At 66.9% G+C, this 57,230-nt stretch carries 54 protein-coding genes and 2 pseudogenes; 18 read left to right on the top strand and 38 right to left on the bottom strand.

Going from position 1 to position 57,230, the window contains the following annotated elements; genetic code table 11:
* The first annotated feature begins 187 nt into the window (after positions 1 to 187).
* Both A5636_RS21580 and A5636_RS21575 read left to right on the top strand, forming a co-directional pair.
* Positions 188 to 1,036 (top strand): SDR family oxidoreductase, encoded by an 849-nt coding sequence (locus tag A5636_RS21580; protein ID WP_065160671.1) that lies wholly within the window; start codon positions 188 to 190, stop codon positions 1,034 to 1,036.
* A gap of 48 nt (positions 1,037 to 1,084) precedes the next feature.
* Positions 1,085 to 1,525, top strand: a complete 441-nt coding sequence (locus tag A5636_RS21575; RefSeq protein ID WP_367592797.1) for a YbaK/EbsC family protein — start codon at positions 1,085 to 1,087, stop codon at positions 1,523 to 1,525.
* On the opposite strand, the gene A5636_RS21570 is transcribed toward A5636_RS21575, so the two are convergent.
* From A5636_RS21570 to A5636_RS21560, 3 genes are all read right to left on the bottom strand, one after another.
* The gene (locus tag A5636_RS21570; protein ID WP_065160669.1) at positions 1,522 to 3,021 is read right to left on the bottom strand and encodes a long-chain-fatty-acid--CoA ligase; all 1,500 of its coding nucleotides are present in this window, start codon (positions 3,019 to 3,021) and stop codon (positions 1,522 to 1,524) included. The two genes, A5636_RS21575 and A5636_RS21570, sit on opposite strands and share 4 nt — an antisense overlap.
* A 31-nt stretch (positions 3,022 to 3,052) precedes the next feature.
* Positions 3,053 to 3,943: a 3-hydroxyacyl-CoA dehydrogenase family protein gene (locus A5636_RS21565; RefSeq protein ID WP_065160668.1), complete on the bottom strand. Its 891-nt coding sequence runs from the start codon at positions 3,941 to 3,943 to the stop codon at positions 3,053 to 3,055.
* Between the two features lie 153 nt (positions 3,944 to 4,096).
* Positions 4,097 to 4,861 (bottom strand): SOS response-associated peptidase, encoded by a 765-nt coding sequence (locus tag A5636_RS21560; RefSeq protein WP_065160667.1) that lies wholly within the window; start codon positions 4,859 to 4,861, stop codon positions 4,097 to 4,099.
* Between the two features lie 43 nt (positions 4,862 to 4,904).
* Here A5636_RS21560 and aroA point away from each other — a divergent pair, with 43 nt between their 5' ends.
* Together aroA and rsgA are read left to right on the top strand one after the other, a co-directional pair.
* A complete protein-coding gene (aroA, locus tag A5636_RS21555) occupies positions 4,905 to 6,188 on the top strand; it encodes a 3-phosphoshikimate 1-carboxyvinyltransferase (protein ID WP_155763940.1) in 1,284 nt (427 codons plus the stop codon).
* Positions 6,185 to 7,165, top strand: a complete 981-nt coding sequence (gene rsgA / locus A5636_RS21550; RefSeq protein WP_065160698.1) for a ribosome small subunit-dependent GTPase A — start codon at positions 6,185 to 6,187, stop codon at positions 7,163 to 7,165. The genes aroA and rsgA overlap by 4 nt, the downstream gene beginning before the upstream one ends.
* Positions 7,166 to 7,243: 78 nt before the next feature.
* On the opposite strand, the gene A5636_RS21545 is transcribed toward rsgA, so the two are convergent.
* Positions 7,244 to 7,714, bottom strand: a complete 471-nt coding sequence (locus A5636_RS21545; protein ID WP_065160665.1) for a winged helix-turn-helix transcriptional regulator — start codon at positions 7,712 to 7,714, stop codon at positions 7,244 to 7,246.
* 88 nt (positions 7,715 to 7,802) lie between these two features.
* On the opposite strand from A5636_RS21545, the gene A5636_RS21540 reads away from it, so the two are divergent.
* The 3 genes from A5636_RS21540 to A5636_RS21530 are packed head-to-tail and all read left to right on the top strand — an operon-like array spanning position 7,803 to position 10,444.
* Entirely contained in the window at positions 7,803 to 8,978 is a 1,176-nt protein-coding gene (locus A5636_RS21540; protein WP_065160664.1) for a thiolase family protein, read from the top strand.
* A gap of 13 nt (positions 8,979 to 8,991) precedes the next feature.
* Complete coding sequence (locus A5636_RS21535) at positions 8,992 to 9,954, top strand: carbon-nitrogen hydrolase family protein (protein ID WP_065160663.1); 963 nt, start codon at positions 8,992 to 8,994, stop codon at positions 9,952 to 9,954.
* Positions 9,941 to 10,444, top strand: coding sequence for a DUF302 domain-containing protein (locus A5636_RS21530; protein WP_065160662.1), 504 nt, complete (start codon positions 9,941 to 9,943; stop codon positions 10,442 to 10,444). The genes A5636_RS21535 and A5636_RS21530 overlap by 14 nt, the downstream gene beginning before the upstream one ends.
* 46 nt (positions 10,445 to 10,490) lie before the next feature.
* Here the strand turns inward: A5636_RS21530 and A5636_RS21525 are convergent, their stop codons facing one another.
* The 5 genes from A5636_RS21525 to A5636_RS21505 all read right to left on the bottom strand — a co-directional run bounded on the left by A5636_RS21525 (position 10,491) and on the right by A5636_RS21505 (position 16,293).
* The gene (locus tag A5636_RS21525; RefSeq protein WP_065160661.1) at positions 10,491 to 11,384 is read right to left on the bottom strand and encodes a 3-keto-5-aminohexanoate cleavage protein; all 894 of its coding nucleotides are present in this window, start codon (positions 11,382 to 11,384) and stop codon (positions 10,491 to 10,493) included.
* Positions 11,385 to 11,395: 11 nt separating this feature from the next.
* Positions 11,396 to 11,932, bottom strand: coding sequence for a hypothetical protein (locus tag A5636_RS21520; protein ID WP_065160660.1), 537 nt, complete (start codon positions 11,930 to 11,932; stop codon positions 11,396 to 11,398).
* Position 11,933: 1 nt separating this feature from the next.
* Positions 11,934 to 13,646, bottom strand: a complete 1,713-nt coding sequence (locus tag A5636_RS21515) for a GMC oxidoreductase (RefSeq protein ID WP_065160659.1) — start codon at positions 13,644 to 13,646, stop codon at positions 11,934 to 11,936.
* A complete protein-coding gene (locus tag A5636_RS21510; RefSeq protein ID WP_065160658.1) occupies positions 13,643 to 15,148 on the bottom strand; it encodes a flavin-containing monooxygenase in 1,506 nt (501 codons plus the stop codon). Before A5636_RS21510 ends, A5636_RS21515 begins: the two co-directional genes overlap by 4 nt.
* A gap of 80 nt (positions 15,149 to 15,228) precedes the next feature.
* On the bottom strand, positions 15,229 to 16,293 hold the full coding sequence (locus tag A5636_RS21505) for an AraC family transcriptional regulator (RefSeq protein ID WP_065160697.1): 1,065 nt from the start codon (positions 16,291 to 16,293) through the stop codon (positions 15,229 to 15,231).
* Between the two features lie 25 nt (positions 16,294 to 16,318).
* Here A5636_RS21505 and A5636_RS27450 point away from each other — a divergent pair.
* Positions 16,319 to 16,420: pseudogene (locus A5636_RS27450) on the top strand (DUF1330 domain-containing protein); the annotation flags it as partial.
* A 20-nt stretch (positions 16,421 to 16,440) separates the two neighbouring features.
* Here A5636_RS27450 and A5636_RS21500 read toward each other — a convergent pair.
* From A5636_RS21500 to A5636_RS26900, 5 genes are all read right to left on the bottom strand, one after another.
* The gene (locus tag A5636_RS21500) at positions 16,441 to 17,751 is read right to left on the bottom strand and encodes a fatty acid desaturase family protein (RefSeq protein ID WP_065160657.1); all 1,311 of its coding nucleotides are present in this window, start codon (positions 17,749 to 17,751) and stop codon (positions 16,441 to 16,443) included.
* An 88-nt stretch (positions 17,752 to 17,839) separates the two neighbouring features.
* A complete protein-coding gene (locus A5636_RS21495; RefSeq protein WP_065160656.1) occupies positions 17,840 to 18,988 on the bottom strand; it encodes a ferredoxin reductase in 1,149 nt (382 codons plus the stop codon).
* Between the two features lie 52 nt (positions 18,989 to 19,040).
* The gene (locus A5636_RS21490) at positions 19,041 to 19,550 is read right to left on the bottom strand and encodes a DUF6912 family protein (RefSeq protein ID WP_065160655.1); all 510 of its coding nucleotides are present in this window, start codon (positions 19,548 to 19,550) and stop codon (positions 19,041 to 19,043) included.
* Complete coding sequence (ppk2, locus tag A5636_RS21485; protein ID WP_065160654.1) at positions 19,547 to 20,371, bottom strand: polyphosphate kinase 2; 825 nt, start codon at positions 20,369 to 20,371, stop codon at positions 19,547 to 19,549. The genes A5636_RS21490 and ppk2 overlap by 4 nt, the downstream gene beginning before the upstream one ends.
* A gap of 2 nt (positions 20,372 to 20,373) precedes the next feature.
* Positions 20,374 to 21,792, bottom strand: a complete 1,419-nt coding sequence (locus A5636_RS26900; protein ID WP_065160653.1) for a WS/DGAT/MGAT family O-acyltransferase — start codon at positions 21,790 to 21,792, stop codon at positions 20,374 to 20,376.
* A 150-nt stretch (positions 21,793 to 21,942) separates the two neighbouring features.
* Here A5636_RS26900 and A5636_RS21475 point away from each other — a divergent pair, with 150 nt between their 5' ends.
* The gene (locus A5636_RS21475; protein ID WP_065160652.1) at positions 21,943 to 22,410 is read left to right on the top strand and encodes an Rv3235 family protein; all 468 of its coding nucleotides are present in this window, start codon (positions 21,943 to 21,945) and stop codon (positions 22,408 to 22,410) included.
* Between the two features lie 143 nt (positions 22,411 to 22,553).
* Here A5636_RS21475 and secA read toward each other — a convergent pair whose 3' ends face one another.
* The 3 genes from secA to A5636_RS21460 form a co-directional block, all read right to left on the bottom strand.
* Positions 22,554 to 25,448 carry a preprotein translocase subunit SecA gene (gene secA, locus A5636_RS21470; RefSeq protein ID WP_065160651.1) on the bottom strand — a complete coding sequence of 965 codons (2,895 nt, stop codon included), beginning with the start codon at positions 25,446 to 25,448 and terminating at the stop codon, positions 22,554 to 22,556.
* A 116-nt stretch (positions 25,449 to 25,564) separates the two neighbouring features.
* The gene (gene hpf / locus A5636_RS21465) at positions 25,565 to 26,233 is read right to left on the bottom strand and encodes a ribosome hibernation-promoting factor, HPF/YfiA family (RefSeq protein ID WP_437339855.1); all 669 of its coding nucleotides are present in this window, start codon (positions 26,231 to 26,233) and stop codon (positions 25,565 to 25,567) included.
* Between the two features lie 307 nt (positions 26,234 to 26,540).
* A complete protein-coding gene (locus tag A5636_RS21460) occupies positions 26,541 to 27,173 on the bottom strand; it encodes a ComF family protein (protein ID WP_065160649.1) in 633 nt (210 codons plus the stop codon).
* A gap of 180 nt (positions 27,174 to 27,353) precedes the next feature.
* On the opposite strand from A5636_RS21460, the gene A5636_RS21455 reads away from it, so the two are divergent.
* Entirely contained in the window at positions 27,354 to 28,244 is an 891-nt protein-coding gene (locus A5636_RS21455; RefSeq protein WP_081287919.1) for a L,D-transpeptidase, read from the top strand.
* A gap of 10 nt (positions 28,245 to 28,254) precedes the next feature.
* On the opposite strand, the gene A5636_RS21450 is transcribed toward A5636_RS21455, so the two are convergent.
* The 12 genes from A5636_RS21450 to A5636_RS21395 all read right to left on the bottom strand — a co-directional run bounded on the left by A5636_RS21450 (position 28,255) and on the right by A5636_RS21395 (position 40,268).
* Positions 28,255 to 28,827 carry a hypothetical protein gene (locus tag A5636_RS21450; RefSeq protein WP_216638859.1) on the bottom strand — a complete coding sequence of 191 codons (573 nt, stop codon included), beginning with the start codon at positions 28,825 to 28,827 and terminating at the stop codon, positions 28,255 to 28,257.
* Positions 28,828 to 28,953: 126 nt separating this feature from the next.
* Positions 28,954 to 29,796: a hypothetical protein gene (locus A5636_RS21445; protein WP_065160648.1), complete on the bottom strand. Its 843-nt coding sequence runs from the start codon at positions 29,794 to 29,796 to the stop codon at positions 28,954 to 28,956.
* A 9-nt stretch (positions 29,797 to 29,805) separates the two neighbouring features.
* Positions 29,806 to 31,560, bottom strand: coding sequence for an MtrAB system accessory lipoprotein LpqB (gene lpqB, locus A5636_RS21440; RefSeq protein ID WP_065160647.1), 1,755 nt, complete (start codon positions 31,558 to 31,560; stop codon positions 29,806 to 29,808).
* Complete coding sequence (gene mtrB / locus A5636_RS21435) at positions 31,560 to 33,254, bottom strand: MtrAB system histidine kinase MtrB (RefSeq protein WP_065160646.1); 1,695 nt, start codon at positions 33,252 to 33,254, stop codon at positions 31,560 to 31,562. Before mtrB ends, lpqB begins: the two co-directional genes overlap by 1 nt.
* A gap of 31 nt (positions 33,255 to 33,285) precedes the next feature.
* Positions 33,286 to 33,972, bottom strand: a complete 687-nt coding sequence (gene mtrA, locus A5636_RS21430; protein ID WP_065160645.1) for a two-component system response regulator MtrA — start codon at positions 33,970 to 33,972, stop codon at positions 33,286 to 33,288.
* 92 nt (positions 33,973 to 34,064) lie between these two features.
* Complete coding sequence (locus tag A5636_RS21425) at positions 34,065 to 34,697, bottom strand: dTMP kinase (RefSeq protein WP_065160644.1); 633 nt, start codon at positions 34,695 to 34,697, stop codon at positions 34,065 to 34,067.
* An 84-nt stretch (positions 34,698 to 34,781) separates the two neighbouring features.
* A complete protein-coding gene (gene ahcY / locus A5636_RS21420) occupies positions 34,782 to 36,260 on the bottom strand; it encodes an adenosylhomocysteinase (protein ID WP_065160643.1) in 1,479 nt (492 codons plus the stop codon).
* Positions 36,261 to 36,375: 115 nt separating this feature from the next.
* Entirely contained in the window at positions 36,376 to 36,981 is a 606-nt protein-coding gene (gene alkX, locus A5636_RS21415; protein ID WP_065160694.1) for a TetR family transcriptional regulator AlkX, read from the bottom strand.
* Between the two features lie 41 nt (positions 36,982 to 37,022).
* Positions 37,023 to 37,205 (bottom strand): rubredoxin, encoded by a 183-nt coding sequence (locus tag A5636_RS21410; protein WP_065160642.1) that lies wholly within the window; start codon positions 37,203 to 37,205, stop codon positions 37,023 to 37,025.
* Positions 37,206 to 37,215: 10 nt separating this feature from the next.
* Positions 37,216 to 37,389, bottom strand: a complete 174-nt coding sequence (locus A5636_RS21405; RefSeq protein WP_065160641.1) for a rubredoxin — start codon at positions 37,387 to 37,389, stop codon at positions 37,216 to 37,218.
* Entirely contained in the window at positions 37,386 to 38,648 is a 1,263-nt protein-coding gene (locus tag A5636_RS21400; RefSeq protein ID WP_065160640.1) for an alkane 1-monooxygenase, read from the bottom strand. Before A5636_RS21400 ends, A5636_RS21405 begins: the two co-directional genes overlap by 4 nt.
* A gap of 120 nt (positions 38,649 to 38,768) precedes the next feature.
* The gene (locus A5636_RS21395) at positions 38,769 to 40,268 is read right to left on the bottom strand and encodes an APC family permease (RefSeq protein ID WP_065160639.1); all 1,500 of its coding nucleotides are present in this window, start codon (positions 40,266 to 40,268) and stop codon (positions 38,769 to 38,771) included.
* Between the two features lie 60 nt (positions 40,269 to 40,328).
* Between A5636_RS21395 and A5636_RS21390 the strand changes: the two genes are divergently transcribed.
* Positions 40,329 to 41,744, top strand: coding sequence for an FAD-dependent oxidoreductase (locus tag A5636_RS21390; RefSeq protein ID WP_065160638.1), 1,416 nt, complete (start codon positions 40,329 to 40,331; stop codon positions 41,742 to 41,744).
* On the opposite strand, the gene manA is transcribed toward A5636_RS21390, so the two are convergent.
* The 4 genes from manA to A5636_RS21370 form a co-directional block, all read right to left on the bottom strand.
* Entirely contained in the window at positions 41,728 to 42,954 is a 1,227-nt protein-coding gene (gene manA / locus A5636_RS21385) for a mannose-6-phosphate isomerase, class I (protein ID WP_065160637.1), read from the bottom strand. The two genes, A5636_RS21390 and manA, sit on opposite strands and share 17 nt — an antisense overlap.
* A gap of 7 nt (positions 42,955 to 42,961) precedes the next feature.
* Entirely contained in the window at positions 42,962 to 44,029 is a 1,068-nt protein-coding gene (locus A5636_RS21380; RefSeq protein ID WP_065160636.1) for a TobH protein, read from the bottom strand.
* Positions 44,026 to 45,423, bottom strand: a complete 1,398-nt coding sequence (locus tag A5636_RS21375; RefSeq protein ID WP_065160635.1) for a phosphomannomutase/phosphoglucomutase — start codon at positions 45,421 to 45,423, stop codon at positions 44,026 to 44,028. Before A5636_RS21375 ends, A5636_RS21380 begins: the two co-directional genes overlap by 4 nt.
* 88 nt (positions 45,424 to 45,511) lie before the next feature.
* A complete protein-coding gene (locus tag A5636_RS21370; protein ID WP_216638858.1) occupies positions 45,512 to 45,991 on the bottom strand; it encodes a DUF3499 domain-containing protein in 480 nt (159 codons plus the stop codon).
* 170 nt (positions 45,992 to 46,161) lie between these two features.
* On the opposite strand from A5636_RS21370, the gene A5636_RS21365 reads away from it, so the two are divergent.
* On the top strand, positions 46,162 to 46,581 hold the full coding sequence (locus A5636_RS21365) for a metallopeptidase family protein (RefSeq protein ID WP_065160693.1): 420 nt from the start codon (positions 46,162 to 46,164) through the stop codon (positions 46,579 to 46,581).
* Positions 46,582 to 46,713: 132 nt separating this feature from the next.
* Here A5636_RS21365 and A5636_RS21360 read toward each other — a convergent pair whose 3' ends face one another.
* On the bottom strand, positions 46,714 to 47,067 hold the full coding sequence (locus A5636_RS21360; protein ID WP_065160633.1) for a WhiB family transcriptional regulator: 354 nt from the start codon (positions 47,065 to 47,067) through the stop codon (positions 46,714 to 46,716).
* A 348-nt stretch (positions 47,068 to 47,415) separates the two neighbouring features.
* Here A5636_RS21360 and cofD point away from each other — a divergent pair, with 348 nt between their 5' ends.
* Genes cofD through A5636_RS21340 form a run of 4 tightly spaced genes read left to right on the top strand, consistent with a single transcriptional unit; the run spans position 47,416 to position 51,882 of the window.
* On the top strand, positions 47,416 to 48,405 hold the full coding sequence (gene cofD / locus A5636_RS21355) for a 2-phospho-L-lactate transferase (RefSeq protein WP_065160632.1): 990 nt from the start codon (positions 47,416 to 47,418) through the stop codon (positions 48,403 to 48,405).
* The gene (locus tag A5636_RS21350; RefSeq protein WP_065160631.1) at positions 48,402 to 49,766 is read left to right on the top strand and encodes a coenzyme F420-0:L-glutamate ligase; all 1,365 of its coding nucleotides are present in this window, start codon (positions 48,402 to 48,404) and stop codon (positions 49,764 to 49,766) included. Before cofD ends, A5636_RS21350 begins: the two co-directional genes overlap by 4 nt.
* On the top strand, positions 49,763 to 51,337 hold the full coding sequence (locus A5636_RS21345) for a class I SAM-dependent methyltransferase (RefSeq protein WP_065160630.1): 1,575 nt from the start codon (positions 49,763 to 49,765) through the stop codon (positions 51,335 to 51,337). Before A5636_RS21350 ends, A5636_RS21345 begins: the two co-directional genes overlap by 4 nt.
* Positions 51,338 to 51,369: 32 nt before the next feature.
* The gene (locus A5636_RS21340) at positions 51,370 to 51,882 is read left to right on the top strand and encodes an NUDIX hydrolase (RefSeq protein ID WP_065160692.1); all 513 of its coding nucleotides are present in this window, start codon (positions 51,370 to 51,372) and stop codon (positions 51,880 to 51,882) included.
* Positions 51,883 to 51,985: 103 nt separating this feature from the next.
* On the opposite strand, the gene A5636_RS21335 is transcribed toward A5636_RS21340, so the two are convergent.
* From A5636_RS21335 to rfbD, 3 genes are read right to left on the bottom strand one after another with little or no spacing between them, the layout of a single operon-like run.
* Positions 51,986 to 53,065: a sugar phosphate nucleotidyltransferase gene (locus tag A5636_RS21335; protein ID WP_065160629.1), complete on the bottom strand. Its 1,080-nt coding sequence runs from the start codon at positions 53,063 to 53,065 to the stop codon at positions 51,986 to 51,988.
* 1 nt (position 53,066) lies between these two features.
* Positions 53,067 to 53,975: a glycosyltransferase family 2 protein gene (locus tag A5636_RS21330; RefSeq protein WP_065160628.1), complete on the bottom strand. Its 909-nt coding sequence runs from the start codon at positions 53,973 to 53,975 to the stop codon at positions 53,067 to 53,069.
* Complete coding sequence (gene rfbD / locus A5636_RS21325) at positions 53,968 to 54,861, bottom strand: dTDP-4-dehydrorhamnose reductase (RefSeq protein ID WP_065160627.1); 894 nt, start codon at positions 54,859 to 54,861, stop codon at positions 53,968 to 53,970. The genes A5636_RS21330 and rfbD overlap by 8 nt, the downstream gene beginning before the upstream one ends.
* Before the next feature lie 64 nt (positions 54,862 to 54,925).
* Between rfbD and A5636_RS21320 the strand changes: the two genes are divergently transcribed.
* Both A5636_RS21320 and A5636_RS21315 read left to right on the top strand, forming a co-directional pair.
* Positions 54,926 to 56,416, top strand: a complete 1,491-nt coding sequence (locus A5636_RS21320) for an LCP family protein (RefSeq protein WP_437339854.1) — start codon at positions 54,926 to 54,928, stop codon at positions 56,414 to 56,416.
* Between the two features lie 40 nt (positions 56,417 to 56,456).
* The gene (locus A5636_RS21315; RefSeq protein WP_065160691.1) at positions 56,457 to 57,131 is read left to right on the top strand and encodes a TIGR03089 family protein; all 675 of its coding nucleotides are present in this window, start codon (positions 56,457 to 56,459) and stop codon (positions 57,129 to 57,131) included.
* Between the two features lie 23 nt (positions 57,132 to 57,154).
* Here the strand turns inward: A5636_RS21315 and A5636_RS26280 are convergent.
* Positions 57,155 to 57,230 (bottom strand): annotated as a pseudogene (locus A5636_RS26280) (hypothetical protein); the annotation flags it as partial.

The raw sequence follows: 57,230 nt of genomic DNA, 5'->3' as shown, positions 1-57,230 counted from the left end.
CACCCAGCAGGCTCGTCGCAGTTGACACCGGGATTCCTCCTCACCAATCTAAGGCCCGCGGCTGACATGTGCAGGCACCGCCCACAGCAACGACAATTAGCCGTGCTCTATTTCCCGGCTGGCTCGCGGGTTGTCGGAGCGGCGCACCCATGGGTCCGCGGATTTCGCTGGGCGTTAGTGTGACGCCATGTCTCTTAACGGCAAGACCATGTTCATTTCCGGGGCCAGCCGGGGTATCGGGCTGGCGATCGCCAAACGCGCCGCTCAAGACGGCGCCAACATTGCGCTGATCGCGAAGACCGCCGAACCTCATCCGAAGCTTCCCGGCACCGTGTACACCGCTGCCAAGGAACTCGAGGAGGCGGGCGGACAGGCGTTGCCGATCGTCGGGGACGTCCGTGACCCGGAGTCGGTCGAGTCAGCGGTGGCCAAGACCGTGGAGCAGTTCGGCGGCATCGACATAGTCGTCAACAACGCGTCGGCCATCAATCTGGGATCGATCACCGATGTGCCCATGAAGCGTTTCGACCTGATGAACGGCATCCAGGTGCGCGGGACGTACGCGGTGTCGCAGGCTTGCATTCCCCACCTGAAGGGCCGGGAGAACCCGCACATCCTGACTTTGTCGCCACCGGTGCTGCTCGGCAAGGAATGGCTGAAGCCGACCGCATACATGATGGCCAAGTTCGGTATGACGTTGTGCGCGTTGGGAATCGCCGAGGAGATGCGCGAAGAGGGCATCGCCTCCAACACGCTGTGGCCGCGCACGCTGGTGGCCACCGCCGCGGTGCAGAACCTGCTGGGTGGCGACGAGGCCATGGGCCGCGCCCGCAAGCCCGAAGTCTATTCCGACGCGGCCTACGTCATCCTCAACAAGCCGTCGCGCGAGTACACCGGAAACACGCTGCTATGCGAGGACGTGCTGGTGGAATCCGGCGTCACCGATTTGTCGGTGTACAACTGCGTACCCGGTGGCGAACTCGGCGTCGACTTCTGGGTGGACGGAGTGAACCCGCCGGGATACTCCGGCCCCTAGCCCGTCGTGGCCGCGACACCGGCTTTGGCGGCACTGAGCAGAGCCGGTGTGCCTCATGAGGTGGTCAAGTACGACCACGACGCCCGCGAACGCTCATTTGGTGCTGAAGCGGTGAAGGCCCTCACCGAATCGCAAGGCATTGCGGCGGAACAGATCTACAAGACATTGGTCATCGAGGTGCCGGGTGGTCTGGCGGTAGCCGTCGTGCCGGCGGCCGCGAAGCTTTCCCTGAAAGCGGCGGCTGCGGCACTGGGCGCTTCCAAGGCCGTCATGGCAGACCCTGCGGCGGTGCAGCGCGCCACGGGTTACGTGTTGGGCGCCGTGTCACCAATCGGTCAGCGCCGGCAACTGCCCACCGTGGTGGACGACAGCGCGCTGGACTGGGAGCGGATCTTCTGCAGCGCCGGCCGCCGAGGCTGGGATGTCGCCCTGTCCCCGCTCGATTTGCTCCGGATGACCGGCGGGACAACCGCGAAGATCACCAGTTAACTTGGCGGAGCGTCGATTTCGCGCTTGAGCACCTTGCCGGTAGGCCCCTTAGGCAGCTCGTCGACGAGCCAGATGCGGCGCGGGTATTTGTAGGCGGCCACCCGGGCTTTGACGAACTCGCGAAGTTCGTCGGGGTCGACGTCGGTGTCTTTCTTGGGCGTGACCGCGGCGCCGACTTCCTCACCAAGCTCGTCATGTGGGACCCCGAGCACCGCGGCTTCGGCCACGGCCGGGTGCTCATAGAGCACTTCTTCGATTTCGCGGGGATACACGTTGTAACCGCCGCGAATGATCATGTCCTTGGTGCGGTCGACGATGTAAAAGTAGCCGTCTTCGTCAACGCGTCCTACGTCGCCGGTGGACAACCAACCGTCCTCGGAAATGGTGTCCTTGGTGGCGTCGGGCAGGTTCCAGTAGCCCTTCATGACGTTGTGTCCGCGGATCTGGATCTCCCCTGGCTCGCCCTGGGCCGCCTCGGCGCCCTCGGCGTCCACCACCCGCATCTGCACACCTTCCACCGGGGTGCCGATGGATCCGGGCTTGCGCGGCCGGTCGGGATGATTGAACGACGCCACCGGCGACGTCTCGGACAGGCCGTAACCCTCCAAAATCATGCAACCGAAGGCTTTCTCGAAGTCGGCGAGCACCTGCACCGGCAATGAGGCGCCGCCGGACACGCAGGTGCGCAGGCTCGCCGTGGATTGCGGTCCCGCTTCGTCGGCCAGGCTGAGCAGAGCCGCATACATGGTGGGCACGCCCTGGAACACCGTCACCGCGTCGCGCTGGATCACTTCCAGTGCCTTGCGCGGGTCGAAGCGAGGTATCAGCGTCAGCGTCGCACCGGCCAGGATCGCGGCGTTGAGCCCACAGGTCAGGCCGAAGACGTGGAACAGCGGCAGGCAGCCCATCACCACGTCGTCGGGCCCGATTTTGATCAGGGTGCGGACGGTCAGTGCGGCGTTGCGGCTCAACCCGCCCTGAGTGAGGGTGGCGCCCTTGGGTTTTCCGGTTGTTCCGGAGGTATGCAGGATGACCGCGACATCGTCGTCGGACCGCTCGACCGGTGCGTGCTGGGCGGGCAGGTCGGCGATCAGCTCGTCCAAGGCGGCGTCGTCCACCAGCCAGCACTGGACGTCCGCCTCGTCGGCCCCGGCATTGGCTTCGTCGGCGAACAGCGGGGTGGCGAACAGTGCTCTGGCGCCGCTGTTGGACAGGTAGTACGCCACCTCACGGCCCTTGAGCAGCGGATTCATCGGCACAGCGACAGCGCCGCGGTACAGGATGCCGTAGAAGATGACGGCGAATGCCGGGATGTTGGGCAGCATGATCCCGACCCGGTCCCCGGGCTGAACACCAGCGCGCTCCAGCAGCGTCGCTACCCGGGCCGCCGCGGCGTCGAGTTCGCTGTAGGTCATCTGCAGGTCGTCGCAGCGCAGCGCGATATGTTCGGGGTGGCAATCTTTCGACGCGACGAGGTTTGCGCTCAGAGCGGTCATGAGCGTGAGGCTACCCCCGCGCCGGGTCGCCTTATCGGTACGTCGGGTCGCCTTGACGGTACGTATAGAACCCCTCGCCCGTCTTGACACCGAGCTTGCCCGCGTCGACATAGGACTGCAGCAGGTCGCGTACACTCTCGGGCAGGTGCGGAAACTCTTGTGCATAGTGGTTTTCGATGTCGAGCACCACGTCGAGGCCCACGATGTCCATCATCTGGAACGGCCCGGCCGGTACTCCCCAGTTGACCTTGAACATGCCGTCGACGTCTTCCGGGCCGGCCACGCCTTCGGCGACGACGGCAAGCGACTCGCGCTTGATGGCGGCCCAGACCCGGTTGAAGATGAAACCGGTGCACTCCTTGCGGGCTTCGAAGGGATGCACCCCGAACTCGGGCAGGACCGCCAGCAGCGTGTCGAGCAGTCCACGATCGGTCTGGCCATCCGACATCAGATCCAGAGCGTTGAATTGCGGCGGCATGTAGAAGTGCGTGTTGCACAAACGCGTCTTGTCGCGAACCTCGTCGGCCATCAGCCGCGAGGGAATCGACGACGAGTTGGTGGCGAAGATGGTGCCTGCCGGTGCAGCCTGGTCGATCTGCCCCCACAGCGGGATCTTGATGTCGAGTCTTTCCGGCACCGATTCCACAGCCAGCCACGCTCCGTCCAGCGCTTCGTGCAGCGACCCAGTTCCGACCGCGACGCCGATCTCGCCAAAGCCTCTGTCCTGCAGCAGTTTCGGTAGATTGTCTGTCACGTACCGGACGGCTTCGGCCCGCTGTTCGGCGCGGCGGGCATAGATCCGGACGGTTCCGCCACGGCTGGCGAGCATCAGCGCGATCCGGGGTCCCAGCGTGCCCGCCCCGATCACCGCGACGGGCCGGTCCTGGATCTCTTCGAACGTGTGGGTGTACTTGCCGGTCACCCCTCGCATGCTAGGCGTTGTCGGCCTGCCCGGATCGCAGCCCGGATCGCGGCCCGAACCGCTGACGACACGTGGAGCGGCGCATCGAATCGTCGTCGACGTGCTCGACGCCGTGTTCGTTGCGCGTTGGACGGCGATCGGGTGCTGGTGCCGCTACAGCAGGGTGATCTGCTCAGGCTCGGCTTCGGCAGGCTCCAGCAACTCGGGCCCGTTGTTGCGGATGTTGTTGACCAGGGTCGAAACCTGACGCATCTCGATCCCGTGCACGTCGGGCGGGCGGGCCAAGATCTCGGGATCCAGCGGTGCGTCCGGATCGAGCCAGGCGTCCCACTCGTCCTCGGCCAGCATCAGCGGCATCCGGTCGTGGATTTCGGCCAACTCGCCCACCGCGTCGGTGGTGATGATGGTGCAGCTCAGCAACGGATGGGCTTCCTTGTCCGCCTTCCAGACCGACCACAGGCCCGCCATGCACACCAGCCCGCCATCCTCGCGGTGCATGAAAAACGGTGTCTTACCGCCCTTTTTGCCCTTCGGACCCTCCAGGCTGCCGCGCCATTCGTACCAACCGTCCATCGGCACCAGGCAGCGTTTGCTCTTGGCCGAGCCGCGGAAGGCCGGTGAGGTGGCCACCTTGTCGGCGCGGGCATTGATCAGCAAGGGTCCCTTGGTCTCCGGCGCGCCGTCCGGGCCCGCCTTCACCCATGGGGGAAGCAACCCCCAGCGCATCAGCCGGAGGCGGCGCGTGGCCTCGTCGTCCGGCTCGTCGTGCCGGGTCACCACAGTCGCGATGGGGGTGGTGGGAGCGACGTTGAAGTTGGGCGCCGGTGCTTCTTTGGAGGCGGCCGTGGCCTCGTCGATGGCCTTGATTTTTTCGGCCAGCAAGGCCGGATCGGTAGTGACCGCAAAACGCCCGCACATGTCTCCATGTTGCCTGACCGGGCTGACACGCAATGATGGACCAGTGAGCGCATGGCAGGCCCCGACCACACCGACACCGGTGCACGCGACCGTCACCGTGCCAGGCTCGAAGTCACAGACCAACCGCACCCTCGTGCTGGCCGCTTTGGCGGCGGCTCAGGGTCAGGGCAACTCCACGATCACCGGCGCGCTGCGCAGTCGCGACACCGACCTGATGATCGGGGCACTGCGCACGCTCGGTCTCGACGTAGACGGACCCGGCACCGATCTCACGGTCAGCGGCCGCATTGCGCCCAGTCCCGACGCTCGCATCGACTGCGGCCTGGCCGGCACCGTGCTGCGGTTCGTGCCACCGCTGGCCGCGCTCAGTGCCGTCCCGGTCATCTTCGACGGCGACGAGCAAGCCCGCTCCCGGCCGATCGCGCCGCTGTTGGACGCGTTGCGCGCCCTCGGTGTCCCAATCGACGGGACCGGCCTGCCATTCCAGGTACAAGGCAGCGGATCCGTTGCCGGTGGCACCGTCGCCATCGATGCCTCGGCGTCGTCACAGTTCGTCTCCGGGCTCCTGCTGGCCGGCGCATCGTTCACCGGCGGGCTCACCGTCCAGCACACCGGGGCCTCGCTGCCGTCGGCGCCGCACATCGCGATGACGGTGGCGATGCTGCGGCAGGCGGGTGTGGACGTCGACGACTCGGCCGCCAACACCTGGCGGGTGCGCCCCGGGGCCGTCGAGGCGCGGCACTGGGAAGTCGAACCCGACCTGACCAACGCCGTCGCGTTCCTGGCGGCCGCCGTCGTCACCGGGGGTGCGGTGCGGATCACCGGGTGGCCGGTGACCAGCGTGCAACCCGCCGAGCACATCCTGAACGTCCTGCAGAAGATGAATGCCGTTGTTACTCAATCTGATTCATTGCTGGACGTGCAAGGTTCGGAGGGGTACGACGGCTTCGACGTCGACCTGCGCGACGTCGGCGAACTCACCCCGTCGGTCGCCGCGCTAGCGGCGTTGGCCGCGCCAGGATCGGTGTCACACCTGGCCGGCATCGCCCACCTGCGCGGCCATGAAACCGATCGGCTCGCGGCGCTGAGCACCGAGATCAACCGCCTCGGTGGTGACTGCCGAGAGACCGACGATAGTCTGGTGATCACCGCGACCCCGCTGCGGCCGGGGCTTTGGCGCGCCTACGCCGATCACCGGATGGCGATGGCCGGCGCTATCGTCGGCCTGCGCGTCCCCGGAGTGGAGGTCGACGACATCGCGGCCACCACCAAGACGCTGCCGGAGTTCCCCACCCTGTGGGCCCAGATGGTCGGGTCCAGCGCTTGAGGACTGGCGACTACGACGAGTCCGACGTCAAGATCCGCGCCGGGAAACGGACGCGGCCCCGGACCAAGACCCGTCCGCAGCACGCCGACGCCGAAGCCGCCATGGTGGTCAGCGTCGACCGCGGCCGTTGGGGATGCGCACTGGGCGGTCGCCCCGACCGCCGTGTCACCGCGATGCGCGCACGTGAACTCGGCCGGACCCCCATCGTCGTCGGCGACGACGTCGACATCGTCGGCGATCTGTCCGGCCGCACCGACACGCTGGCCCGCATCGTGCGACGGGGGCCGCGGCGAACGTTGTTGCGGCGCACCGCCGACGACACCGACCCGACCGAGCGGGTGGTGGTGGCCAACGCCGATCAACTGCTGATGGTGGTGGCACTCGCTGATCCCCCGCCCCGCACCGGTCTGGTCGACCGGGCGCTGATCGCCGCGTACGCCGGTGGGCTGCGGCCGATTCTGTGCCTGACCAAGACTGACCTGGCCCCGCCCGGACCGTTCGCGGACCAGTTCGTCGACCTGGACCTCACGGTCGTCGCCGCGGGCGTCGACGACCCATTGCTTGCGGTGGCTGAGTTGCTACCCGGCAAGATCACCGTGCTGCTCGGACATTCCGGGGTGGGCAAGTCGACACTGGTGAATCGCCTGGTGCCAGACGCGGATCGGGCGGTGGGCGTGGTCACCGACATCGGCAGGGGCCGGCACACGTCGACCCAGTCGGTGGCGTTGCCGCTGGCGAACGGCGGCTGGGTGATCGACACCCCGGGCATCCGCTCGTTCGGACTGGCCCACATTCAGCCCGACGACGTGCTGATGGCGTTCTCTGATCTGGGAGCGGCCACCGAGAACTGCCCGCGCGGCTGCGGGCACATGGGACCTCCTGCTGATCCGGAGTGTGCGCTGGACGCGCTGACCGGCACAGCGGTACGTCGCGTCAGCGCGGCGCGGCGACTGCTGGCGCTGCTGCGGGAGGCGTGACCGTTCCGGCGCGAGCGCGCGTGTACGCACACCGACACGCCGGTGCGGCTGGCATTTAGCGGACGCTCGCGCGCAAAATCAGGCCCTGACCAACCGCATGCCGAGTTCCTCGGGTGCCACCAGATGTCCTTCGGTGCAACGTATTTCGACCTCGGCGTCGGCCCCGCAGCCCAGATGGGTCAACCGCAGCCGATGCCGGCCGGGCAGGTGGCGCTGCCCCCACTGGAACATCGACCAGACCACCGGCATGAACTCCACGCCGGCCTCGGTCAGGACATATTCGTCGCGGCTACGCTGGCCGGGCTCGCGATAGGGCCGGCGCGCCAGCAAACCCAGGTCGACGAGTTCGGCCAGTCGCGCCGCGGCGGCGGCTTTGGTTATCCCGACGCGACGGGCGAAGTCGTCGAACCTGGTGGTGCCGTAGTACGCCTCGCGCATGATCAGCATTGCCGACTTGGTGCCCACCACGGTCATGGTCTTCTCGATGGCGCACTCGCCGACCGCCGACCAGGAATCGCGGTCGGCCAACCGCCCCTGCAGCATTGTCATGCAAATCACTCCTCGATCTGGGTTGCTTTCACTATACCTAGGTGTTATAGCTGAGTATAGAGATATATACCCAGCTCAAGGAGGAGTCATGTCCCGCGACGCAGTTATCGTCAGCGCTGTCCGCACCCCCGTCGGCAAAGGCAAAGCGAATGGTGCGTTGCATGACGTGCTGCCCGCCGACCTGTTGGCCCACAGCCTGCGCGAGGTAGTGGCGCGCACCGGAATCGACCCGGTGTTGATCGACGACGTCATTGCCGGCGCCGTCACCCAGGTGGGCGACCAGGCGGTCAACATCGCCCGAAATGCGTTGCTGGGGGCGGGCTTTCCCGAGTCGGTGCCCGGCACCACCGTCGACCGGCAGTGCGGCAGCAGCCAGCAGGCCATCAGCTTCGCCGCCCAGGGCGTCATCGCCGGCGCCTACGACGTGGTGATCGCCGGTGGCGTGGAATCGATGAGCCGGGTCCCGATGGGCACATCGGTGTTGCCGGGCAGCAACCCGTTCGGTGTGGACATGGCCGGCCGCTATCCGGACGGCCTGGTGCCACAGGGCATCAGCGCCGAACTGATCGCCGCCAAGTGGGGCTTCTCCCGCGCCCAGCTGGACGAATTCTCCGCGGCCAGCCACGAAAAGGCCGCCCGGGCAACCAAGGAGGGGCTGTTCGACAACGAGCTCATCCCGGTCGCCGGCCTGTCCACCGACGAGATCATCCGGCCGGGAACCACAGTCGACACCCTGGCCGGGCTCAAACCGGCGTTCTACAGCGAAGCCATGGCCGCGCGGTTCCCGCAGATCAACTGGGAGATCACGCCGGGCAACTCGTCCCCGCTGTCTGACGGCAGTGCCGCGGTGCTGATCACCAGCGGCGAGTTCGCCCAGCAGCACGGCCTGCGCCCGCTGGCGCGCATCCACACCGCGACCGCGGTCGGCTCCGACCCGCTCTACATGCTGACCGGAGTTATCCCGGCCACCGAAAAGGTGTTGCGGCGCGCGGGTTTGACGCTCGCCGACATCGACCTGTTCGAAGTCAACGAGGCGTTCGCTCCGGTGGTACTGGCATGGGCGCACGACACCGGGGCGGATTTGGCCAAGACCAACGTCCACGGCGGGGCCATTGCGATCGGCCACCCTTTGGGTGCCAGCGGCGCCCGCATCATGACCACCCTGGTCAACGCGCTCGAGCAACGCGGCGGCCGGTACGGACTGCAGACGATGTGCGAGGGCGGCGGCATGGCCAACGCCACCATCATCGAACGTCTCACCTAGGAAGGAACAGGCGATGACTGTAATCCGCGCTGCCGCAGTGCAAATAAGCCCCGTGTTGTACAGCCGAGCAGGCACCGTGGAAAAGGTGATCGCCAAGATCGCAGAGCTGGGCGCGCGGGGCGTCCAGTTCGCGACCTTCCCCGAAACGGTAGTCCCCTACTACCCGTACTTCTCTTTCGTCATGCGGCCGTTCGAAATGCGTCCGGAGCACCTGCGGCTGATGGAGCAGGCGGTCACCATCCCGTCGCCGGAAGTCGACGCGATCGGTGCGGCAGCGCGGGCCGCTGACATGGTGGTCTCCATCGGAGTCACCGAACGCGACCGCGGTTCGCTGTACAACACCCAGCTGTTGTTCGACGCCGACGGAACCTTGCTTCAGCGCCGCCGCAAGATCAGCCCGACCTATCACGAAAAGGCGATCTGGGGACAGGGCGACGGTAGCGGATTACGGGCAGTCGACAGCGCGGTCGGTCGCATCGGACAGTTGGCGTGCTTTGAGCATTTCAACCCGCTCGCGCGGTACGCACTGATCGGCGACGGAGAGCAGATCCACTCGGCCATGTGGCCGGGTTCCTTCGGTGGCGACCTGTTCGCACAGCAGACCGAGATCAGCGTGCGCAACCACGCTCTCGAGTCGGGCGCGTTCGTGGTCAACGCGACCGGTTGGCTCGATGCCGATCAGCAGGCTCAGATCATGGCCGACACCGCCGCCCCGATTGGGCCGATCTCCGGTGGCAATTTCACGGCGATCATCTCGCCGCAGGGCGAATACCTCACAGAGCCGCTGCGCTCCGGCGAGGGCCAGGTCATCGCTGATCTCGACCTGTCGTTGATCGACATCCGCAAGGCCCTGATGGACGCCGCCGGGCACTATGGCAGGCCAGACCTGCTGAGCTTGATGGTGGATCGCACGCCACGCCCGCACGTGCACGAGCACATCGAACAAGTCGAGGTGGACAACCATGTCGGTGTCTGAAACCCGCTTTGACGGGGTGCGGGTGCGCTACCAAAGCACCAGGAGCTACGACGAATTGGTCGCCGCGCTGCTCGCCGACATCGGCGACAAGCCCGTTCCGATCGACGATTTCCCGAAGGCGTTCGCGAGCTGGGAGTCCTATGAGCAACAGGTTCAGACCTTTGCAGGGCCAAGCGGATTCATGCTGTTCGGCCTCTTCGACCACGGTGCATGGATCACGAAAGCCGGCATCGACCGAAAGGCGTTGCGCGTCATCCTCGGTAACCCGCTGATTGCGATCACCATGCTGCGCCACGATGTGACCGCGGGCCTGTTCGCTCCAGTGGAACTGCTGATCATCGACGAGCCCACCGGCAGCAGCCTGACCTACGTCAAGCCGTCATCGCTGATGGTAGTCGAAGAAAACACCGAATTGCTCTCCGCCGCAGCCCAACTCGAGGTAAAGCTAGCTGCACTGTGCGCCAAGGTCACACACAACGCTTCGTTGTGAGTCGCCGCCAAGTACCTTCTGGCATCATCCGCTCGTGCCTGCACCTTCACGCCGGGGCACCCGGGTTCGATGCTGGCGGCAGTCCGAGAATTTGCGCGGCCTCATCCGGCGTCGCAACGGCGTAACCAAGCTGTTGACAAAGATTCGCGGCCTCGGTCACCAACTCGACATTGGTCGGAGTGCGGACGCCGCGATAGAACTCGAGCCCCAAGTGCAGGTGCCCGCCACGTTCGAGTGCGAGTTTGGCCATCGGGTTGGCGCACAAGTCGCCGCCGACAACGGAGACGGCCCACGGAATGTCAGACCCGTCAAGCAATTCCAGGTACGCGTCAAGCGCGCGCTCGGTCGGAGGTAGCCCGAATGGCGCACCCAGGTAGCCATGTTCGGTGGAGAAGTAGAGCTTGATCATCGCTCCGCTGGGCAACCGGCCCGCTCGCCACCACGCGAGCGTGGTCCGTAGGAATCCAGGTTCATAGATGGCGAGGCTGGGACCCAGTTTCGCTTGGTGGCAAATGCCGAAGGCCCGGCTGATCGTTTGAAATGAGTTGCTGTAGACCAGATTTCCCGTGGGTATGCCGTCGGCATCAGTGCCACCGAGGTTGACCGATCCGGGGTCGGCCAGCCCGACGCGCAATCCGGCTGCGGCTAGCGGGATGAGGTGTTCGTAGGAAATCGAAAAGTTGTCACCGAAGTGGACCGTCGGGTACAGCAAAGCGTCCGGCCGGGCGGCGAGCACGGGGCGCCACGCTTGGAGGTAACGCTCGGCCGCTTGCTCCACGCTAACGCCGTAGAGGTCGATGTGGTTGTGGATTATCGCCGCACCTGCCGCCATACAGGCGAGGGCGTCGGCGGTGATCTCCGATGGTTCCACCGGCACATGGGGGTTGGTCGCCTTCGATGTGACGCCGTTGATGGCGCATTCAATGATGACGGGCCGCATGCGTTGAGAAGTCAGAGCCAGCCGGTGCGGGCGGCGGCGACCGGCTCGGCCGGCGCCGGGGCCAGTTCACCGTCCCGCACACCGTCGAGCATCCGCTTCACCGATGCGACGATCTCCGGTGCTGCAGCCGCAAGACCTTTGAGGTCGGCGTCGCTGACCTGGTCCGAATCGACGCCGGCGCGCTCCAGCACTGCGGCCGGGCTGGCCAGCTGCTCGGCCAGCCAGGACACCGGGTCCGCGGAAAGTTCCGGGACGAAGTGCCGCCGTCCCGGTTCCCAACCGTCGAACCGCGGATGGTGATGGGCCCGATCCAGCGTCCCGGGCGGGCTTTCGGTGGAACCGAACAGATCGACCCGCCAGACCGGGCGGGTGAACGCGATCGGGATGCCGGCGTAGATCGACCCCTGTGGCTCGTCCCGGTCGACCAGGCGAAGTTCCAGCCGAACTCCGCGTTCCGGAGTTTCCTGACCGGTCATCGGGGACGGATCGACGAAGTACATGTCTCCGACCACCACGCCCAGGGATTCGAAACCGAAAGCTGCGAGCACGTTATGAAGCGTAGTCCCGGTGGGCACGCAATGCCCCCGGTGCACTTGCCGGGACCGCCGGATTGTTCGGGGCCACCGGGGAGATGCGGGCATAGGACGAACCCAGCGGCGGGCGCGGGTCCGGCTCGCCCTTGTTCGGCCACAGCGAGGTCGCCCGCTCGGCCAGCGCGGTGATGGTCAAGGAAGGGTTCACGCCCAGATTCGCTGTGATCGTGGAGCCGTCGATCACGTGCAATCCCGGATGCCCGTGCATCCGGTGGTAGGGGTCCACCACGCCGTCGACCGGGGTTTCGCCGATCACGCAGCCGCCGATGAAATGTCCCGTCATCGGGATATCCGCCAGGTCCGCCCAGGCGCCGCCGGCGATCCCGTCGAGGTGCTCGGCGGCGCGCCGGGCTACCTCGTGGCCGACCGGGATCCAGGTCGGGTTCGGGTCGCCCACGCCCTGACGGGTCACCATCCGGCGCCCGAACAACCAGCGCCGGGTGTAAGTGGTCAGGGAGTTGTCGTGGGTCTGCATCACCAGCAGTGGGATGGTCTGTTCCGACCAGCGCTTCGGGTAGAGCAGCCGGCGCAGGTCGCGGCGCTGCCGAACCAGCTCTTTCAGGCCGGTCCGCCACCGTCTGCCACCGTCGAGCCCGTCAACCAGGACGGTGCCCATCAGCCCCATCAGATTGGAGTCATGACCATAGCGACAGGGCTCCACGTGGGTATGGCTGTCCGGGTGGATCGAGGACGTGATTGCCACGCCCTCGGAATAGTCGACGTCGTCGCGGCGGGCTCGCACGGCGAGGATGGCCTCGGAGTTGGTCCGGGACAATTCCCCGAGCTTGCGTGACACGTGCGGCAGGCTGCCCCCGTCGCGCAGCCGGTGCAGGAGGCGCTGGGTGCCCAGCGCCGCAGCCGAGAACACGACGTGCTCCGCGGTGAAAGTGCGGCGACGCCGACGCAGCTTACCCCCGGTACGGCGAGTGATGACGTCGTAACCGCCCCCGGGACGCGGGCGGACGTCGACCACCGTGGTCAGCGGATGGACCTGTGCGCCTAGCTTTTCGGCTAGGTACAGATAGTTTTTGACCAATGTGTTCTTGGCGTTGTGCCGGCAACCCGTCATGCATTCGCCGCAGTGCCGGCAGGCGTTGCGGTCCGGGCCCGCCCCGCCGAAGTAGGGGTCACCGACCGGCGCGCCGGGTGCGGCCTGGTTGCCTTCGACATCGCTGAAGCACACGCCGACGCGGGTGGCGTGAAAGGAATCCGCGACACCGAGGTCGGTGGCGATCTGCAGCATCACCTTGTCCGACGGCGTGGTACGTGGGTAGGTGGCGACGCCGAGCATCCGGGTGGCCTGGTCGTACCAGGGCGCCAGCTCCTCTTTCCAGTCGGTGATGCCGCTCCAGCGCGGATCGGCGTAGAACGGGTCGTCGGGTTCGTACAACGTGTTCGCGTAGACCAGTGAGCCGCCGCCCACCCCGGCGCCGCTGAGCACCACGGCGTCGGAGAGCACATCGATGCGCTGGATGCCGTAGCACCCGACCGACGGCCTGAACAGGTAATCGCGGACGTGCCAGCTGTTCTTGGCGAAGTCCTGATCGCGGAACCGCCGGCCAGCCTCCAGCACGCCGACCCGATAACCCTTCTCGCTCAGGCGAAGTGCGGTAACGCTGCCGCCGAAGCCGGATCCGATGACGAGCACGTCATAGTCGAAAGCGCTCACGCACCAACCTCCTGGGCTTCCTTGGCGGGCCGGACTTCGTGGAAGTCATCGAGTGCCGCGGTGCGGGTCCGATGCTGGTATTCGTGCACCAGCCCGGGCCAGTTCGTGGTGACCCGGCCCGACGCAGTGCGGTACCACGACTCGCAGGTGGTCCATACCCCGCTGTCCAGGCGGGACTGCACCGCAGCGTCGTAAGCTTCCTCGACGTCGCGGCGCACCTCGAATGCGCGGGTTACGCCCCCGCGGACCAGTGCCTCGGTGATCTGCCGGATGTAGCGGGCCTGCTGCTCCATCATCAAGATGATCGAGCTGCTGCCGAGGTTGGTGTTCGGGCCGTAGATCAGGAACATGTTCGGGAAGCCCGGCACTGCCATGCCAAGGTGGGCACGCGCACCCCCGGCCCACTCGGTGTGCATGTTGCGCCCCTCGCGGCCGGTGATGGTGATCGGCGCGAGGAACTCGGTGGCTTTGAAGCCGGTGCCGTAGATGATCACGTCCACTTCGTGCAAGACTTCGTGCCCCTGACCGTCGACGGTACGCACGCCCCTCGGGGTCACCTCGGTGATGGCGTCCGTCTCGACCGCGACGTTGTCCTGGGCCAGCGCGGGGTACCACTCGCTGCTGAACAGCACGCGCTTGCAGCCGATGGGATAGTCGGGGGTGAGCTTGGCCCGCAGCACCGGATCCTTGATGTGGCGCTTGAGGTTTCGCAACGCGAGACCGTGCAGCACCCGCGCCAGTGGCTTGGCTCTGGTCAGGGCAAAGCCCAGCAGTTCGGTCGTCTCCCAGATCGCGCCGCGCATGGCGGCGGCGAACCCGGGCACCTTCTGGAATGCGACGTGGTGCTTCTCGGTGTAGGCACGGTCCAACTTGGGCACGACGTAGGGCGCGGAGCGCTGGAACACGGTGACGTGCTGGGCGGTTTGGCGGATTCGCGGCACGAACTGGATCGCCGATGCGCCGGTGCCCAGCACCGCGACGCGCTTGCCGGCCAGGTCGACGTCGTGGCGCCACTCGGCCGAATGGAAGGAGGGACCGGCGAAGGTGTCGAGGCCGGGGATGTTCGGCAGCGCGGGGCGCGACAGCTGCCCGACCGCCGGCACGAGCACGTCGGCCTCATAGACTTCCCCGCCGGAAGTCGCCACCCGCCATGTCGCGGTGGCGTCGTCATATTCGGCCGAGGTGACCTCCACTCCGGTTCGCACCAGATCGCGCAAGCCGAACCGGTCGGCGGTGTCGTGGATATAGCCCAGGATGTCGGGTTGCTCGGCGTACCGGCGGCCCCAGTCGGTCTTGCGGGCAAAGGAGTAGGAGTACAGGTTCGACGGGACGTCGCATGCCGCCCCAGGATAGGTGTTGGCCCGCCACACGCCGCCGATGTCGTTCGCCTTTTCCAGCACAGTCACCTCGGCGAGACCGTCCCGGGATAGCTCGTAGGCGGCCGCGAGGCCCCCGAATCCGGCGCCGATCACCAGCACGCGAGGACGAAGAGTCGCTGTCATATCTCCATAGTGGTCAGCCGCGGGCGCCTGCTGTCAGCCGATTGCGGACGGCAAATCCATAATTGCGGCCACTCTGGTGCTCAGACGGCCACAATGCGTTCGCGCGGCGCCACCGAGCGCTGATAGCGGGCAGGGGTAGTGCCGGTCCACCGTTTGAAGGCGGCGATGAAACTTGTCGCCTCTGCATAACCCAACCGCAGCGCGACGTCCTCCACCGACAGGGCCCCGGTGGCCAACAACTCTTCGGCGAGCACCCGGTGCACTTCTTCGAGCAGGTCACGGAACGTCGTGTTCTCCTCGGTCAGCCGTCGTCGCAGCGTCCGTTCGCTCATCGCCAATTGGCGGGCGACGCTGGTGATGGTGTGGGGTTTGCCGTCGACCGATGCCAGCCGATCCCGGACGCGGCGTGCGACACCGGTGCGCTGGCGTCGGCGTTCCAGCAGCGCCTGGCATTGCTGCTCGCAGATCGCCACGCTCATCTCGCTGGCCTGAGGTAGCCGGTTCTCCAGCAGGGCGGCGGGCAAGGCGGCGACGTTGGCGGGCGCGTCGTAGCGCGGTGTCACACCGAACATCTCGCGGGCCGCGGCATCGCCCGATGATGGTGGGGGGCTGGCGAATTCGATGCGGGTGAACGGGACAGGACTACCCACCAGTTCGGCCATGACCTGCGCGATCGCGGCCATGTCACGCCGCACCAGGAAATCCGCCACCGGACCGGTGAGATCGGGCAGGTCCAAGTGCAACGTCGCGTCAGGGCCGTCCAGGGCCACACTGGGCAGACAGAAACCGTAGCTGAGCTCGTAGAACCGGGCAGCGAACCGCACCGCGTCGCCCAGCGTCGAACTGGTCAGGCAGGCGAACCCGAAGATGCCGAAGGATCCGACGTGATACGTACGGCCCACCCGGATCCCCAGGTTGGCCGCATCACCCAACAGGTCCACCAGATTGGTCGCGACGGCCAGTTCCTGGCGCCCCACGATCATCCGGTTGTGGTCGCGCAGGTCTGCCGCGGACAGGCCGGATCCTTCCAGCATGTCCGGCGCGGAAAGCCCTTTGCTGCAGCCGAATTCAGTCATCAGCGCGACGCTGGCCGTGGTCCGCGGGAAGTCCCAGTGGGACACCTGCTGCCCGGCGAAAACCTGCACGTGTTCCAGTATGGCGAATAACTCGCAACTCACGGACTTGCATCCACATCGGGAGCGGGGTTCGTCGAACTACCTCTGGCACCTGTTCGACCGACTCGATGACTTGCGTCCCGTTCTCACGGGCTGAAGCCGACTAGGTGTGCTGCCCTAGGCCGCTAGTCCGTCGCCGTCCCGCTTGGCCTGCTTGGCCTGCTTGGTCTGCTTAGCCTGCTTGGTCTGCTTGCTGCGCCGCCAGCCTCGCACCGTCGCGATGGCCGTTTTCAGACCGCGGCGCCGCCCCGTGGTGGGGTCGGTGCCCGCGAATCCCGGTTCCAGCTCAGCGAACATTCGCTCGCTACGGGTTTCGGGCGCATTGTCGGCGTCGTCGCGCAAGTACCCGTCGGGCAAGGACAGCTTGGCCAGCGTGCGCCAAGTCCGGCCGTACTGCATCAGGAAAGAGCCTGTGGTGTAAGGCAAGTCGTATTTGTCGCAGACGGCGCGCACCCGCACCGAAATCTCGTGCAGCCGGTTGCTGGGCAGGTCTGGATACAGGTGGTGCTCGATCTGGTGGCACAGGTTGCCGCTCATGAATCGCAGCACCGGGCCGGCCTCGAAGTTGGCGCTGCCCAGCATCTGTCGCAGATACCACTGGCCCTTGGTCTCACCGACCATGTCGGTCTTGGTGAATTTCTCTGCGCCGTCGGGGAAATGGCCGCAGAAGATCACCGCGTTGGCCCATATGTTGCGGAGCACGTTGGCCGTGGCATTGGCCGTCAGAGTGGACCGGTAGGTCGCACCTGGCGACAGCGAGGTGAGTGCCGGGAATGCCACGTAGTCCTTGACCACCTGGCGGCCCGCTTTGGCGAGAAACTCGTCGATGCGCTCGCGGGCTTCCTCGTTGTCCATCCGCTTCTTGGCGATTTTGCCGATCTCGACGTGCTGCAGGCCGACGCCCCACTCGAAGAGCAACGAGAGCAGCGTGTTGTACACCAGGTTCAGCACATTGAAGCGCTTCCAGCGCTGGTCGCGGGTGACGCGCAGCAGGCCGTAACCGACGTCGTCGTCCATGCCCAGGATGTTGGTGTACTTGTGGTGCACGAAGTTGTGGGTGTAGCGCCAATGCTTGGACGACCCGCTCATGTCCCATTCCCACGTGGAGGAGTGGATTTCCGGGTCGTTCATCCAGTCCCACTGGCCGTGCATCACGTTGTGGCCGATCTCCATGTTCTCGACGATCTTGGCCACGCCCAGGGTCGCGGTGCCCGCCCACCAAGCCGAGCGGCGGGAACTGGCGGCAAGAATGACCCGCCCGGCCACCTCGAGTGCGCGCTGGGCGGCGATGGTGCGGCGGATGTAGCGGGCGTCCCGTTCGCCGCGGGAATCCTCGATATCGCTACGGATGGAATCGAGTTCGTGGGCCAAACTCTCGATGTCGGCCTCTGCCAAGTGGGCGAATACGTCGACGTCTGTGATCGCCATGAATGCTCTCCCTACGTCGTCCGGTCTCCGGACTCGTTAGACCTACGTTATCGTAACCTACGTACCCGTAGGTTACCTGTGGGTAACCCTATATGTCGACGACGCAGTCGCCGGACGCGGCGGACACGCAGGTCTGCACTCGGGTTCCGGGATCGTGTTCCCGGCCGGTCCGCAGGTCACGGACGTGCCCGTCGACAAGTTCGACTACGCACGATTGGCAGATACCCATGCGGCAACCGAACGGCATCTGGACCCCTGCACTCTCGCCCGCGTCCATCACCGAGGTGGCGGCGTCGGCGATCACGCTCTTGCCGCTGCGCGCGAAGGTGACGGTGCCCCCCGCTCCTGCGGGAGCCGCCCTGGTTACCGCGAACCGCTCCAGGTGCAACCGTTCCGCAATGCCCTCGGCCGACCACACTTTCTCGGCCTCGTTGAGCATGCCCTCCGGTCCGCACGCCCAAACTTGGCGCTCTCGCCAGTCCGGCACTTCGCGATCGAGCTCGGACAGGTCGAGCCGGCCCTGCGTGCGCGTTGCGCGCACCGCGAGACGGTAGCCGGAATGGTCGGCGGCCAGCGCGGCCAACTCGGCACCGAACAGCACGTCGGATTCGGTGGGCGCCGAGTGCAGGTGCGCGATGTCGGTGATCTGGTTGCGGCGCGCCAGGGTTCGCAACATCGACATCACCGGCGTGATCCCGGATCCGGCGGTCAGGAACAGGATTGACGACGGCGCAGGGTCGGGCAGCACGAAGTTTCCCTGAGGCGCAGCCAGCCGCACGATGGTTCCCGGCTCCACACCGGCCACCAGGTGGGTGGACAAAAAGCCCTCAGGCATCGCCTTGACCGTGATTGTCACGGTGCGCGCGGAGACCGACTTGACCGAAGCGGGGCTCGAAGTCAGCGAATACGACCGCCAGCGCCAGCGACCGTCGACCAGCAAGCCGATTCCGATGTATTGCCCCGGTTGATAGTCGAAGCCGAACCCCCAGCCCGGCTTGATGACCAGCGTCGCCGAGTCTTCGGTCTCGCGGCGTACCTCCAGAATGCGACCCCGCAGCTCGCGCGCGGACCACAGCGGGTTGGCCAGCTGCAGGTAGTCGTCGGGCAGCAGCGGCGTGGTGATGCGTGCGGCCAGTTTGCGCAGGGCGTGCCAGCCGGGATGCCGGTCCGCCCCGACGACGGTCGGTTGCGCGGTGTCGGCCAGCTTGGCGGTGAGTGCCGAATTCTTAGTGCCCATGAATAAGGCTACGGTACCGTAAGTTACGGTTACAGGGCTAGCGTGACGCCGCTTACAGCAGCTCCAGCAGAAACGGAAGCTCTTGCGCGGCATACCAGGCCAGGTCATGGTCCTGGGCGTCGCCGACGACCAGATCCGCGTCCTCGTCGCCCAGATCGGCGGCATCGATCGCCTCGATCGCGGCTGTTACCGCCGGCTCGGCGGCAGCAGTGTCCACATACGCGGCGACCACCCGGTCCATGGCAACCGAACCTCCCAGCCGGACCACGGCGTCATCCAGGTCAGGGCGGTAGCTCATTCCCTCCGCTTCGGCGACTTCGGCTGCCAGCACCGCGCGCCGCGGCGGCAGCGTCTGGGCGTCGTCACCGGCAAGCAACCGCAACGACGCCAGTGCCGCCTCCCGCAACGCCACGTCGGCGAGTTCCTCGTCGTCGCCCTCGGCGTAGGACTCCCGCAGTTTGGGCGTCACCGCGAACGCGGTGCCGTTGACCGGGCGCAGCGAACCGTCGGCGACGAGTTGCTGGAGCATCGCCAGGGTCGCTGGAATGTAGACCTGAATCATGACTTGATCAGGGTGGCGACGTAGTCCTCGACGTACTTGGACAACTCGCGCGGCGGCCGCTGGTAACTACCGCTCACCACGGGGCGATCGGGCAGTTTGACTTCGGGTTTCTGCACTTCTGCATAGTCGATGGTCGAGAGCAGGTGGGCGATCATGTTCAGCCGCGCGTGCTTCTTGATGTCGGATTCCACCACGTACCAGGGGCTGGCCGGGGTGTCGGTGTGCACCATCATCTCGTCTTTGGCGCGCGAGTAATCCTCCCAGCGGTACACCGATTCCAGATCCATCGGACTGAGTTTCCACTGCCGGACCGGGTCGTGCAGCCTGGCCTTGAACCGGCGCAACTGCTCGGCCTCGGAGACCGAAAACCAGTACTTACGCAACAGGATTCCGTCGTCGAGCAGCATCTGCTCGAAGATCGGCGTCTGGCGCAGAAACAGCACATACTCCTGCGGCGTGCAGAATCCCATCACCTTTTCGATGCCGGCGCGGTTGTACCACGACCGGTCGAACAGCACGATCTCGCCCCTGGCCGGCAGGTGCGCGATATAACGCTGGTAGTACCACTGACCGCGTTCCCGATCGGTCGGGACCGGCAGCGCGGCCACGTGCGCGACCCGCGGACTGAGGTATTCGGTGATGCGTTTGATCGCGCCGCCCTTACCGGCCGCGTCCCGGCCCTCGAAGACCACCACCACCCGGGCGCCGGTATCGCGGACCCACTCCTGCAGTTTCACCAATTCCGTTTGCAGCCGGAACAATTCGGCCTCATAGAGGTCGTTCGAGATCTTCTTGCTGCCTGCGGCCTTTTTCTCACCCACGACTATCTCGACGCCTCCAGCAGGTCTTCCAACGACTGGCTCAGCAAACCGGGCAACACGTCGACGTCGCTCATCGCGTCACGGTCGGCATTGATCCCGAAATACAGCATCCCGTTGTAGGACGTGACGCTGATGGCCAGTGCCTGGTTGTGCAGCAACGGCGGTACGGCATACGTTTCCAGCATCTTGGTGCCGGCGATGTACATCTGTGATTGGGCGCCGGGCGCGTTGGTGATCAGCAGATTGAACGGTTGCCTGGACAGGGTGGGAAAGCTGGTGGCCACCCGGATCCCCATCGCGTGCAGCGTCGGCGGCGCAAATCCCGAAAGCGTGACGATGGTCCTGGCGTCGACCAGGCTGGCGGCACCGGGATTCGACTCGGTGGCGTGGGCGATCTGCGACAACCGCACCACGGCGTTGCCCTCCCCCACCGGCAGGTCGACCAGGAACGGCGTCACCTCGCTGATCGCCTGGCCCGGGCCGGTCGAGTCGAGCTGATCGTCGGCGTACACAGACAGCGGTGCCATGGCCCGCACCGTCGCGCTGGAAGCCACGGCTTCACCACGCGACATCAACCAGTTGCTGAGCGCACCCGTGATCACCGCAAGCACCACGTCGTTGACGTCGCAGTTGTACCGCGCCCGAACTGCGCGATAGTCGTCGAGCTTGCCCCGCGCGACGGTAAAGCGCCGATTGCGCGAGACCGGGGCGTTGAGCGGACTGCTCGGCGCGGTGCCGCGCGCCACCGCGCGCGCGACGTCGAAGATCCGGCGGCCCGCCTCGACGAGTTGCGCAGAGTTGGTCGCCAACCCCGCCACCGCGGAGCCGACGGCCTGCAGCTGCGCGCCCGGCCCCACGATCCAGTCACCGATGGCACCCAACACCAGCCGGGTGTTGCCGGGATCGCGTTCCGGTACCCAGATGTCTTCGGGGAAGGGCGGTGGCTTGCGGGTCCGGTCAGCGATCACGTGGTTGATCTCCAGCGCACTCATCCCGTTGATCAACGCCTGATGGGACTTGGTGTAGAGGGCAATGCGGTTCTTGGCCAGGCCTTCGACGAGGTACATCTCCCACAGCGGCCGCGACTTGTCCAGGGGTCGCGCGGCCAGCCGGGCGATCAGCTCATGCAGTTGCTCGTCACTACCGGGCGACGGCAGCGCCGAGCGCCGCACGTGATAGGTGATGTCGAAGTCGCGATCGTCGATCCACACCGGCCGGGCCATGCCGACGCTGACCTCGCGCACCTTCTGTCGGTATCGCGGAATTTGTGGCAACCGCTTTTCGACGGTGGCCAGCAGCGCCTCGTAGCTCAACCCAGACCGCGGCCGCCGCAAGATCGCCAGCGACCCGACGTACATCGGGGTGGCCGTGTTCTCCAGACGGTAGAAGGACGCATCCGCAGTGGACAACCGGGTCACCATTGCGGCCCTGTCCTCCTCGTCAAGTCATTCTCATTTCGTCAACGGCTCTGCCCTCGCCCACCGTACCTGTGGACCAAGGCGCACGACTGAATACCGCAGCACCCCATTGTCTGACAGTCTTCAGCACGCTGCCGCGCCCCCTGACTTCCCGTGGAGAATCCGTTGACCGTCACGCCGGTGATCGACTATGAACCCCCGACGCGCACCGTGCCCCGACGATCAGCGTCCGTGCCTACTCCACGTTCCCCGCGCGGCGGCCAGCCGAGCAGACCGGCGGACGCCGCTGCGGCGCCGCTTTCCCCGCGGATGCGCCAGGCAGCCATGTTCGCCGACGGTGCGCTGCGGCGCGTGCTGGAAGTCATCGACCGGCGCCGTCCGGCCACCCAGCTCCGTTCCGTGCTGGCGTCGGATCTGGTCGACTCGGTGCTCTCGGTCAGCCGGACGGTCGCCTCAACGAGGGGCGCCGCAGTGCTGCGCCGGATGCGGGTGCAACCGGCCGGGGATCGCGCGGCGGAGGTGTGCGGCACCTACCGCCGCGGGGACCGGGTGCACGCGATCGCGTGCCGGGTCGAGCGGTTACCCGATCGATGGTTAGTGGTCGCCCTGCACATCGGCTGATTTCGGTGGGACGCCAACGGAAGCAACATCGGCAGCCGGCGACGGTCTCCCATCTGCGCCGAGCGTGAAGTTAGCTTCACAGTCGAGCGCGAGCGTGAAGCTAGCGTCACGCTCGGCGGGGAGCGAGCTCGGGCTGGAGGTAGCTACCGCTTCTTGACCGATTTCGGCGGCTTGGCGCCGCGGCCCTGCCGACGGGCGGCCTCGCGCCGTTCGCGTCGGCTGCCGCCGCCCGGCACCCCGGCCGGCGTCTTGCCCGCCGAACCACCGTTGCGCTGCACCTGCGCCGACCCGTCCTCGGACGGTCCGCTGTAGGTGAGCGCTGGGGCGTCGTTGTCGATTCCCTTGGCGCGCAACGTGCTAACCGGCTCCTTGAGCGCCGGCTCGCGCATCGGCGGCGCCTCGGCGCCCCCGATGTTCTGGGCGTCCTCGATGTTCTGGGCATCCTGGGCATCTTCGGCGCCGCGTGCCGGAGCACCCAGTTCCGCCAAACCTTCCGGTGTCTCGATGGGTGCGAGGTCGACCTGCGGGGCTGGGACTGCTTCCACGCTGACGTTGAAAAGGAAGCCGACCGACTCCTCCTTCATGCCTTCGAGCATGGCGGTGAACATGTCGTAGCCCTCGCGCTGATACTCGACCAGCGGGTCACGCTGGGCCATTGCGCGCAACCCGATGCCCTCCTTGAGGTAGTCCATCTCGTAGAGGTGCTCGCGCCACTTTCGGTCGATGACGTTGAGCAGCACGTTGCGCTCGAGTTGCCGCATCGCGCCCTCGCCGGCGATCTGCTCCAACTCGGCTTCCCTTGCGGCATAGGCGCGGTCGGCGTCTTCGAGCAGCGCCTGCAGCAGTTCCTCGCGGGTCAGGTCGTCGCGCTCGGACTCCACGTCGGGGTTCATCAGCGACTCATGCGAGATGCCCACCGGGTACAGCGTCTTGAGCGCCGTCCACAACGAGTCCAGATCCCAGTCCTCGGCGTAGCCCTCGGCCGTCGCGCCGTTGACGTACGCGGTGATGACGTCGGTGAGCATTTCCTTGGCCTGTTCCTGCAGGTTCTCGCCCTCCAGGATGCGGCGACGTTCGGCGTAGATGACCTTGCGCTGCTGGTTCATCACCTCGTCGTACTTCAGGACGTTCTTGCGCATCTCGAAGTTCTGCTGCTCGACCTGAGTCTGGGCGCTCTTGATGGCCCGGGTGACCATCTTGGCTTCGATCGGCACGTCGTCGGGCAGATTCAGCCGGGTCAGCAGGCTTTCCAGCGCGGCCCCGTTGAAACGACGCATCAACTCGTCGCCGAGCGACAGATAGAAGCGCGACTCGCCGGGGTCGCCCTGCCGGCCAGACCGGCCGCGCAGCTGGTTGTCGATACGGCGCGACTCGTGCCGTTCGGTGCCCAGCACGTACAGGCCCCCGGCCTCGATGACCTCCTTGGCCTCCGCGCCCGCTTCCTCCTTGACCTTCGGCAGCTCCTCGTGCCAGGCCTGCTCGTATTCGTCCGGCGTCTCCACCGGGTCCAGGCCGCGCTCGCGCAGCCGCTTGTCGGTGAGGAAGTCGACGTTGCCGCCCAACACGATGTCGGTGCCACGGCCGGCCATGTTGGTGGCCACCGTGATGCCGCCGCGACGGCCCGCCTCAGCGATGATGCCGGCCTCTTGTTCGTGGTACTTGGCGTTGAGGACGTTGTGCGGGACGCGGCGCTTGGTGAACTGGCGCGACAGATACTCCGAGCGCTCCACGCTGGTGGTGCCGATCAGCACCGGCTGGCCCTTCTCGTAGCGCTCGACCACGTCGTCGACCACCGCGATGTACTTGGCCTCTTCGGTCTTGTAGATCAGATCGGACTGGTCCGCGCGGATCATCGGCTTGTTGGTGGGTATCGGCACCACGCCCAGCTTGTAGATCTCGTGCAGTTCGGCTGCCTCGGTCTGGGCGGTACCGGTCATGCCCGCCAGCTTCTCGTAGAGGCGGAAGTAGTTCTGCAGCGTGATGGTGGCCAGGGTCTGGTTTTCCGCCTTGATCTCGACGTGCTCCTTGGCTTCGATCGCCTGGTGCATGCCTTCGTTGTAGCGGCGGCCGATCAGCACGCGGCCGGTGAACTCGTCGACGATCAGCACCTCACCGTTGCGGACGATGTAGTCCTTGTCGCGGTTGAACAGCTCCTTGGCCTTCAGCGCGTTGTTGAGGTAGCTGACCAGCGGGGAGTTGGCGGCCTCGTACAGGTTGTCGATGCCCAGCTGGTCCTCGACGAACTCCACACCCTTCTCGTGCACGCCGACGGTGCGTTTGCGCAGGTCGACCTCGTAGTGGGTGTCCTTCTCCATCAACGGCGCCAACCGGGCGAACTCGGTGTACCAGTTGGAGGCGCCGTCGGCCGGGCCCGAGATGATCAGTGGGGTGCGGGCCTCGTCGATCAGGATGGAGTCCACCTCGTCGACGACGGCGAAGTTGTGGCCGCGCTGCACCAGATCGTCCAGCGAGTGCGCCATGTTGTCGCGCAGGTAGTCGAACCCGAACTCGTTGTTGGTGCCGTAGGTGATGTCGGCGTTGTAGGCCACGCGCCGCTCGTCGGGGGTCATCTGGGCGAGGATGACGCCGACCTCAAGACCGAGGAAGCGGTGCACCCGACCCATCCACTCGCTGTCGCGTTTGGCCAGGTAGTCGTTGACGGTGACGACGTGCACGCCCTTGCCCGACAGGGCGTTGAGGTAGGCCGGCAGCACACAGGTCAGGGTCTTGCCCTCACCGGTCTTCATCTCGGCGACGTTGCCCAGGTGCAGGGCGGCCGCACCCATCACCTGGACGTCGAACGGGCGCTGGTCGAGCACCCGCCAGGCGGCCTCGCGAGCCACCGCGAACGCCTCGGGCAGCAGGTCTTCGAGCGTCTCGCCGTCCGCGACGCGCTTTCTGAACTCGGCGGTCTTGGCCTTCAGCTCCGCGTCAGTGAGTTTTTCGACGTCGTCGGACAACGTGTTGACATAGTCGGCCACCTTCTTGAGGCGCTTGACCATGCGACCTTCACCAAGGCGCAGCAACTTCGACAGCACAGCTATGTCCCTCGCGGGTAGGAGTCTCGGGCGACCCCCATCCTAGGTGACGACCGGGTGAAGGCCGCTGATCGTCAGGCCAAGCGGATCAGGCCAGTCGGATCAGGCCAGTCGGATCAGGCCAGTCGGATCAGGCCGTAGTCGTAGCCGTGCCGGCGGTAGACCACGGACGCTTGATCGGTCTCCTTGTCCAGGAACAGGAAGAAGTCGTGTCCGACGAGTTCCATCTCGTAGAGCGCGTCGTCGACCGCCATGGGCTTGGCGGGGTGTTCCTTGACGCGGACGACCCGGCCCGGCTGGTGGTCCGCCACGTCGGCGTAGTGATCATGCGGCTCGGCGGGCGTCTCGCTGAACGCGTTGTCGGTGGGCACCAGGGCGGTGGCTTCGGCCAGCGACACCGGCGTCTTGTCGCCGTAGTGCACCTTGCGGCGGTCTTTGCTGCGACGCAGCCGGCTCTCCAGCTTGACCACAGCGGATTCCAGCGCGGCGTAGAAGCTGTCGGCGCAGGCCTCGCCGCGCACCACCGGTCCGCGACCGCGGGCGGTGATTTCGACACGTTGACAGGATTTGCGTTGGCGACGGTTGCGTTCATGGTCGAGTTCGACGTCGAACAGATAGATGGTTCGGTCAAACCGCTCCAGGCGGGCGAGCTTTTGCGAAACGTAGATGCGGTAGTGGTCGGGGATCTCGACGTTGCGGCCCTTGAAGACGATTTCGGCGTTGGCCAAGGGTTCTTCCTGGCCGTCGGTAGCCGACGTGCGGTCCAGAACCTCTTCGGAATCCACGGTAAGCCTTGACATTCGTGACAACTCGTTTCTTCTCTTCACGTCACACGCACCCTGCGTGCCCGGCATTCAGATACGCGCCGACGAGGGTGTAGCGGCCGGAAGAGATGGCCGTTGCAGGCTGCCCGCCGGAGCAAGAAGTCGAATACTCACCTCCCCCACTCCGGGTGCTGCTCAACTTGGCAATTTCGCGACCGTGAGTTGTTGAGTCTGATGTCGACGTTAGCCCGTGTTCGCCTTGCCGTGCCACCCAATTCGCGCACCTGTTGCGAGTTCTTCACGAACTCATGAGGATTGCGGATCTTCTTCATGCGCTTGCGATCGCCAGTACGGCCGCCACCCGCACCCCCGCGGCCTCGAGCACGCGGACCGATTCGCGCGCGGTGGCGCCGGTGGTCACGATGTCGTCGATGATCAGGACCTCGGTCAGCGGCCGCGGACCGCGCAGCAGGACCCGGCCCGCGACGTTGCGTTCCCGTGCCGAGATGTCCAAGCCGACCGAGTCACGCGCGAATGCCTTGAGGCGCAGCACGGCAGCGACGCTGATGTCCGGGTGTCGGGCGACCGCAGCCTGCGCCAGCCGGGTGACGGGATCGCCGCCGCGTCGGCGTGCTGACAACCGCCGCGTCGGCGCCGGCACCACCGTCAGCGGAGTATCGAGCATTCCCCAGGTCAGTAGCCGGTGGATGCCGGCGGCCAGCGGGGTGGCCAGCGGCGTGACGAGGTCCCTGCGGCCGCGTTCCTTCAGCGCCAGCAGGGCGTGGCGACGAGGGCCGGCGTAGCGCCCCAGCGCGAACACCGGCACCCTCGGGTCGACCCGCGGGCTCACCACGTGTGGCTCGTCGGCGCGCACGGCGAGGTCTTTCCGGCAGGAGGCGCACCATCGTGTCGCGGGCGCACCACAACCCCCGCACTGCAGCGGAAGAACCAGGTCAAGCACGGTGCCAGTGTGCCGCCAGGGGGTGACACCGCCTGTCGAAGGTCACGTCGAAGGTGATGTCGAAGGTGACCAACCTGTAACCGAACCCTGACCGAAACGCTCACTGTCGCTTGCATATTCGCAGGTTGTCGCGGCCCTACGATCGACGGCGTCAGGCTATTCGAAAGGTGTTGAAGAACGATGCGGGCGGCAATGCGGTCTGTTCTTGTGGTGCTCGGTATCGCCGCGACGGTGCTCGCCGGGCCGACCGGCGTGCGGATGACGAATGCGTCGCGGGGCTACTTCGACATCGCATCGATTGCGCCCCTGCGCGGCGCGGCGGTGGGCGTCGCCCATCCCGTTGTGGTGACTTTCCACAATCCCGTCGTCAATCGACAGGCGGTGGAGCGCGCCATCGCGGTCAAGTCGGTGCCCGCGATGACGGGCCGGTTCGAATGGATAGACGACAACGTCGTGCAATGGGTTCCGGACCGGTACTGGCCGGCGCACACCACTATCGCGCTCTCGGTGGGCGCCGTGCGCACCGAGTTCAAGACGGGTCCCAAAGTCGTCGGCGTCGCCAATATCGCCAACCACACTTTCACCGTCAGCATCGACGGGGCCGACCCGGAATCATCGCCTGCGCTACCGGCGCCGCACCACCGATCACACTTCGGTGAGACCGGGGTGTTGCCGGCAAGCATGGGCAGGCCGGAGTTCGCCACACCCGTCGGCAACTACACCGTGCTGGCCAAAGACCGCTCGGTGACAATGGATTCGAGCAGCGTGGGCATTCCGGTCGACGACCCGGACGGCTACCGGCTGGAGGTGGACTACGCGGTGCGCATCACCAACCACGGCCTGTACGTGCATTCGGCGCCGTGGGCGGTCTCCTCGATGGGGGTCGACAACGTCAGTCACGGCTGCATCAGCCTGACCCCAACCGACGCCGAGTGGTATTTCGACACGGTTCACATCGGCGACCCGGTGATTGTCGAGGAAGGTGTCCCGACGATCCGGAGCGACAAGGTAGCCGACCCGGCGGAGAAGGAGGCCGATCCGGCCAAACCAACCGTGCGACCCCCCTCGTAGCGGCCCGGCGCTATTGCGCCGGAGCCATGGTCGCTGCCCCGCAGGACGGCAGAGCCGCCGTCATCCCAGCCAGGAAGGCCGGAATCGGCGCGGGCGGCGGCACCTCCGCTGCCGCGGGTGTGGCCGGACCCGGCACCACCACCGGCGCGGGCGCCGGCCCGGCAACGCTGGGCGCACCCTTGCCGGTGCCCGCCATGGTGTTCAGCGGCGCAGTCGGCACACCGTCGGCCGGTACTCCAGCGCCGGCACCCGCCGGCACCACTGGAACGGGCGGAGGCACCACCGGAGGCACCACCGGCGGCACGACCGGCGGTACGACCGGCACGGGCGGCACGACGGGTGCCAGTGGCACCGCCCCGGCCACCGGGCCAGGCAGCACGACGGGTGCCGCCGCGATCCCGGACTGATGCTCAATGCAGTTCGCACCGCCGGTCGGGAACGGAGTCGCCTCCGCGCCCGGACTGAAGGCCAGAGCGGCCCCGCACAACCCCGCGCCGGCGGCAACCACTACGCAGAATCGATTCTTGATCGGCAACGCAAACTCCGTTTCGTTCTCCCCATTGCCCCCGCAATCAATCGACAATGGGGAACGGTATAGGTGCGCCGAATCCCTTGCCTAGAGCCGTGATTTCTTGGATGCCCAACCGATACCTCGCCCCCGCCGGGTCGTGATCACGGCTTTTCCAACCGGTTACCTGCGCGCCGAATATCAGTCCGAGCGCCACAGCAGCGACGGCCAGCTGAAGCTGAGCGCTCCCTGACTGAGCCGGGTGATCAGGTCTTCCAGCGCCCGCATCGGCAGCTCCATGCGCCACTCCGGGAGGAGGCCGGCAACGTGCAACGAGTCCTCGGCCAGCTCCACGCCGGTGATCATCAAACCGTGCGGCAACTCCGGCAACGCCACCTGATAGGCCGGGGTGCGCACCGGCAACTTCCACCGCCGCTGCCGGGTGATCAGCGCCCGCGGGCGCAGCCACAGCGTCGAGCCCGTCACGTCGGCATCGACTTCGAGTCCGCCCCAACCCGGTCGACGCGCCCAGCGCAACCGCGCGGACCCGTCCTCACCGAGCTCGCTGCGCAAATGCGGCGCGGCCTCCTCCAACACCCCGTCGAAGATCTCTTTGGGCAGCTCGGTGGTCAACTGCACCGGGGCAGCCACCACCAGCGGCGGCACGCCCGGCCGAATGTGCACGTTGCGCAGCACCGCGACCGCGCTCTGCAACCGTTGCCCGGAACCATCGTCGTCCCAACTGATGTCGCGGGCGGCCACCCGGACCTCCCCCAGCTGACCGACTGCCAGACCCTGGGGATCCAGGTCGGACTCCAACTCGGTGACGGTCAGTCGCACGTCGTGCTCGCCGATGCGCACCGTGACGTCCTTGCCGACGAGCAGTTGCTGCAACGTGGCGAACAGCGTCCGGTAGGGCACCGTCGCCGCCTGGGCAGCACCCGCGCTGACCGACGGCAATCCGGTCGACGACCACAGCGAGGCCAACGCATCCAGAGCGCGGAACGGATCGTCCCAGCGCAGGAAGGGAACCTTAGGCGACATCGATGGCGATTATCCCGGCAAAACCGGCGCCGCGCCGCCAATCATCAAGCCGGCTACCTCGGACCAACCCTGTTGGGTTTCGGCCGCCGATGCCGAATACATCAGAACTCCTTGCGGGCCGGCCACGTACACCGTCGACGGGTTCGCCGCGATCGCGAACAACGGAATCTGCAGGCCGCGGCTGGGGGCGTCGGAGTTCACCCCGTCGAGGTTCACATACGACACCGGGTGTGTGGCGTCGTTGCGCGTCACGACGATGTCGTCTCCGGTCCGCCAGTACAAGGAGACCACCGAGGTGCCCAGACCGAAACCCAGCCGTCGCGGGTAGGTGAGGGCGAACTGGCCGGCCTGGGTCTGTTCGACGCCGGCCAGAATGACCTGTCCGCCAATCACCATCGCGGCCCGGGTGCCGTCCCGGGACAGCTGCAGGTCGGTGATCGGCCCCGGGAACCGGCTCGACACCGCGGTGGAATCCACCGGAATCCGGGCGGGCTGACCCGATGCGGGCTCCTGAATCGCGCGCAGCACGTTGTTGGCGTCCACGACCACCCAGACCGCATCGTCCAGCGACCAACTCGGCCGGGACAGGTTGTGTCCGTCGGCGGACTGAACCGCTTCGCCGCCGAGATCACCGATCCACAGCGACGCCGCCATGTCCGGGGCGCCGCGACGCAGCGTCACCACCGACGCCACCTGCCGCCCGTTGCGCGACAGCGTGGCTCCGGTCTGGTCACCCATGTGGCCGAACGCGCCGGGAACGGTGTCCACGCGCTGGCCGTTCAACGCCACCAGCGAACCACCCACCAGCGCGTGCAGGCCGGCGCCGGCACCGTCGGCCACCCCCGGGTCGGTGGCGGCGACGTCAGATGTGTTCCAGCCCTGGGCGAATCGGTCATCGAGCGGCGCGCCGTCGGCGTTGATCACATACGGACCCCGGATGTCGGCGCGGGCCAGCGTCCAGATGATCTGGGCGGCGAGCAGCGCCCTGCTGTGCGGGTCGGTGGTGGCCAGCTTCTCCAGCTCGACCCGCGCGCCGCCGTACCCCTTTCCGACGCCGCTCTTGCCGCCGTCGGCCCGGGTGACCGGCCCGCGCAGCCGCAGCGGCGGGGCGAGCAGATTGCGCACCGTGTGCGCCATCTCCGGGCGCGGGCCGGCCAGCAGCTTGGAGATCAGTTCGGTGCCCAGCTGGTCATGGTCGGAAACCGCCACGTAGCGCGGGTCGGGGACCACGGTTTTGCCGGTGGGGTCGGCGAAGTACAGGGTGTTGCGTTTGTAGGTCGACTGGAATTGCTGCCAGTCCAGGAAGACCCCGTTGGGCAGCCGGTCGATGCGCCACCCGCCCGACGTCTTCACCAACTCGATCGGGCCGGGATCGGGCAGCTGGCCTTCTGCGGTCTCGAACACTCCGACGTCGGACAACGAGCCCAGGATGTCGGCCCGCATGTTGGCCGAAACCCGTTCGGCGCCACGGGTTTCCACGAACACCACGTGGTCGATCAACAGCGCGCTGCCGGCGTCGTCCCACGAATTGGACGCCGACTGGGTCAGGAACTGCCGCGCCGCCAGGTGTCGGTTGGCCGGGTCGGCGGTGGCCTTGAGAAATTCCCGCAGCAGCACGTCGGGATCCATGCCCGGGGTGGGTTTGGGCAGGTTCGACGGCGCCGGTCGCTCGACAGTGCCGATCGCCTGCGGCGCAGACGAGCTGGGCACGCTTGCACAACCGGCCAGCAGCAGCGCCATCAGCAGAACCAGAAACCGCCGCATTACCCGCTCCACTCGGCAGGCTCGCGCGGACGCTGCTGCTCGTTCGCCTGCTCGGGTGTGGCGGGTTGTCCGTTCTGCGGCGGAGTCGGCTGCGGGATCGGTTTCATGGGCAGCGGGCTGGTGGTGACCTTGTGGCCGCGGACCAGCGGCAGCGTCAGCCGGAAACAAGCACCCTGCCCGGGCTCGCCCCACGCTTCCAGCCGGCCCTGGTGCAGCCGGGCATCCTCGATGCTGATCGCCAGCCCCAGCCCGGTGCCACCGGAGCGGCGCACCCGTGACGGGTCCGAGCGCCAGAACCGGCTGAACACCAACTTCTCCTCCCCGGGCCGCAACCCGACGCCGTAGTCGCGGACGGTGACCGCGACGGTGTCGACGTCGGCGCCCATCCGGATCCGGACCGGCTTGTGCTCGGCATGGTCGATCGCGTTGGCGATCAGGTTGCGCAGGATCCGCTCCACCCGTCGGGCATCGACCTCGGCGATCACCTCGTCGGACGGCATGTCGACCAGCAGTTCGATGCCGGCCTCCTCGGCCAGGTGACCGACGTTGACCAACGCATTGTTGACGGTGGTGCGCAGGTCCACGGCCTCTACGGACAACTCGGCCACGCCGGCGTCGTGCCGGGAGATCTCCAAGAGGTCATTGAGCAACGTCTCGAAGCGGTCCAGCTCGTTGACCATCAATTCGGTGGATCGCCGCAGCGCCGGGTCGAGGTCGGCGCTGTGGTCATAGATCAGGTCGGCGGCCATCCGCACCGTCGTCAGCGGGGTCCGCAGTTCGTGGCTGACGTCGGAGGTGAAGCGCCGTTGCAGATTGCCGAACTCCTCGAGCTGAGTGATCTGCCGGGACAGACTCTCGGCCATGTCGTTGAACGACACCGCCAACCGGGCCATGTCGTCCTCACCGCGCACCGGCATGCGTTCGGAAAGGTGGCCCTCGGCGAAGCGTTCGGCGATCCGCGACGCCGACCGCACCGGGTTCACCACCTGGCGCGAGACCAACAACGCGATTCCGGCCAGCAGCACCAGCAGCACCAAGCCCCCGGTGGCCATGGTGCTGCGCACCAGCGTGATCGTGGCCTGCTCGTTGACCAGCGGGAAGATCAGATAGAGCTCCAGGTTCGCCACCCGCGAGGCCGTCGGCGTGCCGACGATCAGCGCGGGCCCGGAGAAACCCTCGGTGTGCACCGTGGCGTACTGGTAAGCCGCCTGGCCGGCTTTGATGAAGCCGCGCAACGCATTTGGCACCTGATCGACGGGTCCCGCCGTCGACGCGGCGCGAGGACCGTCGCCCGGAACCATCAGCACGGCGTCGAAGGCGCCGGCCAGACCGGCGCCGGAGGCGGGATCGGTCTTCGACGTCAAGGTGTTCCGCGCGAGCTGCAGGCTGCTGTCCAGTGAGCGGGTCTCCTCACCGTTGACGATCCCGATGACCGTGCCGCGGGCCCGCTCGATCTGGTCGATCGCGGCCTTGACCTTCACGTCGAGCACGCGGTTGGTGACCTGGCTGGTCAAGACGAAACCCAGCGCCAGAATCACCGCCAGGGAGAGCCCGAGCGTCAGCGCTACCACTCGCAATTGCAGGGACCGGCGCCACACCACGGCCACCGCCCGGCTCAGCGCGCTCATGCCACGCGCCACGGGGCCCGAGCGCCCCCACCGACCTCGACTACGTCGCGGCGAGCGCCATATCAACGCCGGCGCCGCTCTGGTCTGAGGCCGCGGATCACGGAGGTCCGGCCTTGTATCCCACTCCTCGAACGGTCAGAACCACGGTCGGGTTCTCAGGATCCTTCTCGACCTTGGCGCGCAGGCGCTGGACGTGCACGTTCACCAGGCGGGTGTCCGCCGGGTGCCGGTATCCCCATACCTGTTCGAGCAGCACATCACGAGTAAACACCTGGCGGGGTTTGCGCGCCAATGCGACCAATAGGTCGAATTCCAGCGGCGTGAGGGAGATCTGCTCGCCGTTGCGGGTCACCTTGTGCGCCGGCACGTCGATGTCCACGTCGGCGATGGAGAGCATCTCCGCGGGCTCGTCGTCGTTGCGGCGCAGCCGCGCCCGCACCCGCGCCACCAGTTCCTTGGGCTTGAAGGGCTTCATGATGTAGTCGTCGGCGCCGGATTCCAGGCCGAGCACCACGTCCACGGTGTCGGTCTTGGCCGTCAGCATGACGATCGGCACGCCCGAGTCGGCCCGCAACACCCGGCACACGTCGATGCCGTTCATGCCGGGCAGCATCAGGTCCAACAGCACCAGGTCGGGGCGCAGCTCGCGTACCGCGGTCAGAGCCTGCGTACCGTCGCCGATGACCGCAGTGTCGAAACCCTCCCCACGTAACACGATGGTGAGCATCTCGGCCAGCGAAGCGTCGTCGTCGACGACCAAAATCCTTTGCCTCATGGCCTCCATGGTGTCACCAGTTCAGGACAAAACTCCGATACCACACGGGCGTTTCTGGCTTTATAAGGGCAATTACATAACAAATCGGCTTCAACGCGGCTTTAGACACCCGTCAACTCGGTCGCGAGGCCGGCCGGATCCACTTCGGCGCCCACGGCGAGCCACCGCCCAGCCCAGTCCGCCGCGGCCAGTTCGGCGTACACCGCACCGGTGCGCCGCTGCAGGCCGTCGTCGCGTTCATAAGTGTCGCGGGCCCGGTCCGGATCGGTCTCGGCCCGGTTGCGGGCCCGCTGCCCGGCGAGTTCCGCCGTTACCGCGAGCAAAATCTGCCAGTCGGGTCTGGGCAACCCCAGCCGCTCGTATTCGAGCTGCCCTACCCATGCCACGGCCTCCCCGGAGGCATCCTGATGCAGGCGCGCGGCACTGTAGGCCGCGTTGGACGCGACGTAGCGGTCCAGGATCACCACATCGTGCTCGCCGGCCAGGCGCTGAATCCCCGCTGTGGCCGCCGCACGGTCCAGCGCGAACAGCGTCGCCATCGCATACACCGAATCCGCCAGGTCGCCGTGCCGGCCGCGCAGCGCCTCAGCGGCGAGGTCCGCCGTGATCGACCTGCCGTAGCGCGGGAATGCAAGGGTGGTCACCGACTTGCCGGCCGCCTCGAACGCCTTGCGCAGACCTTCGGTCAGGGTGCGCTTGCCCGAGCCGTCGACACCCTCGATCGCGATCAGCACGGCGCGAGCCTATCGCCCGCCGAACGTGAAGCTGGCTTCACGCTGGGCGTCGAACGTGAAGCTGGCTTCACGCTGGGCGTGAAATCAGTAGCGGTAGTGGTCCGGCTTGTACGGGCCCTCGACGTCGACACCGAGGTACTCGGCCTGTTCCTTGGTCAGCTTGGTCAGCTTCCCGCCGAGCGCCTCGACGTGGATTCGGGCCACCTTCTCATCGAGGTGCTTGGGCAGCCGGTACACCTCGTTGTCGTACTCGTCGTTCTTGGTCCACAGTTCGATCTGAGCGATCGTCTGGTTGGCGAAGCTGTTGCTCATCACGAACGACGGGTGTCCGGTGGCGTTGCCCAGGTTCAGCAGCCGGCCCTCGGACAGCACGATCACCGAACGGCCCGTCTCGCCGAACGTCCACAGGTCGACCTGCGGCTTGATGTTCTGCTTCGTGGCCCCCGAGCGCTCCAGGCCGGCCATGTCGATCTCGTTGTCGAAGTGGCCGATGTTGCCCAGGATGGAGTGGTCCTTCATCTGCTTGATGTGCTCGAGCATGATGATGTCTTTGTTGCCGGTCGAGGTGACGACGATATCGGCGTCGGCGATGGCGTCCTCGATGGTCACCACGTCGAAGCCCTCCATGAGCGCCTGCAGCGCGTTGATCGGGTCGATCTCGGTGACCTGGACGCGGGCGCCCTGCCCCTTCATCGCCTCCGCGCAGCCCTTGCCGACGTCGCCGTAGCCGGCGATCAGAACCTTCTTGCCGCCGATCAAGGCGTCTGTGCCGCGGTTGATGCCGTCGATCAGTGAGTGCCGGGTGCCGTACTTGTTGTCGAACTTGGACTTGGTGACCGAGTCGTTGACGTTGATCGCCGGGAACGCGAGGTCACCCGCGGCGGCGAACTGGTACAGCCGCAGCACACCGGTGGTGGTCTCCTCGGTGACACCCTTGACGGACTCGGCGATCTTGGTCCACTTGCCCTTGTCGGTCTCGAAGCGGGCGCGAAGCAGGTTCAGGAAGACCTTCCACTCCGCCGAGTCGTCTTCCTCAGCAGGCGGCACCACGCCGGCCTTCTCGTACTGCATGCCGCGCAGCACCAGCATGGTGGCGTCACCGCCGTCGTCCAGGATCATGTTCGCCGGCTTGTCCTCGTCCGGCCAGGTGAGCATCTGCTCGGCGGCCCACCAGTACTCCTCGAGCGTCTCGCCCTTCCACGCGAACACCGGAACACCCTTGGGCTCTTCGGGCGTGCCGTGCGGCCCCACCACGACGGCGGCCGCGGCATGGTCCTGAGTGGAGAAGATGTTGCACGACGCCCAACGGACCTCGGCGCCCAGCGCGGTAAGGGTCTCGATCAGCACCGCGGTCTGCACGGTCATGTGCAGCGAACCCGAAATACGGGCGCCCTTGAGGGGCTGCACGTCGGCGTACTCGCGACGCAGGGACATCAGGCCGGGCATCTCGTGCTCGGCGATCCGGAGTTCTTTGCGGCCGAAATCCGCGAGCGACAGGTCGGCAACCTTGAAGTCGATGCCGTTACGAACGTCGGCGGTCAGCGAATTTTCGAGCGTCGTCATTGCGTGTTTCATCCTTCTGAGGGTCCAACGGGAAAGCCGGGCGGCTACGCAGGCCTGGAACTCATTGCGTATGAGCTCTAGCCACTGTAGCCGCCCGGCGACAGGCCCCGGAGCGTCAGGGGACGTTAATAACTCCGTGACGCTCCGCGAACGGTGCCATCAACCTGGCCAAATCCGCCGCGACGTCGTGGTCGGCCTCCGGCGGCATGGACACATAACTCAGGCACAACCGCACGATCGCCCGGGACAGGACATTGGCGTCGTCGTCGCTGGTGGCCAGCCAGGTCTGGGTGAACGCCGTCGCCAGCCGTTCCGACGCCCGGGTGATGATCGGCGCGCTGTCGGTGGTGATGAGTTGCAGCAGATCGGGCTTGGCCACCCCGCTCAACAGTGAGATCACCAGCGGATCGGCCGCTGTCTCGGCGAAAAAGGACCGAAAGCCCTGCAGGAACGACTGGTAGATATCGCCGATGTTGGCGTCCAGCGCGGCCTTGACGGTGTCGACCAGACGGTCGGCCAGGCGCAGGGCGTAACCCTGGGCCAGACCCTGTCGCGAACCGAACTCGTTGTAGATGGTCTGCCGGCTGATCCCGGCGGCCCGGGCCACATCCGAGAGCGTGATGGCAGACCAGTCGCGGGTCAGCAGCAGATCGCGCATCGCGTCCAGAACCGAGTCACGCAGCAGGGCTCGTGATGCTTCGGCGTACGGGATCCGCTTCACAGGCGCGACGATAGCCGTTTTCGCGGCGATGTTGGTGCCGATCACGACCGAGCCACCTCAACCATCACGAAGTCCGACTTGGCCGCGCCGCAGTCCGGGCAGCTCCAGTCCTCGGGGATGTCGTCCCAGCGGGTGCCCGGCGCAATGCCGTCCTCCGGCCAGCCGAGTTCCTCGTCGTACTCAAAACCGCATTGAACGCATTGGTAGAGCTTGTAGTCATTCATGGTTTTGCCTCTAACCTTTCTGGACGGGTTCGAAATCGGGCTTCTCGCGGACGGCGCAGTCCGGACAGCACCAGTCATCGGGGACCTGATCCCAGCCGGTGCCGGCCGGAAAGCCCTCGCGGGCATCGCCTTTGGCCTCGTCGTAGGTGTAGTCGCAGACGGGGCACTTGTAGGCCGCCGTCACGCGGCGATCTCCTTCGGTGCGCCGTACTTGGCCAGCAGCTTCTCCCGCAGCCGCGGCTGCAGGTTGACCTTGGTGATGTCGCCGTCGTAGTGCTCGAGCACCCGGTGGTCCATCACCTTGCGCCACAGCGGCGGGAAGTAGGTCAGCGAGATCATCGACGCGTACCCGCTGGGCAGGTTGGGCGAGCCCTCCATGCTGCGCAGCGTCTGGTAGCGCCGGGTGGGGTTGGCGTGGTGGTCGCTGTGCCGCTGCAGGTGGTACAGGAACAGGTTGGTGACGATGTGGTCGGAGTTCCAGCTGTGCACCGGGGCGCACCGCTCATAGCGGCCGTTGGTCTTCTTCTCGCGCAGCAGCCCGTAGTGCTCGAGGTAGTTGACGGCTTCGAGCAGACTGAAGCCGAACACTGCCTGGATGATCACGAACGGGATGAGAGCGACGCCGAAGACGGCGATCAGCGCACCCCACAGCACCACCGACATCGCCCAGGCGTTCAACACGTCGTTGGACAGATAGGTGCGCGGGTCCCAGGGGCTCTTGCCCAGCCGGCGGATGCGCTGCGCCTCGAGGTGGACGGACGAGCGCGCGCTGCCGATGACACTGCGCGGCAGGAATTCCCAGAATGTTTCGCCGAAGCGGGCCGAGGCGGGGTCTTCGGGCGTGGAGACGCGGACGTGGTGGCCGCGGTTGTGCTCGATGTAGAAGTGGCCGTAGCAGGTCTGGGCCAGGGTGATCTTCGACAGCCAGCGTTCCAGTGAATCCTTCTTGTGCCCCATCTCGTGCGCGGTGTTGATGCCGACGCCGCCGAGCACGCCCACTGAGAGCGCCACGCCGATCTTGCCCAGCCAGCCCAGTCCGCTTCCGGAACCAGCGGGGAAACCAAGCCAGGTGAGGTTGGACGCCGTGAACAGGTAGGCGCCCAGGATCACGCTGGCGTACTGGAACGGAATGTAGATGTAGGTGCAGTAGCGGTAGTACTTGTCGTTTTCCAGTCGCTCCATCACCTCATCCGGCGGGTTCTGCCCGTCGGGACCGAAGCGCAGGTCGAGTACCGGCAGCAGGATGTAGACCAGGATCGGGCCTACCCAGAGCGGAACCTGCGCCGCGGTGTGCCAGCCGAGCTGGTTGATTCCCCAGATGATGGGCAGCATCACAAACAGCGCAGTCGGGGCGATCAGCCCCATCAGCCACAGGTAACGCTTCCTGTCGCGCCATTCGGATGCGACCACGCCCGTGTCGTCGGGACTGAGTTGGGTGGTCATACGCCGAACCTCCTTGTGTGAGTCTTACCACTTGAGGTTGGACAATACCGGCACATCCGTCTCGTGTCTAGACACACAGCGGTGTTTTGTAAACCAAGTATTCAATTGTTGGTGTTATGTCTACAGGGCGCGGACATCCCCTTCGGTTTCCTGCTCGGTGTCCTCACGCCGGCCCTGCACCGAGTGCCGGCGCCCGTAACCCACATAGATCGCGATCCCGACCAGCAGCCAGACACCGAACCGGACCCAGGTCAGAGCGGTCAGGTTGAGCATCAGCCACAGACAAGCCAGCACAGAGGCGATCGGAAGCAACGGCACCCACGGCGCTTTGAAGCCCCGCTCGAGGTCCGGGCGGGTTCTGCGCAGCACAATCACCCCGGCGGAGACCAGGACGAATGCGAACAAGGTGCCGACATTCACCATTTCTTCGAGCTTGGTGATCGGGAACACCGACGCGGTGGCAGCGATCACCACCGCGACGAGCACCGTGATCCGAACGGGCGTGCCGCGCGGACCGGTCTTGGCCAAGCTCCGGGGCAGCAACCCATCGCGCGCCATCGCGAACAGCACCCGGCACTGCCCCAGCATCAGCACCATCACCACGGTGGTCAGGCCGGCCAGCGCCCCGATGGAGATAATGCCGCTGGCCCAGTGAATCCCGTTCGCCTTGAACGCGGTGGCCAGATTCGCCTGACCACCACCGGGCGTGCTTTGCAACTGGGTGTAGGAGACCATTCCGGACAGCACCACCGCCACCGCCACATACAGCACGGTCACCACTCCGAGCGAGGCGAGGATGCCGCGCGGGACGTCACGCTGCGGATGCTTGGTTTCCTCGGCCATGGTCGCCACGATGTCGAAACCGATGAAGGCGAAGAACACGATCGAGGCCCCCGCCAGCACGCCGTACCAGCCGTAGTTACTGCCCCCGGCCCCGGTCAGCAGCGACAATACCGACTGGTCCAGGCCGCGGCCTTGATGTTCGGACTCAGGCTTGGGAATGAACGGCGAGTAGTTGGCGGCCTTGATGTAGAACGCGCCGACGACCACCACCAGCAGGACCACCGCCACCTTGATGGTGGTGACGATCGCGGAGAACCGCGAAGACAGCTTGGTGCCCAGCACCAGCAGGACGGCCACCAGCCCAACGATCAGCAGCGCGCCCCAGTCGAGGTTGATCGCGCCCAGGCGGGCGATCCCACCGCCGAAACCGAACACCGTGCCCAGGTAGCTGGACCAGCCTTTGGCGACGACGGCGGCACCGATGGCCAGTTCCAGGACCAGATTCCAACCGATGATCCAGGCCAGAAACTCGCCGAAGGTGGCGTAGGAGAAGGTGTACGCGCTGCCGGCCACCGGCAGGGTGGAGGCGAATTCCGCGTAACACAGGGCCGCGAGCGCGCAGGTGGCCGCGGCGATCAGGAACGAGATCCAGATTGCCGGTCCGGTGATGTCCCCGGTGGTGGAGGCGGTGACGGTGAAAATACCGGCGCCGATCACCACCGAGACGCCGAAGACAACCAGATCAAGCCAGGTGAGGTCCTTGCGGAGCCGGGTACCCGGCTCGTCGGTGTCTGCGATCGACTGTTCGACCGACTTCGTGCGCCATCGACCGGCCATCCACGTCCTATCCGTCGCGCCACTCGCTGTGAACCGCACAGTACTGGGTACCCTGCGAAAATGGTGGGGAGCGTAAGGAATAAGGATCACGCCGTTGTCATCGGCGCCAGCATTGCCGGTTTGTGCGCCGCGCGCGTGCTGTCGGATTTCTTCGGCCGGGTGACGGTCTACGAGCGCGACGACCTACCGGGTGAACCCGCCAACCGTGCGACGGTCCCGCAGGACCGGCATCTGCACATGCTGATGGCCCGCGGGGCCAACGAGTTCGAAAGCCACTTCCCCGGCCTGCTCGAAGACATGGTGGCCGCCGGTGTGCCCATGCTGGAAAACCGGCCGGACTGCATCCACCTGGGCGCCGCGGGCTACGTGCTGGGCACCGGTCACACCCTGCGCGACGAATTCACCGCCTATGTGCCCAGCCGTCCGCACCTGGAGTGGCAGATCCGGCGCCGAGTGCTCGGCATCGACAACGTGGAGATCGTGCAGCGTCTCGTCGCCGAGCCACGCTTCGAGCCGGCGCTGCAGCGGGTGACAGGCGTGCTGCTCGACCCGGGCAGCCCCGGGGCGGAGCCGGAGTTCGTTGCCGCCGACCTCGTGGTCGACGCGGCCGGCCGCGGCACCCGGCTGCCGGTGTGGCTGGAGCAATGGGGATACCAGCGCGCGCCGGAGGCGACCGTGGATATTGGTATCCACTACGCGACCCATCAGTTCCGCGTCCCGGAGGGGTTGATCCGGGAGAAGGTCGTGGTCGCGGGCGCCTCCCACGACAAGTCGCTGGGCTTGGGCATGCTGCATTACGAGGACCGCACCTGGGTGCTGACCACGTTCGGGGTCGCCAATGTCAAGCCGCCGCGGACGTTCCCCGAGATGCTCGAGTTGGTCGACGAACTGCTACCGCCGCACTTCCACGCGGCCTTGACGCAGGCAACACCCTTCGGTGAGCCGGCCTTTCACGCTTTCCCGGTGAGCAGGTGGCGGCGCTACCACAAGTTGGACCGATTCCCCGAGGGGATCGTCCCGTTCGGCGACGCGGTGGTCAGCTTCAACCCGACCTTCGGGCAGGGCATGACGATGACGTCGCTGCAAGCCGGACACTTGCGGCGGGCCCTCGAGACCGTCCAGGGCGACCCGGAACAGAATTTGGCCGCCGAACTCAATGCGCTGACCGCCAAAACCACGTTTCCGGTGTGGACGATGAACGCCATCGGCGACGTCACCTTCCACCACGCCACCGCCGACCCCGAACCCCGCTGGTGGAGGTCGGTGGGCGGGTTGTTCGAGCAATTCCTCGGCGCGGCGGAGACCGACCCCGTTCTCGCCGAATGGTTTTTGCGCCGCTTCTCGTTGCTGGACAGTCTGTACATGGTCCCGCCGGCGCGGATCTTCGGTCGTACCGTCGCCCATAACATGCGACTGTGGCTGGGCGAACAGAAAGAACGGCTGCAAGAACGGCGTGCCGTTACAAGCCGACGGTAGCCCGGAACAGCTTGGCCGGTTCCTGCGCAGAAAACCGGATCGGACCTTCGTCGGCGCCGACCCATGCGGCCGCGCCGCGGTTGAGGACCAGCGAACCCGATTTGCCGTGCACGGTCAGCGAACCCTCGGCGCACAACAGGATCTGTGGGCCGTCATGACGTGACGAGGCGTCGATCTCGTGACCGAGGTCGTCGCCAGTGAAAACCAGCACCGCGACCGCGAATTCGTCGGCCGGGGTGTCGTAGAGCAGTTCCAGCCCATCGCGATGCACCGGCGCGCGGAGTTGGGATTCCGGGGTGGGGGTGAAATCGAGCACCCGCAACAACTCCGGCACGTCGACGTGCTTCGGGGTGAGACCACCGCGTAACACGTTGTCGGAGTTGGCCATTACTTCCAGCGCGAACCCTCGCAGATAGGTGTGCAGGTTGCCGGCCGGCAGGAATATCGCCTCGCAGGGCGCCAGCGTGATGCGGTTGAGCAACAGCGCTGCCAGCACCCCGGCGTCGCCCGGATAGCGCTCACCGAGCTCCAGCACCGTCTTCACCTCGGCGGCGAATTCCGTTGCGCCGGAACTGATGTACTGGATGGCACCGTCGAGCACCGCCGGCACCAGCACGTCGATGTCCGGTTGCGGCGCGGTAATCCAGGTGGTGAAGAGTGCGCGCAGGCTGTCGGCGTCTGACTGGTCACTGAGTAAATCGATGAACGGGTCGAGGTCGGAAACGGCCAGCGCCTGCAGCAGCTCCCTGGTGCGGGCGGCCTGACGGAACCCGGCCAGTGCCTCGAAGGGTTGCAGTGCCACCAGCAGTTCCGGCTTGTGACTGGTGTCGCGGTAGTTACGGACCGGCGATGACACCGGAATGCCCAACCGCTCCTCACGCAGATAACCTTCAACAGCCTGTGCGGCGCTCGGGTGCGCCTGCAGGGACAGCGGTTCGTCGGCGGCCAGCACCTTGACCAAGAACGGCAACACGTCGCCGAACCGAGCGCGCGCCGCGGGACCGAGCTGCCCGTCGGGATCTTCGACGAGTGCGGCCAGCAACGAGGTCTCACCCTCCGGCGTCGTCAACCAGGCCGGATCGCCGGGGTGCGCCCCGAACCAGAGTTCGGCCTCCGGGTGGGCGGCCGGCACCGGGCGGCCGGTGAATTCGGCGATATCGGTGCGGGATCCCCAGGCGTACGTCCGTAACGCTCCGCGTAGAAGTTCCACTAGGTAGCTATCCCCGTGCCAGTCGCAGGTAAACCGCGGCCATCTCCAGCCGAACGGCCAATACTGCCAGTTGTTGCTCGGACCGTTGAATAGCGGTCGGCGCTGGGGCCTCCGGAACGTCCTCCGCCCCTACCAGATACACCTCGTCAAGTCCGGCCACTCGGGCCGCCACCACGGTCCGCTCGGCGGCCAGGGTTAGGGCCAGCACGCGGAGCCGGGGCGGCAGCGGTCCGTCGATCTGATCGTCATGGAACAGCGCTTTGGTGGGGTCGGAGAATCCGCGGGGCGCGTCGCGCAACGCTGCCACCGCATCGGCCAGTCCAGTCGCGGCCGTGGCGTGATGGGCGACCCGCAGCAGTACCGAGCTGCCGTGCCGGGCCAGCGCCAGAGTCGCGGCGTTGTCACCAGCTAACGCCACCTGGTTGTCCGACATCCTGGTGGCCAGGGTCTTGGCCGGGTTGGTGAACAGGTCGCGGGCGGCGCTGTTACGCAGCACCTCGGCATCCACCACATCGGCCAGCGCGGCCAGGTCGATGCCCAGCTTGGCATCCACACTCTGCAGAACCGCCAGCCCGGCGGCCAGATACCGGCACAGGCCGAACGCGTCGGGCCCCCACAGCCGTGGATTGAGCACGGCCACCCGACCGGCGGTGGAATCCCGCAGCGGGCCCTCGTAAGGTGCCACCACCACCACCCGCGCCCCGCGCCGCACACCGGTGGCGGCCGCCCCGACCAGCGCCGGGTCACCGGGGTCGTCGCCCGCGACAACCATCACGTCGAGCGGACCGACCCACGGCGGCGCCTCGGTGACCAGCGCGATCGGCTCGGACGCCATGGTGGCCAGCGTCGCCGCGAGCAGCATGCCCGCCGTCTCGGCGGCGCCCCGCGAGGCAACCCAGATCACGCTGCGCACCGGGCCCGCGCCGCGCAGCGATTCCAGTTCGCCTTCGTCGAGTGCGGCGGCCACGGTACGCACCTGCGAACCGGCCGTGGAGGCGGCACGCAGCAGGCCGTCCCGGTCGGCGGCGATCAGGCCGTCGGCGTCCTCGAGGTCGACCGCCCCGATGGCGCTCACGGTGCGCCTTCGCGGGCGGCCGCTTGCGCGGCGATCTCGGCGCTGACCTGCTCGACCACCGCGTCCACATCCTCGATGCTGCGCCCCTCCACGTTCAGCCGCAACAACGGCTCGGTATTGGAGCTGCGGAGGTTGAACCAGCTGTCGTCGCCCAGGTCGACCGTCACCCCGTCCAGGTGATCGATGGACTGGATCCGGTTGGCGAAGGTCTGCAACACCGCATCCACACAGGCCGGCGCGTCGGCGACGGTGAAGTTGATTTCGCCGGAGGACTCGTAGCGCTGGTAGTCCGCGGTCAGCTCCGACAGCGGCCGATGCTGCTCACCGAGCGCCGCCAGCACGTACAGCGCCGCCAGCATTCCGGAGTCCGCACCCCAAAAGTCGCGGAAGTAGTAGTGCGCTGAATGTTCCCCGCCGAATATCGCGCCGGTCTCGGCCATCAAGGCCTTGATATAGGAATGCCCGACGCGCGAACGCAGCGGCGTGCCGCCGCGCTCGGCGACCAACTCGGGCACCGCGCGGGAAGTGATCACGTTGTGGATGACGGTGGCGCCGATCTCGCGGCTGAGTTCGCGCGCGGCGACCAGGCCTGTCACCGTCGACGGCGAGACGGGCTCGCCGCGCTCGTCGACGACGAAGCACCGGTCCGCGTCACCGTCGAACGCGAGCCCGATATCGGCACCGGTCTGGCGTACGTAGTTCTGCAGGTCCACCAGGTTCGCCGGATCCAGCGGGTTGGCCTCGTGATTGGGGAACGACCCGTCCAGCTCGAAGTACAAGGGCAGCAGTGTGATCGAGTCGATGGCACCGAGCACGGCCGGCGCGGTGTGACCGGCCATGCCGTTGCCGGCGTCCACCGCCACCCGCAGCGGACGCAGGTCGCTGGTGGCCACCAGTGAGCGCAGGAACACCCCGTAGTCGTCCAGCACGTCTTTGTCGGTCGTGGTTCCGCGTGGCCCGGGATGACGTGGGACGCCGGTGATCAGATCGTCGCTGATCGTCGCCAACCCGGTGTCCTTGCCGACCGGCAACGCGTTGGCCCGACAGAGCTTGATGCCGTTGTAGGCCGCCGGGTTGTGGCTGGCGGTGAACATCGCTCCCGGACACCCCAGCAGTCCCGAGGCGAAGTACAACTGATCGGTGGACGCCAGACCGATGCGCACCACATCCAACCCCTGGGCGGTGACACCGTCGGCGAACGCCGCGGCCAGCGCCGGCGAACTGTCACGCATGTCGTGACCGATCGTCACCTGGCTAGCGCCCTCGTCGCGCATCAACCGCGCAAAGGCGGCCCCGACGTCGGCGACGAAGGTCTCGTTGATCTGTTCACCGACCAGCCCGCGCACGTCGTAGGCCTTGATGACACTGTGCACAGCCTCGGCGGGCCACGACATTCTCCGGTGCTCCTGACGCCCTGGACATCTTCGACTCTTCGCCGTCAGCCTATCGGCCCGGCAAGGTCGCAGACCTAAACGGTGGGAACTAGCCAGGGGGGTCGGGCAATACCCGTAGGTGCCCGCGCCGGCGTCCGGAGCGGTGCTCGGGCGGCGCGAGCAGGCCGCCGCTGGGTGCGGTGGCGTGGGATGCGGCACCGTGCAGATGAGTATCGACGACGGCGCCCGCGCGCGTCAGGTCGTCGTAGCCGTCATAGGCGGTGAAGCCGTTGACGGCCGCCCCGGTGCGCGGCGAACCGGCAGCGCCTTCGCGCACCGCGTCGGCCAACGCCACCAGTTCGTCGTCTTCGTCCGGATGGGTGGGCAGCGGTCCGGCATGGCGCACCAGCTCCCAGCCACGCGGCGCGGTGATGCGGCCGGCATGGTTGACACACAGATCCCACGAATGAGGTTCCCGCGCGGTGGCGAGGGGGCCGACCACCGCCGTCGAGTCCGAATAGACGAACGTCAACGTTGCCACTGCATAGTGCGGACACCCGGGCCGGCAGCAGCGACGGGGTACGTTCACGCTCGAAAGGCTATCGCGCGCAAACGCTGCGCAAGCGCCGGACACGCGCATCGGCGGACGCGATGTGTAACCGTTACCATCGGCGCGTGAGCGATTCCCGCGGCCTCCCGCAACAGGGCCGGCCAGGGGGCAAACCGGTGTCTCGTCGAGGACGGCGACGCGGTCGCGACCTGCGCGGTCCGTTGCTTCCGCCGACCGTGCCGGGCTGGCGTAGCCGGGCCGAGCGGTTCGACATGGCGGTCCTGGAGGCTTACGAGCCCATTGAGCGGCGCTGGCAGGAGCGGGTCACCGAACTCGATGTCGCGGTCGACGAGATCCCGCGCATCGCGGCCAGGGATCCGCAGAATGTGCAGTGGCCGCCCGAAGTCATCGCCGACGGACCGATCGCGCTCGCCCGACTGATCCCGGCCGGAGTCGACGTCCGCGGTAACGCGACGCGAGCGCGAATCGTGTTGTTCCGCAAGCCAATCGAGCGCAGGGCTAAAGACACTGTCGAACTCGGCGACTTGCTGCACGAAATCCTGGTGGCCCAGGTAGCCATCTATCTGGACGTGGAGCCCTCGGTCATCGACCCCACGATCGACGACTGAGTCGCCACTATGTGACCGTGGCGATCGCAAGCGCGGCGCAGCCGGGCGCGGCGGGTCGCCACCATGTGACCGTGGCGATCGCAAGCGCGGCGCAGCCGGGCGCGGCGGGTCGCCACCATATTTGGATGCGGCTCAGATGACGCCGCGCTTGAGGCGGCGCCGCTCCCGCTCGGAGAGACCGCCCCAGATGCCGAAGCGCTCGTCGTGTGCCAGCGCGTACTCCAGGCACTCGTGGCGGACCTCGCAACCCAGGCAGATCTTCTTGGCCTCGCGGGTGGAGCCGCCCTTCTCCGGGAAGAAAGCTTCGGGGTCGGTCTGGGCGCAAAGCGCCTTGTCCTGCCACTGGTCGGCAGGAACTTCCGGGAGCGGTTCGGGCTCGAATGCGACGGGCGCATCGGGAACCACGCTCAAATGAGGACGCACATGTGCCGCTGGCTTCAGCACCGATGTGACAGAAGAGTCGAGAGTGGTCGGTGTGCTTCCCATTACGCCTTGAAGGTACTCATAGGACATGCCTCCGCCTCCTCACTTATAGAGTGAAATGGTTTCCCACTGTTTTGATGTACAGATACCCAATTCGAACAAGTGATCGAATCTCGGTCTGCGACACCGGAACCGGCCGGCCAACCGGGAAATGACACTGATGTGATTAGACACGGGTTACTGACCTTGGTCAAGCACTTCGGCGCATTTCCATACCATCTCGTAATCAACTTTCGGCAATTCTGTTGCGGTTGGGTTCTGGCGTGTCGAGCACAAATTGATCACAAGTCCCTTGCGCCACAGTGGTTACCGCGATCAGCCTGCCACAGGTCGCGGGGTACTGTCCTGCGAATGGCAAGGATCACCGTTCTCGTGGGCGGCGTGGGGGGCGCGCGATTCCTACTCGGGGTCCAGGAGTTACTCGGTCTGGGCCAGTTTGCTCAGACCGAGGATCACAACCATGTTCTCGACGCCGTCGTCAACATCGGCGACGATGCATGGATCCACGGCGTGCGGGTCTGCCCGGATCTGGACACCTGCATGTACACCCTGGGCGGCGGCGTAGACCCGGAGCGCGGCTGGGGTCACCGTGACGAAACCTGGCATGCCAAAGAGGAACTGGCGCGCTACGGGGTGCAGCCCGACTGGTTCGGCCTCGGCGACCGCGATCTGGCCACCCACCTGGTGCGCACCCAAATGCTCAACGCCGGCTACCCGCTGACCCAGATCACCGCCGCTCTATGCGATCGTTGGGAGCCCGGCGCACAGTTGCTGCCGGCCAGTGACGACCGTTGCGAGACCCATGTGGTGATCAGCGACGAGGCCGACGGAACCCGGCGCGCAATTCACTTCCAGGAGTGGTGGGTACGCTACCGGGCCCAAGTGCCGACGCACAGCTTCGCTTTCGTCGGCGCCGAAAAGGCCCGGGCCACAACCGAAGCGGTGGCCGCCATCGCCGACGCGGACGTCGTCATGCTGGCACCGTCGAACCCGGTGGTCAGCGTCGGTGCTATCTTGGCCGTGCCCGGCATTCGTGCCGCGTTGCGGGCCACCTCCGCCCCGGTCGTCGGCTACTCCCCCATCATCGGGGGAAAGCCGTTGCGCGGCATGGCCGATGCATGCCTGTCGGTGATCGGCGTGGATTCCACCGCGCAGGCCGTCGGCCGGCATTACGGCGCCCGTAGCGGCACCGGAATACTCGACTGCTGGTTGGTGCACGACGGTGACGACGCCGACATCGAGGGGGTTGCGGTGCGGTCCATACCGTTACTGATGACCGACCCGAAAGCCACGGCGGAGATGGTTCGCGCTGGGCTGGACCTTGCGGGCGTACCGATGTGACCGGCCCCCACCTCCCCCCCACCGGTGAGCACGGCAGCGCGGCGGCAGTCGAAATCCTCCCCGTCGCAGCACTTCCCGAGTTCCGCCCCGGTGACAACCTCGCCGCGGCCCTCAGTACCGCTGCGCCGTGGTTGCGCGACGGCGACGTGGTGGTGGTGACTTCCAAGGTGGTCTCCAAGTGCGAGGGCAGGCTGGTGACTGCGCCCGAAGACGAGGAGGAACGAGACCGGTTGCGGCGCAAGCTGGTCGAGGACGAGGCGGTGCGCGTGCTGGCGCGCAAAGAGCGGACCTTGATCACCGAGAACCGGCTGGGGCTGGTCCAGGCCGCGGCCGGAGTCGACGGATCCAACGTCGGCCGTGCCGAGTTGGCGCTGCTGCCGGTCGACCCGGACGCCAGTGCCGCTGCACTGCGCGCCGGGATCCGCGAGCGACTCGGTGTCACCGTAGCGGTGGTCATCACCGACACCATGGGCCGCGCCTGGCGTAACGGCCAGATCGATGCAGCCATCGGCACCGCGGGATTGACTGTGCTGCATAACTATTCGGGTGCCGTCGACCAGCACGGCAATCCTCTGGTGGTCACTGAGATCGCCGTGGCCGACGAAATCGCCGCCGCGGCGGACCTGGTCAAAGGCAAGCTGACGGCGGTGCCGGTGGCGGTGGTACGCGGGCTCGACCCTGTCGACGACGGCTCGACGGCCCGGCAATTGGTGCGGGCCGGTGAAGAGGACCTGTTCTGGCTCGGCACCGCCGAAGCCCTGGACCTGGGTCGGCGGCAGGCCCAGCTGTTGCGTCGATCGGTCCGCCGGTTCAGCGACGAGCCAGTGCCGCCGGGGCTCGTCGAGGACGCCGTCGCCGAAGCGCTGACGGCTCCGGCGCCCCACCACACCCGCCCGGTGCGGTTCGTCTGGCTACAGACCGTCGAACTGCGCACCCGGCTGCTGGACCGCATGAAAGACAAGTGGCGGTCCGACCTGCGCGGCGACGGCAGACCCGCCGACGCCGTCGAGCGCAGGGTCGCGCGCGGCCAGATCCTCTACGACGCAACTGAAGTCATCATTCCGATGCTGGTGCCGGACGGCGTTCACAGCTACCCCGACGTCGCCCGCACCGAAGCCGAGCACACGATGTTCACCGTCGCGGTCGGCGCGGCCGTCCAAGCGCTGTTGGTCGCCCTCGCGGTCCGTGGCGTGGGCAGTTGCTGGATCGGGTCGACGATCTTCGCCGCCGACCTGGTTCGCCAGGAACTCGGCCTGCCGGCCGACTGGCAACCACTGGGTGCCATCGCCATCGGATACGCGGCGGAACCCACCGGGTTGCGCGACCCAGTCCCCGTCGAGGACCTCTTGATCCGCAGATGAGCACCTTCGCGGGCAAGGCCGAAGCATCGCCGGACAAGATCCGCGGCGGTTACTACACCCCTGCCCCGATCGCCCGCTTCCTGGCCGATTGGGTAACCCAGGCCGGACCGAAGATCCTGGAACCGTCGTGCGGCGACGGCAGCATCCTGCGCGAACTCGCCGTCCGCACCGACCAGGCGCACGGCGTCGAACTCGTCGCCGCCGAAGCCGTGAAAGCCCGCCAGTACGCACCCGTCGACACCGCCAGCCTGTTCGCCTGGCCGGGCGAACCGGGCTGGGACGGCGTCGCAGGCAACCCGCCGTACATCCGGTTCGGCAACTGGCCGGCCGATCAGCGCGATCCGGCGCTGGCGCTGTTGCGACGGGAAGGACTGCGCCCCTCCAAACTCACCAACGCCTGGGTCCCGTTCGTCGTCGCGAGCACCACCCTGGTTCGCGACGGCGGTCGGGTGGGTCTGGTGCTGCCCGCCGAATTGCTGCAGGTCTGCTACGCGGCGCAACTGCGGGACTTCCTGGTGTCCCGCTTCCGGGAAATCACCGTGGTCAGCTTCCGTCGGCTGGTGTTCGGCGGCGTGCTGCAAGAGGTGGTGCTGTTCTGCGGCATCGTCGGCAGTAGTGGTCAGCCGGCACGCATCCGCACGGTGCAGCTCGAGGACGCCGCCGCTCTCGCCGAGGCGGACCTGGACGTGCCGTCGGCACCGGCGATGCCGCATCTGCGGGAGAAATGGACCACGTACTTTCTCGAGCCAGACCAGATCCAGACCCTGCGCGCCGTCGAGGAGGCGGGAGCGATGACCGCGATGGGTCGGCTGGCCGCCGTGGACGTCGGCATCGTCACAGGGCGCAACAGCTTCTTCACGTTCACCGACGCTCAGGTGCACGACCTGGAACTGACACCGCACTGCGTCCCGCTGGTTTCGCGCAGCGCCCAGTTGTCCGGACTGTGCTACGACCCGGATTGCCGCGCAGGCGATATCGCCGCCGGGCACCGCACCTGGCTGCTCGCCGCCCCGGCGCATCCGGGCGATCCCGCACTTCGGGCGCACATCGCCGATGGTGAAGCGGCCGGTGTGCACCGCGGTTATAAATGCTCGCTGCGCAAGCCGTGGTGGATTACGCCGTCGCTGTGGGTGCCGGACCTGTTCATGCTGCGCCAGATCCACCTCGCACCACGGCTGACCGTCAACGCCGCCGGGGCGACGAGCACCGACACCGTGCACCGGGTGCGGGTCGGGCCCCACACCGATCCGACCGCCCTGGCGGCGGTGTTTCACAACAGCGCCACGTTCGCGTTCGCCGAGATCATGGGCCGCAGCTATGGCGGCGGCATCTTGGAGCTGGAACCCGCCGAAGCCGAGCAGTTGCCCATCCCCCCGCTGGAACACGCCGACCCCGACCTGGCCACCGACGTCGATCTGTTGTTGCGGGCCAACGAGATCGAGAAAGCACTCGACGTGGTGGATCGAAGGGTGTTGATCGACGGGCTGGGCTGGCCCGCGCACACCGTGGCGCAATGCCGAGCGGCGTGGATCGCGTTGCGGGATCGCCGGACGAGGAGGCGATCGCAGTGAGCACCGAAGACGTGCGGGACTCGGTGATCGCGATGCTCTCGCAGTGGCCGGCACCTGACCCGGGCCAGGATTCGCTGCGGCATGCCGTCCTGACGTTCGTGCTCGCCCGCGACGACGCCTGCCTGCGCGACTGCGTACCCGGCCACATCACCGCGTCCACGTTGGTGCTCGACCACAGCGGCACCCGAGTGCTGCTGACCCTGCACCCCCGCCTGGGTCGCTGGGTGCAACTCGGTGGGCATTGTGAGGCCGAAGACGAGGATATTCTCGCCGCCGCCCTCCGCGAAGCGACTGAGGAATCCGGCATCACCGGGCTGCGTATCTCGCCGGAACTCGTTGCGCTGCATGTGCATCCGGTGACCTGCTCGTTGGGTGTGCCGACCCGTCACCTGGATATGCAGTTCGTCGCGCAGGCGCCGCCCGAGGCGCAGATTGTGCTCAGCGACGAATCCGACGATCTGCGTTGGTGGCCCGCTGACGACCTGCCGCCGGGCACTGATCACGCGCTGGCGCACTTGGTGCGGTGCGCGATCAGCACCCCTTAGTCATCCCGCTGGTCAGTCCAAAGCCGCCGTCGCGGTCACCGAATGCGACTGTGCCGCAACGTAAGGCGCCGTCGGTGACCGAGGCGGCACGCTCGGTGCGCACCTAGACGTCGGACGAGTAGCGGATGCCGCCGTCGGGAATGGCGACGCCGGGCCACACCCGTGCCCCGCGAAGCAATTCGCAACGCGCGCCGATGTCGGCGCCGTCGCCGATGACACCGTCGCGGATCAACGCCCGTGGGCCGATCCGGGCGCCGAAGCCGATGATCGATCGCTCGATGACACTGCCCGCCTCGACCTTGACCCCGTCGAAGACGACCGCGCCGTCCAACCGAGCCCCGGCACCGATCTCAGCACCGCGACCGATGACCGTCCCGCCGATCAGCAGCGCACCCGGCGACACCGCTGCCCCGTCGTGCACCAACTTCTCGCCACGCTGGCCGTGCAGCGCCGGCGAGGGCGCGATGCCGCGCACCAGGTCGGCCGACCCCCGCACGAAGTCCTCCGGTGTGCCCATGTCACGCCAGTACGTCGCGTCGACGTACCCGCAAACCTTCACGTCGGCGTCCGACAGCAGCGACGGGAACACCTCGCGTTCCACCGAGACTTCCCGCCCGCGCGGAATCCGGTCGATGATGTTGCGCTGGAAGACATAGCAACCGGCGTTGATCTGATCGGTAGGTGGGTCCTGGGTCTTCTCCAGAAACGCGGTGACTCTGCCCGCATCGTCGGTTGGCACGCAGCCGAACGCGCGCGGATCGCCTACCCGCACCAAATGCAGCGTGACGTCAGCGTGATGGTCCGTGTGGAATTGCAGCAGCTCGCCCAGGTCGGCACCCGAAAGGACGTCGCCGTTGAACACCATCACCGTGTCGTGGCGCAGCTTGCCCGCGACATTGGCGATGCCGCCGCCGGTGCCCAGCGGCTTCTCCTCGGTCACATACTCAATCTGCAGCCCCAGCTTGGAGCCGTCGCCGAACTCGGCCTCGAACACCTCTGCCCGATATGACGTGCCCAGCACCACGTGCTCGATGCCCGCCGCGGCGATCCGCGACAGCAGATGGGTCAGGAAGGGCAGCCCGGCGGTCGGCAGCATGGGTTTGGGCGCCGACAACGTCAGCGGCCGCAGGCGGGTTCCCTTGCCGCCGACCAGGATCACCGCATCGACCGGATGGGTTGCCACGTTAGTGCCGCCCTTCTGCCAAGTTCAGTTCCCGACGCGAACGCCGCAGCGCATTGCGGACCATCACCCGCGAGCGCACGGCCAGCGATCCCCGCAAGGTCCAGCGCAACGGGGCCCGCCACCACCCCGAATGCCGATCCGCCAGAAAGATATAAGTACTCCGGTGATGGGCGGCCAGGTGCCGGGCCGGGTCACTTCCGGTGGAGTGGCCCTTGTGGTGCAGCACCTCGGCGGTAGGCACATAGACGGACAGCCAGCCGGCCTTGCCGAGCCGGTCGCCCAAGTCGACGTCCTCCATGTACATGAAGTAGCGCTCGTCGAACCCGCCGATCTGCTCGAACGCCGATCTGCGCACCAGCAGGCACGAGCCGGACAACCAGCCCACCGGCCGTTCACTGGGCTCCAGATGCTCCTGGCGATAAGCCCGCGTCCATCGGTTGCGTGGCCAGACGGGTCCGAGGACCGCGTGCATCCCCCCGCGGATGAGACTGGGCAGGTGCCGGGCCGACGGGTACACCGACCCGTCGGGGTCGCGGATCAACGGACCCAGCGCGCCCGCGCGCGGCCACCGGGCGGCGGCCTCCAGCAGGGCGTCGATGCTGCCGGGGCCCCACTGCACGTCCGGGTTGGCGACGATCACCCAGTCGTCGACCCAGCGTTCGTCCTGCTGACCGAGGACCGCGACGGTGCGGTTGACCGCGGTGCCGTAGCCGAGGTTGGAACCGGTGGGCAGCAACTTGACGTTGGGGTAGCGCTCCACAGCGGCCTGCGGGGTTCCGTCGGTAGAGCCGTTGTCGGCCAACAGCACGTGCACCGGCCGCTCGGTGGCCAGCGACAACGACGCCAGGAACCGCTCCAGGTGCGGGCCCGGCGAATACGTCACCGCGACGACCGGCAGAACGTCAGTCACGCCTAGAGGGTAACGGTCGATCCGATGCCGCTGTCAGGGCCGCGACCAGCGCACTGCGCCACGGCCGCAACGGCGTCAGACCCGCCGCAGCCCACTGTTGGCCGGACAACGCCGAGTACGACGGCCGCGCCGCGGGGCGCGGGAACTCGTCGCTGGTGCAGGGCTGCACGCGTTGCGGGTCGGCACCGCTTTCCTCGAACACCGCGCGGGCCTGCTCGAATCGGGAGACCTCGCCCTCGTTGGCGGCGTGCAGTAGGCGCCCGCGCAGGTCGCTGTCGGCCAGTTCCAACAGCGCGGCGGCCAGATCGCCGGCGTAGGTGGGTGAGCCGGTCTGATCGTCGACCACCTTGATCGGGCCGTCGCCGGCCGCCAACCGCTGCATGACTGCGACGAAATCGCTCCGGCCCGCCCCGCCGGTGTAGACCCACGCGGTCCGCGCCACCACGGCCTCCGGCAGCGCCGCGAACACGGCCTCTTCGCCGGCAAGTTTGCTGCGCGCGTAGACGCTCTGCGGGCCGGTCGGGTCGCCCGGCTCGTACGGGCGGGGCTGTGCGCCCACGAAGTCGCCATTGAATACGTAGTCAGTCGAGATGTGGATCAGCTGCGCACCGGCGACGGCGCAGGCTCGGGCGAGAATTTCCGGGCCGGTGGCGTTGACGGCGTAAGCGCCGGCCTCGTCGCTCTCGGCGCCGTCGACGTTGGTGTAAGCCGCGCAGTTGATGAGCACATCGCCGCGCTGGATGATTTGCTGAGCGGCGGTTGGATCGGTGATGTCCCACTCCGACGACGTCCTGGCCAGCACATTTCGGCCCGCCTGATGGGCCTGGGCCGTCACCAGGCTGCCCAACTGCCCGCCGGCACCGGTGACTACAAGCCTTGTTGACATGTGTTTGAGTCTGGCACGCCGAGCCTGGCTCCCCGGAAAGCGACTGTTGCGCAAGTAACCTACAGTGATGCCTGCGCAAAGTGTGGCTCGTGTTTCTAATGTGATCCGTCTGTTGTCTGGGACGTTGGCGATAGCGGTGGTGCTGGGCACGGGCGTGGCCTGGAGCAACGTGCGGTCGTTCGAGGACGGCATCTTCCACATGTCCGCACCCTCGCTGGGACACGGCGGCGACGACGGCGCGATCGACATCCTGCTCGTCGGTCTGGACAGCCGGACCGATGCGCACGGCAACCCGCTGTCGCCCGAAGAACTGGCGTCGTTGCGTGCCGGCGACGAGGAAGCCACCAACACCGACACCATCATCCTGATCCGCATCCCGAACAACGGGAAGTCGGCCACCGCGATCTCCATCCCCCGCGACTCCTATGTTCAGGCGCCCAACCTGGGCAAGACCAAGATCAACGGCGTCTACGGTCAAACCCGTGAGACCAAGCGGGTCAACCTCGTGCAGGCCGGCGCGTCGCCCACCGAAGCCGCCGCCTCCGGCACCGAGGCCGGGCGCGAAGCGCTGATCAAGACAGTTGCCGACCTCACCGGCGTCACCGTCGACCACTACGCCGAGATCGGATTGCTGGGCTTCGCGCTCATCGCCGACGCGCTCGGCGGCGTCGAAGTCTGTCTCAAACAGGCTGTCTACGAACCACTTTCGGGGGCCGACTTTCCGGCCGGCCGGCAACGACTCGACGGCCCACAGGCGTTGAGCTTCGTCCGCCAGCGCCACGAGCTGCCGCGCGGCGACCTGGACCGGGTGGTGCGCCAGCAAGCGGTGATGGCCTCGCTGGCCCACCGCGTCATCTCGGGCAAGACGCTTTCCAGCCCCGTCACACTCAAGCGGCTCGAGCAGGCCGTGCAGCGCTCGGTGGTGCTCTCCAAAGGTTGGGACATCATGGATTTCGTCCAGCAGGTGTCGAAGCTGACCGGCGGCAACGTCGCGTTCGCCACCATCCCGGTGCTCGACGGGGCCGGCTGGAGCGACGACGGCATGCAGAGCGTGGTGCGAGTCGATGCGCACCAGGTCCAGGACTGGGTCGGCGGCCTGTTGCACGAGCAGGACCAGGGCAAGACCGAAGAGTTGGCGTACACGCCGGCGAAGACCACCGCCAACGTCGCCAACGACACCGACATCAACGGGCTTGCCTCGGCGGTCTCAGACGTGCTGACCGCCAAGGGGTTTACCGCCGGCACCGTCGGTAACAACGAAGGCGGACACGTCAAGAGCAGTCAGGTGCGCTCCGCCAAAGCCGACGACCTGGGCGCGCAGGAGGTGGCCAAGCAGCTCGGTGGGCTGCCCGTCGTCGTCGACGCGTCGTTACCGGTCGGCACCGTCCGGGTGGTGCTGGCCAACGACTACACCGGTCCGGGCTCAGGACTGGACGGCGGGACCATCACCCAGCAGGCACGCGTCTCCAACGCCGGGTCGCCGAACAGCGGCACCGTTCCGCCGCCGTCGCCGATCCTCACCGCCGGCTCCGAAAATCCCGAGTGCATAAACTGACCACTCAGTGACCAACCTCAGTGCGGCCATCCTGGACCCGATGCTGCGCGCCGACCCCGTCGGCCCGCGCATCACCTACTACGACGATGCCTCTGGCGAGCGGATCGAACTCTCCGCGGTGACGCTGGCCAACTGGGCCGCCAAGACGGGGAATCTGCTGCGCGACGAACTGGGCGCCGGACCGGACAGCCGGGTGGCCGTCCTGCTGCCGGCGCACTGGCAAACCGCCGCGGTGCTGTTCGGGGTGTGGTGGATCGGCGCCGAAGCGACCCTGGACGGTCCCGCCGACATCGCGCTCTGTAGCGAAGACCGACTCGACGAAGCCGACGAAGCGGTCGCGGGCGGCGAAGTCGCGGTGCTGTCGTTGGATCCGTTCGGGCGACCGGTGTCCGACCTGCCGATCGGCGTCACCGACTACGCCACCGCGGTGCGGGTGCACGGCGACCAGATCATTCCCGAAGCGCAGCCAGGTCCGGCGCTGGCCGGGCAATCGGCTGCCCAACTCCTGGCCGCCTGCACGCAATCGGCTGCGATGCAGGGTCTCACCTCCGCCGACCGGGTCTTGTCCACTGCGACATGGGAGCGGCCGGAGAAGTTGGTGGACGGCTTGCTGGCGGTGCTGGCAGTCGGTGCGTCACTGGTCCAGGTGGCAAATCCCGATCCGGCGGCACTGCCGCGGCGCATCGAGACCGAAAAGGTCACGCGCGTCCTCTAGGTGGGGGTCGCTCGCGGCGAGGGGCGCTGGCGGACGAAGCTCAACGCCTGTGGGCCGTCGAGTCGTTGCCGGCCGGCCGGAAAGTCGGCCCCCGAAAGT

Origin of the sequence: Mycobacterium asiaticum (assembly GCF_001673315.1) — a bacterium.
GTDB classification, from domain to species: Bacteria; Actinomycetota; Actinomycetes; order Mycobacteriales; family Mycobacteriaceae; genus Mycobacterium; species Mycobacterium asiaticum_B.
The sequence above is the reverse complement of the archived record's forward strand: the minus strand, read 5'-3'. Positions and strand labels throughout refer to the sequence as shown.

Bases quoted from the DNA above. Each gene is read 5' to 3' on its own strand.
- A5636_RS21580 (WP_065160671.1), top strand. From the start codon at position 188: ATGTCTCTTAACGGCAAGACCATGTTCATTTCCGGGGCCAGCCGGGGT.
- A5636_RS21570 (WP_065160669.1), bottom strand. From the start codon at position 3,021: ATGACCGCTCTGAGCGCAAACCTCGTCGCGTCGAAAGATTGCCACCCC.
- A5636_RS21560 (WP_065160667.1), bottom strand. From the start codon at position 4,861: ATGTGCGGGCGTTTTGCGGTCACTACCGATCCGGCCTTGCTGGCCGAA.
- A5636_RS21545 (WP_065160665.1), bottom strand. From the start codon at position 7,714: ATGACAATGCTGCAGGGGCGGTTGGCCGACCGCGATTCCTGGTCGGCG.
- A5636_RS21540 (WP_065160664.1), top strand. From the start codon at position 7,803: ATGTCCCGCGACGCAGTTATCGTCAGCGCTGTCCGCACCCCCGTCGGC.
- A5636_RS21535 (WP_065160663.1), top strand. From the start codon at position 8,992: ATGACTGTAATCCGCGCTGCCGCAGTGCAAATAAGCCCCGTGTTGTAC.
- A5636_RS21530 (WP_065160662.1), top strand. From the start codon at position 9,941: ATGTCGGTGTCTGAAACCCGCTTTGACGGGGTGCGGGTGCGCTACCAA.
- A5636_RS21525 (WP_065160661.1), bottom strand. From the start codon at position 11,384: ATGCGGCCCGTCATCATTGAATGCGCCATCAACGGCGTCACATCGAAG.
- A5636_RS21510 (WP_065160658.1), bottom strand. From the start codon at position 15,148: ATGACAGCGACTCTTCGTCCTCGCGTGCTGGTGATCGGCGCCGGATTC.
- A5636_RS21500 (WP_065160657.1), bottom strand. From the start codon at position 17,751: ATGGCGATCACAGACGTCGACGTATTCGCCCACTTGGCAGAGGCCGAC.
- A5636_RS21495 (WP_065160656.1), bottom strand. From the start codon at position 18,988: ATGGGCACTAAGAATTCGGCACTCACCGCCAAGCTGGCCGACACCGCG.
- A5636_RS21490 (WP_065160655.1), bottom strand. From the start codon at position 19,550: ATGATTCAGGTCTACATTCCAGCGACCCTGGCGATGCTCCAGCAACTC.
- A5636_RS26900 (WP_065160653.1), bottom strand. From the start codon at position 21,792: ATGGTGACCCGGTTGTCCACTGCGGATGCGTCCTTCTACCGTCTGGAG.
- A5636_RS21455 (WP_081287919.1), top strand. From the start codon at position 27,354: ATGCGGGCGGCAATGCGGTCTGTTCTTGTGGTGCTCGGTATCGCCGCG.
- A5636_RS21445 (WP_065160648.1), bottom strand. From the start codon at position 29,796: ATGTCGCCTAAGGTTCCCTTCCTGCGCTGGGACGATCCGTTCCGCGCT.
- lpqB (WP_065160647.1), bottom strand. From the start codon at position 31,560: ATGCGGCGGTTTCTGGTTCTGCTGATGGCGCTGCTGCTGGCCGGTTGT.
- mtrA (WP_065160645.1), bottom strand. From the start codon at position 33,972: ATGGAGGCCATGAGGCAAAGGATTTTGGTCGTCGACGACGACGCTTCG.
- ahcY (WP_065160643.1), bottom strand. From the start codon at position 36,260: ATGACGACGCTCGAAAATTCGCTGACCGCCGACGTTCGTAACGGCATC.
- A5636_RS21410 (WP_065160642.1), bottom strand. From the start codon at position 37,205: ATGAATGACTACAAGCTCTACCAATGCGTTCAATGCGGTTTTGAGTAC.
- A5636_RS21400 (WP_065160640.1), bottom strand. From the start codon at position 38,648: ATGACCACCCAACTCAGTCCCGACGACACGGGCGTGGTCGCATCCGAA.
- A5636_RS21395 (WP_065160639.1), bottom strand. From the start codon at position 40,268: ATGGCCGGTCGATGGCGCACGAAGTCGGTCGAACAGTCGATCGCAGAC.
- A5636_RS21390 (WP_065160638.1), top strand. From the start codon at position 40,329: ATGGTGGGGAGCGTAAGGAATAAGGATCACGCCGTTGTCATCGGCGCC.
- A5636_RS21375 (WP_065160635.1), bottom strand. From the start codon at position 45,423: ATGTCGTGGCCCGCCGAGGCTGTGCACAGTGTCATCAAGGCCTACGAC.
- A5636_RS21360 (WP_065160633.1), bottom strand. From the start codon at position 47,067: ATGGGAAGCACACCGACCACTCTCGACTCTTCTGTCACATCGGTGCTG.
- cofD (WP_065160632.1), top strand. From the start codon at position 47,416: ATGGCAAGGATCACCGTTCTCGTGGGCGGCGTGGGGGGCGCGCGATTC.
- A5636_RS21345 (WP_065160630.1), top strand. From the start codon at position 49,763: ATGAGCACCTTCGCGGGCAAGGCCGAAGCATCGCCGGACAAGATCCGC.
- A5636_RS21340 (WP_065160692.1), top strand. From the start codon at position 51,370: ATGCTCTCGCAGTGGCCGGCACCTGACCCGGGCCAGGATTCGCTGCGG.
- rfbD (WP_065160627.1), bottom strand. From the start codon at position 54,861: ATGTCAACAAGGCTTGTAGTCACCGGTGCCGGCGGGCAGTTGGGCAGC.
- A5636_RS21315 (WP_065160691.1), top strand. From the start codon at position 56,457: ATGCTGCGCGCCGACCCCGTCGGCCCGCGCATCACCTACTACGACGAT.